Origin of the sequence: Micromonospora sp. WMMC241, from assembly GCF_027460165.1 — a bacterium.
In the GTDB taxonomy this organism is placed as follows: domain Bacteria; phylum Actinomycetota; class Actinomycetes; order Mycobacteriales; family Micromonosporaceae; genus Micromonospora; species Micromonospora humi.
Genome location: NZ_JAPZBF010000001.1, coordinates 6,205,538 through 6,260,812, shown reverse-complemented (window position 1 = coordinate 6,260,812; position 55,275 = coordinate 6,205,538). Strand labels below are relative to the sequence as shown.

The window sequence follows — 55,275 nt, the reverse complement described above, 5'->3', positions numbered from 1 at the left end:
CGTCGGAGATGACCACCGTGACGTTGTCCGGCGCGCCGGCCTGGTGGGCCAGCTTCACCAACTGCTCGCCGCACTGCTGGCGGTCGCCGTAGGTGGCCAGCGCGGCGGCGATCGCGGCGTCCTCCACGTAGTCGGACAGGCCGTCGCTGCACAGCAGGAGCCGGTCGCCGGGGAAGACGGTGAGCGCGCCGACCGCCGGTGGCGCGTCCGAGCCCTGCACCGCGCGGGTGACCAACGAGCGCTGCGGGTGGTGGCGGGCCTGGTCGCGGGAGAGCGCGCCCTGGTCGACCAGCGCCTGCACGAACGTGTCGTCGCGGGTGAGCTGGGTCAGCTCGTGGTCGCGCAACAGGTAGCAGCGGGAGTCGCCCACCTGGGCGAGGACCAGCGTGTCACCGGCCAGCAGGGCGGCGGTCAGCGTCGTACCCATGCCGTCGCGGGCCGGGTCCACGGTGATGGCCGCGCGGATGCGCTGGTTCGCGGTGCTGACCACGGCGCGCAGCGCGTCGGCCGCCTCGTCGGCGGCGGTGGGCGGGGTCAGCTCGTCCAGGATCCGGATGACGATCTCGCTGGCCACCTCGCCGGCCGGCAGGCCGCCCATGCCGTCGGCCACCGCGACCAGGCGGTCACCGGCGAGGGCGGAGTCCTCGTTGTTGGTCCGGACGAGGCCGACGTCGTTGAGGATCGCCGAGCGGAGGATGAGCGTCATGGGGACAAGCTTGCCAAGAAGAATGCCCTCGCGTCTCTACGCGCTGCCGGGTCGGCGGAAAGAAATGTCATCCCCTTGCATCCTGGGTATGTGTCAATTGTCCTTACCGGACGGACGCGGATAGCGCAGCAGCAGGCTGGCGCGGACCTGTTCGTCACCCACCGTCGCGTAGCTGTGCGGCACGTCGGAGGTCCACCGCAGGTAGCCACCCGGGCCGGCGGTGAGCGGGGCGTCCACCGGCCCGGCGCGGAGCGTGCCGGAGAACACCGTCACGTGTTCGGTCACGCCGGCCTGGTGGGCGGGGGAGAGCTGCGCCGGCCCCGGGCTGACCCGCATCCGGTACAGCTCGTACGTCGCGTCCCGGTCGTGGAACACCTCGAGCAGCGTGGCGCCGACCGCGGCCCCGCGTACGGTCGGCGTCTCCTCGGGCGCCGACAGCACGGCGGTCAGCGGCACGCCGAGCTGCGCGGTGATCGCGTACAGCGTCTCCAGGGTGGGGTTGCGGACACCGTTCTCCAGGCCGGAGAGCGTGGCCTTCCCGACCCCGGCCAGCCGCGCCAGCTCGGACAGGGAGATCCCCCGTGCCATCCGGAGGGAGCGGATCCGCGTGCCGACGTCCATGGGGCTATGGTGCTACACGACGCCGTTCCGTAAACGGAACACCGGAGGAGGAAGCGTGGCCGGTCGACTCCAACCCGTGCTGGCCGGCGTGGTGACCGCCCTGGTCGGCTTCGCCAGCTCGTTCACCGTCGTCCTGGCCGGGCTGCGCGCGGTCGGCGCCGACCCGGCCCAGGCCGCCTCCGGCCTGCTCGCGCTCTGCGTGGCCAGCGGCGCCTGCGCGGTCTGGCTCGGCCTGCGGCACCGGCTGCCGCTCGCCATCGCCTGGTCCACGCCCGGCGCGGCGCTGCTCGTGGCCACCGGGCCGGTCCCCGGCGGCTGGCCCGCCGCGGTCGGCGCCTTCCTGCTCACCGGCGCGCTGATCGTCGCCGCCGGGCTGATCCCCGCGCTCGGCCGCGCGGTCGCCGCGATCCCCGCCCCGATCGCGTCGGCCATGCTCGCCGGGGTGCTGCTGCCGCTCTGCACCGCACCGGTACGCGCCCTGGTCGAGGTGCCCCGACTCGCCGGGCCGGTGGTGCTCGTCTGGCTGCTGCTGCACCGGTTCGCCCGCCGCTGGGCGGTGCCCGGCGCGCTCGCCGTGGCCGTGGTGGCGATCGCGCTCACCACCACCGGGCCGGCCCGGCTGGACGCCGCCCCGGTGATCGCGCTGACCGCGCCGGCCTGGACGCTGCCCGCGATCGTCGGGCTCGCGCTGCCGCTGTTCCTGGTCACCATGGCCGCGCAGAACGTGCCCGGCACCGCCGTGCTGGCCGGCTTCGGCTATCGCGCGCCGCTGGGCTCCGCGCTGCGCGTCACCGGGCTCGCCACCGCGCTCGGCGCGCCGGCCGGCGGCCACGCGGTGAACCTGGCCGCGATCACCGCCGCGCTCGCCGCCGGCCCGGACGCTCACCCCGACCCGGACCGGCGCTGGATCGCCTCGGTCACCGCCGGCATCGGCCTGGCCCTGCTCGGCCTCGGCGCCGGCGTGGCCACCGCGCTGGTGCTGCTCTCCCCGCCGGTCCTGGTCGAGGCGGTCGCCGGGCTGGCCCTGCTCGCCGCGCTGGCCGGCGCGGTGTCGGCGGCGGTCGCCGAGCCGTACGCCCGGGAGGCCGCAGTGGTCACGCTTGTGGTCACCGCGTCCGGGGTCAGCCTGCTCGGGATCGGCGGCGCGTTCTGGGGCCTGGTCGCCGGCTGCCTGATGCTCCTGCTGTTCCGCCGCCCGCCTGCCCCGGCTGAAGTGCCCCGAGAGCGAGGCGAGGAGGACGCCGCGCCTTCGCTTCCCGTCCGTTCTCTGCGGTGAGCTGCTAATCTGGGAGACGCAGGAGGCCCGCGAGGGTTCCCGCAGCCGCCTTAGGGCCCGCTTTCAAGCGGGCCCTTCGTGCATCGGGCGACCGGTCGGGTGCCAGCACCACGAGTGGTATCTGCGGGCCTCGACCCAGGACCACAACCGCTGGTTGGTCGTCAACTCCCGCGGTTCCACCCGCGCACCGCTCGCCATCCTCCGAAAGAGGAAAGTGACGAGGTCTGCGGCTTGGACCAGCCGTGAGGCGTACGACGGGGCGAAGTGCAACGTATCGACGATCCTGTTGAGCCGCCGGGAACGGTAGCCGCCGGTTCCGTCGACCCGGTAGCGAGTGAGGTCGGAGCGGTGGGTGGCCGGATTGTCGACCTCATCGGCGATTACCAGGGCTAGTTCGTCTCGCATCGCCGCATACCCGTCGACCCGTTCGAGGAGGTGTGAGAGCACCACCTCATGAGCTGGCCGGGTCAGGCCGTAGCGCTTCACGAGACCGTGACGGTCGACGCCACGCAGAATGATCGTGACGTCGTACGTCCCGATCGCCTTGAGTGCGGCGTTGTAAACGGCGATTCGGGCACGCGGTGGCACGCCGCTCCACGCCGCGCGCCCCTGGAACAGGTCGTACCCATGAAGTTCGACGGCCCTGTCGGTGCCGTAGGCCTTTGCCGCGTCCGTCATCACCTCGTCCAAGGCGGTGCTGAGCGGAATGGCCACGCTGTCCGGAACCAGCAGTGCGCCGATCCAGTACCAGCGATCGGTGTACGACTCGTCCACATAGGTCAGCAGCACCTGGCGAGCCTAGGTTGTCGCCTGTCCCGGCGTGGTTTACGACGCGCAGGTCGTGGCGCTCACTCCTCGGCAGGGAGTTCCGCGGCCGGGACGGTGAGGCGGACCGCGCCGTCGGACACGGCCGCGATCCGATCGGCGAGCACGTAGACCGCACCGGTGTGGACCAGCTCGGTGGAGACCTTGAGGTAGCCCTCGCGCAGCAGCCGCGCGGCCAGGTCGGCGGGCACGTCCGGCTCGTCGACGGCGGCCGACTCGATCAGTTCGTCGAGGCTGCTGCCCGGGTCCACCGGGGCGGGCGCCTCCACGGTCACCGCGGCCGGGTCGCCGCGCCGGACGAGGTCCACGGTGCCGATCTCGACGCCTGTGGAGTCGACCACAGGCATGCCGGTGGTGACCCGGGAGACGGTGTCCTGCTGCTGGCTCATGCGGAAGCGGTTCCCGGGCGGCGCGGGCGCTAAACGGTGCGCGCGGGCGCTAGACGGTGCGCGCGGGCGCTAGACGGACGGGGCCCAGCCGCCCGGCGGGCGCGGCGACAGCTCGCGCCAGGTGTCCGGCCCGTCGAGGAGCGCCCGGACCGTCTCCTCGGCCTCGTCGACGCTGGCGTGCTCGTAGAAGCGGGAGACCCCTTCGGCGCCGCCGGCGCGCTGCTCCACGTGCCAGCGGTCGCCGTCCACCCGGAGGAAGACGTCCCGCCGGGCGAGCCGCCCCCACTTCCCGTTCCACCAGTGCCTACGCTGCTCCATGGCCGGACTCTATCGAACATGTGTTCGATTCTCGTCGGCCCCCGCGAAATCTCCGCGGGGGCCGATGAGCTATGGCGTCAGCGCGGGGTCGGCGGCTCCTGCCGGCGGCCCAGCACGTCGTCCAGCGCGCCGCGCTGGGCGGGGGTGCCCTGCCCGCCGGCGAGCAGCGCGTCCCGGATCTCGGTGAGCAGCTTGACCTCCTCGCTGGGCGCCGAGGGCGGCGGCTCCTCGCCGCGCTTGCGCCGCTCCGCGAGCCGGTTCATCGGGTAGACGACCAGGAAGTAGAGCGCCGCGGCGGTGAGCAGGAACGTGATCACCGCGTTGACGAACGCCACCCAGTCGAACGGGATGCCCCGGAACATCGGCGTCGAGCCGGAGAGCCCGTTCTTGTTGCCGGTGATCAGCACGATCACCACCCGCACCAGCGGTTCCAGGAACGACTTGGTCAACTGCGTGACCACGCCGGTGAACGCGGCACCGATGACGACGCCGACCGCCAGGTCGACGACGTTGCCGCGCATGATGAAGTCTTTGAAGCCCTTGAGCATTCGCACTCCCGTGCCGTCCGATTCTCGGTCCGGCAGACCCTATGCCCCGGACGGCCCCTCGAGAAAAGCACCGGCCTCGATCGCTGCCCGCTCCGGGTCGCCGGCCCGGATCGCCGCGACGAGTCGACAGTGGTCGACGTACCGCTCGTCGGTCAGGGCGGCGCCCATGGCCTGGGCGACGGTGCTGCGCAGCGCGGCGCCGACCGACGCGTACAGCTCGGCGAGCATGGCGTTGTGCGCGGCGGCCACCACCACCGTGTGCAGCGCGGCGTCCGCCTCCACGAACTCGTCCACCCGGCCGGACCGCCACGCGGCCTCCCGGGCGTCGAGCGCGCCGTCGAGCGCCGCCAGGTCTTCCGGGGTACGCCGCAGCGCGGCGAGCCGGGCGGCCTCCACCTCGAACGCGCGCCGGACCTCGATCACCTCGGCCATCCGGTCGTCGGTGAGCCGGCGGGCCACCACCGGGGCCAGCTCGTCGGTCGACACCACGTAGGTGCCGGAGCCCTGCCGGCACTCCAGCACGCCGGCGTGCACCAGGGCGCGGACCGCCTCGCGGACCGTGTTGCGCCCCACCCCGAGCGCGGCGACGAGCTGCGGCTCGGTGGGGATGCGCCCGCCCACCGGCCACTCGCCGCCCAGGATGCGGGCCCGCAGCTGCTCGATCGTCTGGCGGACCCGGTGGCCGCGTGGCGGCACGGCGACGGAATCCACGACGGGTGTCACCGGTTACACCTGCTGCCGAAATTCATCCCATGATTGTAGGTTCGAGGTCATGACCCCGCCACCCCCGCCCGCCGCGACCGCGCCCACCGCCGACGTCACACCCGGGCCGGCACCCGCGGCCGCACCCGACCCGGCGGTCGGACCGGCGTCGGCGGTCAGCCCGGTGCGGGGCGGCCTGCTGGTGCTGGCCGGGATGCTGCTGGTCGCGCTGAACCTGCGGGCGGCGGTGACCAGCCTGGGTGCGCTGCTCGACGAGATCCGCGTCGGGCTGGGCCTCTCCGGCGCCATGGCCGGCGTGGTCACCACGCTGCCCACCGTCGCGTTCGCCGGCCTGGGCGCGCTCACCCCGTGGCTGGTCCGTCGCTGGGCCGCGCCCCGGGTGCTGGTGCTCGCCATGATCGCGCTGACCGTCGGGCAGGTGCTGCGCGCGGTCACCGGCTCGGTGGCCGTCTTCGTGCTCACCAGCGCGCTCGCGCTGGCCGGCATCGCGGTGGCGAACATCCTGCTGCCGATGCTCGTCAAGCAGCACTTCCCGCACCGCACCGGGCTGGTCACCGGGGCGTACACGATGGCCCTGACGGTGGGCACGACGGTGGCCGCCGCCTCCGCCGTGCCGGTGGCCCACGCCTTCGGCTCCTGGCGGGCCGGGCTCGGCGTCTGGGCCGGGCTGGCCGCGCTGGCGGTGATCCCGTGGGTGCCGCTGGCGCTGCGGGCGCGCGCCGCCCGCCGGGCCGCGGACCGGGCCGCGACCCCCGCGGCGGTGGTCGCCACCCCGGCGCGGGTACGGCCGGGCCGGACCCGGCTGGGCTGGGCCATGGCGGTCTACTTCGGGGCGCAGTCGCTCAGCGGTTACGCGATCATGGGCTGGCTGGCCCAGCTCTTCCGGGACGCCGGCTACCGGCCGGAGGCGGCCGGCCTGCTGCTCGCCGGCGTGACCGCGCTGGGCGTGCCGGTGGCGCTGATGATGCCCACGCTGGCCGGCCGGCTGGCCACGCTGCGCCCGCTGGTGCTGTCGCTGACCGCGTTCTCCGCCGCCGCGTACGTCGGCCTGGCGCTCGCGCCGCGCGGCCTGGCGCCGCTGTGGGTGCTGCTGCTGGCGCTCGGCCAGGGGGCGTTCCCGCTCATCCTGACCACCATCGGGCTGCGCGCCCGCACCGCCGAGGGCACCGTGGCGCTCTCCGCCTTCGCGCAGAGCACCGGGTACGTCATCGCCGCGCTCGGCCCGCTGCTGGTCGGCATCCTCTACGGGGCGACCGGCGGTTGGACCGCCCCGATCGGCTTCCTGCTGCTGGCGCTCGCCGTGCAGACGACCGCGGGCATGGTGATCGCCCGTCCCCGCTACATCGAGGACGAGCGCTGAGCGGGGTGGGTCAGGAGGAGGCCGGAGTGGGCTCGCCCGCGACGGCCTCGTCCACCGTCGGATAGGTGTGCAGCACCTCGACGAGGCCACTGACCTCGAGGATGCGCAGCACTCCGCGTTGCGGGGCGGCCAGCCGGACCACGCCGCCGGCCTCGTCGCAGCTGTTCTTGGCGCGGACGAACACCGACAGCCCGGTCGAGTCGCAGAACGACACCTCGGCCAGGTCGAACACGAGGCGGCTGCGCCCCTTGTCCAGCAAGTCCGTGATCTGGTCCTGGAGCTGCGGTGCGGTGGCCATGTCCAGCTCGCCCGCGACCGACACCACGACCACGTCGCCGCGCTGTTCCGTGTGCACCGTCAGGGACATTCGTCGACCTCCTGTGTTCGGTGGAACGGTATCCCACGATGACCGCGCCGCGCAGAACGGGAGCCGGCACAGGTGCTGTCGATCATTTCTTTGTCCCGTGGCAACTAGTGCGACGGACCCCGGTGATAGAGTCCGCCCGTCCAGATCTGGGAGGTCAACGTGGCATTGAGCGCGGAACAGGGCGGTCGGCTCGCCGATCTGCTGAGTCGGCACGCGGACCGGTTGTCCAACCGCTGGATCGAGATCGTCGCCGCTTCGCTGCGCGGCCGGCTCAGCCGGGCCGAACTGGCCCGCCAGGTGCAGGAGCTGCACCGCGCCCTGGTCGACGTCGGGCGGCAGGGTCTCGGCGACCTGGCCGACGAGCACGGCGGTGAGCTGCGGGCGGTGCTCGCGGAGCTCTCCACCACCCGCGCCCGGCAGGGTTTCAGCGCCACCGAGACCGCGATCAGCGTCTTCGCGATCAAGGACGCCCTGCTGGAGCTGATGGAGGAGGAGCAGGGCGAGACCACGCTGCGCGACTTCGTCGCCTTCTCCGCGCTGGTCGACCAGATGGGGCTCTTCACCTTCGAGACGTTCGTCCGCGCCCGGGAAAGCCTGATCGCCGATCAGGCGGAGCAGCTACTGGAGCTCTCCACGCCGGTGGTCAAGCTCTGGGAGGGCGTGGTCGCCGTCCCGCTGGTCGGCACGCTCGACTCGGCCCGCGCCCAGGTGGTGATGGAGCGGCTGCTCCAGACGCTCGTCGACACCGGCTCGCCCTACGCGATCATCGACATCACCGGCGTGCCGGCGGTGGACACCCAGGTCGCCCAGCACATCCTCAAGACCGTGGTGGCCGCCCGGCTGATGGGCGCCGACTGCATCATCTCCGGCATCCGACCGCAGATCGCCCAGACGATCGTCGCCCTCGGCATCGAGTTCGGTGACATCGCCACCAAGGCGAGCCTGGCCGACGCGCTGCGCCACGTGCTGCGCCAGACCGGGGTCGAGACAACCTCCCGCCGCGCCCGCCGGGAGGCGTGATGGAGCGGGTGCCGATCCTCAAGATCGGCGACATCCTGCTGGTCTCCATCCAGGTCGACATGTCCGACCAGACGGCGATCCAGCTCCAGGAGGACCTGGCCGAGCGGATCGTCGCCACCGGATGCCACGGCGTGATCATCGACATCACGGCGCTGGACATCGTCGACTCCTTCGTCGGCCGGATGCTCTCCACCATCGCGTCCATCTCCAAGGTGCTGGACGCCGAGACGGTGGTGGTCGGGATGCGTCCGGCCGTCGCCATCACCCTGGTCGAGCTGGGCCTCTCGCTCAACGGCATCCGCACCGCGCTGAACGTCGAACGGGGCATGGAGCTGATCGCGGCGACCCGCGGCGACGACGGGGGCGTGGCGTTCGACGACGACGAGGACGCCGACCCGACGGCGACGCCATGACCACCGGCCTCGACCTGGGGACGCCCGCGACGCAGGCGATCCGTAGCGACGAGGACGTGGTCCGGGTCCGGCAGCTGGTGCGGACCACCGCCGTCGCGGTCCGGCTCTCCCTGGTCGACCAGACCAAGCTGGTCACCGCCGCCAGCGAACTGGCCCGCAACACGCTGATCTACGGCGGTGGGGGCAGCGCCGAGGTGACCACCGTCGCCGACGGCCGTCGCCGCGGCGTCCGTATCGTCTTCGCCGACCAGGGGCCGGGCATCCCCGACCTCGACCTGGCCCTCACCGACGGCTACACCACCGGCGGCGGCCTTGGTCTCGGGCTCAGCGGCGCCCGCCGGCTCGTCGACGACTTCGACATCAAGACCGCCGTGGGCGAGGGTACGGCGATCACCATCACCAAGTGGTCGCGATGATCGCCGACGTGGTCCCCGACCACGGCGTGTGGTTCCGGGTCGACAACGGTGCGACCGCCGGCGGCGTACGCCGGGTGGCCGAGCGGCTCGGGCGGCAGCTCGAACTGAGCGCGCCGCGCGTCGCGGACCTGGCCATCGTCACCGCCGAGATCACCAGCAACCTGGTCAAGCACGCCCGCGAGGGCGCCCTGCTGCTGCGTCCGGCGCGCCGCGACGGGCGGGCCGGGGTGGAGCTGGTGGCCATCGACTCCGGCCCCGGCATGGCCGACCTGACGCTCTCCTCGGCCGACGGGCACTCCACCTCCGGCACCCTCGGCATCGGCCTCGGCGCGATCACCAGGCAGGCGAGCCGGTTCGACGGCTTCTCGATGCCCGGTCGGGGCACGGTCCTGACCGTCCAGGTCTGGGACGGGCCGCCGCCGGCGCCGGACTGGGCCGGTGGGCTGGCCCGGCCGATCACCGGCGAGCAGGACAGCGGCGACGGCTACGCCGTGCGGATGGCCGACGGGCGCCGGCAGGTGCTGGTCTGCGACGGGCTCGGGCACGGCCCGCTGGCCGCCGCCGCCACCGGTGCCGCGGTCGCCGCGTTCCGCTCCGCGCCGGCCGGCCCGCCGGACGTCGTGGTGCGGCACCTGCACGCCGCCATCTCGCACACCCGCGGCGCGGCGCTCGCGGTGGCCGAGCCGGACCCGGCGACCGGGCAACTCCACTTCGCGGGCCTGGGCAACATCGCCGCCATGATCGTGGCCACCGGCGAGCGGCGGCGCGGCCTGGTCTCGCTGCCGGGCATCGCCGGGCACCAACGCCCGGCCATCCGGGGGTACGACTACCCGTTCCCGCCCGGCGCGACGCTGGTGATGCACAGCGACGGCGTGGTGGACCGGTGGGACCTGGACGACTATCCCGGGCTGGCCGGCCGTCCGCCGCTGCTGGCCGCCGCGACGCTGCTGCGCGACGCCGGGATCCGCCGGGACGACGCGTGTGTCCTGGTCGCCCAGGTGGCCCCATGACCGAGCCGCTCCTGCACCTGGCGCTCCGGGTCGAGCAGGACATCTTCCTGGTCCGCCAGCGCGGCCGGGAGGTCGCGGCGGCCGTCGGGCTGGAGCACCAGGACCAGGTCCGGATCGCCACCGCGCTCAGCGAGGTGGCCCGGGAGCTGTTGCGCGGGGTGGACGGCGCGGACGTCACGTTCGCCGTCGACCGGGACGCCACCTCCGGCCGGGCCCGCCTCCACGTGGACCTGTCCCCGGTCCGTCCGCTCCCCGGCGGCCGGTACGAGCCGCAGTCCGGCGCGGTCGCGCGTCTGGTGGACTCGTTGCAGGTGATCACGGTCGAGGGCGATACCGTCGTGAGGATGTCCCGACGAATACCGGACCACGCCGAGGAGCTGACGCCGGAACGCGCCGCCAAGCTCCGCGACGAGCTGGCCGAGCGCGCTCCGGGCTCCGCGCTGGACGAGTTGGCCGCACAGAATGTCCAGCTCATCGCCGCGCTCGACGAGGTACGCAGCCAACGGGACGAACTGGCGGTGCTCAACTCCGAGCTGGCGGAGACCAACCGGGGCGTGATGGCGCTCTACAACCAGCTCACCGAGGAGCTGGAGGAGACCAACCGCGGCGTGGTGGCGCTCTACGCCGAGCTGGACGAGAAGTCGGCCCAGTTGCGGGCCGCCAGCGAGTCGAAGAGCCGGTTCCTGGCCAATGTCAGCCACGAGCTGCGCGCCCCGGTCACCGCGATCATCGGGCTGGGGCGGCTGCTGGCCGATTCCGCCTCCGATCCGCTCACCGGCGAACAGGCCCGCCAGGTGGGGCTGATCCGGTCCTCCGCCGGCGACCTGCTGGCCCTGGTCAACGAGCTGCTCGACCTGGCGAAGGCGGAGTCGGGCCGGATCGAGCCGGACTGGTCCGAGGTCGACCTGCGCGCGGTCTTCGGGCAGCTCCGCGGCACGCTGCGGGCGCTGGCCACCCGGCCCGAGGTGGAACTGGTGGTCGAGGAGCCGCCCGCCCCGGCCGCGGTGCGTTCCGACGAGGTGCTGCTCGCCCAGGTGCTGCGCAACCTGCTGCACAACGGCCTGAAGTTCACCGAGCGGGGCGAGGTGCGGTTGCGCGCCGAGCGCCGCGGCGAGGCGTGGCTCCTCTCGGTCACCGACACCGGCGTCGGCATCCCGCCCGAGCTGCACGAACGGATCTTCGAGGAGTTCTACCAGGTGCCCGGCACGACCCGGGTCGGCGGCACCGGCCTCGGCCTGCCGTACGCGCGGCGGCTCGTCACCCTGCTCGGTGGGACGCTGGAGTTGACCAGCGAAGCCGGCCGGGGCAGCACGTTCACCGTGGTCCTGCCCGTGGGCGGAGTGTGACGGTGGAGGGCGGGCCGGCGACGGTGCTGGTGGTCGACGACAGCGGCCCGAAGCGATACCTGCTGGTGAACTGGCTCAACCGGGCCGGGTTCACGACCGTGGAGGCGGAGAACGGCACGGCGGCGCTGGAACGGGTGGCGCGGGAACCGGTCGACCTGGTGGTGCTCGACGTCCGACTGCCGGACATGAGCGGCTTCGAGGTGTGCGAGCGGATCAAGGAGACGTACCCCTCCACCCCGGTCATCCACGTCTCGGCGCACGCGGTGGACGTGGTGGACCGGGCGCAGGGGCTCACCCGAGGCGCGGACGCCTACCTGACCGAGCCGATCGAGCCGGAGGAACTGGTCGCCACCGCGCACGCGGTGCTGCGCTACTACCAGGCCCGGCGGCGGGCCGAGCAGCTCGCCGAGCGACTGGCCGCGCTGGCCGACGCCACGGTGGAGATGCACGCGTCGCCGAACTTCGTCCGGCTGCTGGAGGCCGCCGCGTCCGGCGCCGCGCGGATCTTCCGTTCGCCGGCGGCGGTGGTCGCCGAGACGTTCGACGGGGACTGCCTGGCCGGGGTGGCCGCCGACCCGCACACGCCGGCCCGGATCGTGCCGTGGGTGGTGGACGACACCGGCGTGCCGATCGGCACCCGGGTGTGGGTGGACCAGGCGGCCAACTGGCCGTTGACCGACTGGCCGGCCGGTGACACGGTCACCGTGGCCGCCTCCCGGCTGCGGGAGGACCGCGCCCCCCTCTACGTGGTGGTGCCCACGTCGACCCAGACCGTGCGTACGCCGGTGCTGGTGCAGCTCGCCCAGGCCGTCGCGTCGGCGGTGGAGGCGCAGCGTTCCTTCGACGAGGAGCACCGGATCGCGGTGACGCTCCAGCGCAGCCTGCTGCCCCGGCGGCTGCCCGAGGTGACCGGCCTGGACCTGGCCGTCCGCTACGAGCCGGCGAGCGCGCAGACCGAGGTGGGTGGGGACTTCTACGAGCTGGTGATGCTCGACGGGCACCTGCTGGTGGCGATCGGGGACGTGGCCGGGCACTCGCTGCACGCCGCCACGGTGATGGCCGAGCTGCGGCACGCGGTGCGGGCGTACGCGGTCGAGGGGCACCAGCCGGGCGTGATCCTGGACCGGGTCAACGAGCTGATGCGTACGCTGCTGCCGACCGAGCTGGCCACCATCTGCGTGTTGCTGCTGCACCCGGGCAGCGGGCTGATCCGGCTGGCCAGCGCCGGGCACCTGCCGGCGCTGCTGAGCCGGGACGGGCGGGTCGAGTTCGTGACCCAGTCCGCGCCGCTGCTCGGGGTGCGCGCACCGCGCCCGCCGGACCTGGAGTTCGTGTTGCCGGCCGGGGCCACGCTGGTGCTCTACACGGATGGGCTGATCGAGCGGCGGGACGCCACCATCGACGAGGGCATGGCGGCGCTCGGCGTGGTGGCCGCCCGGGTGGACGACGATCTCGACCAGTTCTGCCAGCGGCTGCTGATCGAGCTGGCGCCGCCGGAGATCCACGACGACGTCGCCGTGGTCGCCGTCCGTCGTCGCTGACGACCACTCTCCGCAGTCATCTGTGTTGTCACTCTTCGTGCCCGGCCGGCGCGGGTGGCGGCACGACCCGTTGGTGCCTTTGCTCTGCAGCCATCGACGCAGCACCGTCGTGACCAGTCCTGATGGGTGTGCGGTCGCGGCGACGGTCGCGTCGCCATTGTCACCGTGAGTGCGTGCTGCGCCCGTGGCTGCAGAGCAAAGGCGGCGCGGACCGATCTCGTCCACACCTCTCGTCGTTACCGCTAGTGACCGCGTCGCATGACCCGCTCCCGCAGCCGGCCGGACCCGGCGCCCGTCGTGCCGGCCGGCCCGTCCGGCGGCTCAGGCGCCGCCGGAGACGGCCAGCGAGCGGGCGTACGCGGCGGGCGGGACGCCGGCGGCGGCGGTGAACTCGCGGACCAGGTGCGCCTGGTCGGCGTACCCCAGATCGGCGGCGACCCGCGACCAGTCCAGCGGCCCGGCGGCGGCCTGCTCGATCGCCTCCTGGAGCCGGTACCGCCGGATCACCCACTTCGGACCGACGCCGACGTGGTCCAGGAAGAGCCGTTGGAGCCGGCGGGTGGAGACGGCGTGCCGCCCGGCGAGGTCGGCCACCCGCAGCACGCTCCGGTCCACGCGGATCTCGTCGACCAACGCGACGGCCTCGGTGGTGGCGGGGTCCGGTGCGGGCGCCCAGCCGGTCAGCAGGTCGTCCAGCCGGCGGCACCGCTCGTCGTCGTCGCCCGGGCAGACCGGCTCGGCGGCGAGCGGGACGCGGCGGCCGGTCAGCTCGGCCACCGGGCGACGCCAGAACGGGCGGAAGCCGCCGGGGCGGAACTGGACGCCGGTGACCCGCCCGGTGCCGTGCAGCGAGACCGTGAACAGGCCGGTGTCGACGCCGGCGATCTCGCCGTGCTCCGTCGCGCCGTCCTGTGCCCGGAACACCACGTTGACCGACGGATGCGGCACGACCTGCTGGTCGAACGGTTCGGTCAGGTCCCAGTCGACCAACCAGTAGTGCTCCACCCACGGGCGTAACGCCGGGGCGGGCAGCCGGCGGCGGAACCGGACCCGCCGCAGCAGCCGGCCGGGATCGAGGATCCCCCGGCTGTCCCCCCGCGGTTCGTGTCGCATTTCTTCAAGACCGCCCTCATACGCTGGCCCGATGAGCACGAAGACTAGTGAACTGCTGGCCGTCGCCGCGCCCGGCGCGGCGGCGGTGGTACGCGGCATCGCCGACGACCAGTTCGACCGGCCCACCCCGTGCCCCGACTACTCGGTGCGCGATCTGCTCAACCACCTGTACGAGGTGGCGGTCAACTTCCAGGCGATGGCCCGGCGGGAGGAGGTCGACTGGTCGGGTGGGGTCGACCACCTGACCGATGGCTGGCGGGACCGGTTCGCCACCGAGACGGAACGGCTGGTCGAGGCGTGGTCCGACCCGGACGCGCTGGAGGGCGTCTCGCCCGGCATGGGGTTGCCCCAGGAGACGGTCGGGCTGATGGCCCTGATCGACCTCACCGTGCACGGCTGGGACCTGGCCCGTGCCACCGGCCAGGAACTGGTGGTGGACCCGTCGGTGGTGGCGGCCGGGCACGAGTTCATGGACCGGATGGGCGACACCGGTCAGCGGATGGGCGCGTTCGGCGCGCCGGTGCCGACCGACGCCGACCCCACCTCGCTGGACGCGCTGCTCGGCCGGACCGGCCGTGACCCGGCCTGGACCCGCTCTTGACACTGCTATTCGCTCAGCGAATAGTGGGGCCGTGTCCACCCAGCACGTCCTGCTCGGGCTGCTCGCCGGCGGGCCGCGTCACGGCTACGAGCTGAAGCGCGCCCACGACGAGCGGCTGCCCCGAGCCCGGCCGCTCGCCTTCGGGCAGGTCTACGCGACGCTGGCCCGGCTGCACCGGGACGGCCTGGTCGCCCCGGCCGGCCCCACCCGCGACGGCGGGCCGGACCGCACCGCCTACACGCTGACCGACGACGGGCGGGCCGCGCTCGACGCGTGGCTCGCCACCGTCGAGCCACCGATGCCGTACGTGGCCAGCACGCTCTTCGCCAAGGTGGTGGTCGCGCTGCTGGTGGCCGACGCCGACCAGGCCCGCGCCTACCTGATCGCCCAGCGCCGGGCGCACACCGCACGGCTGCGGGAGCTGACCGCGGTCAAGACCGCCCCCGGTGCCCACCTCGACGAGGTGGTCGCCGCCGACTTCGCCATCGCCCACCTCGACGCGGATCTGCGGTGGCTGCACACCACCCTCGACCGGGTCGCCGACTGGCACCGGGAGGTGCACTCGTGACGTTCCTGGAGGCGCGCGGCGTGGTTCGGGCGTACGGCCCGACACCGGCGCTGCGCGGCGTGACGCTCGACGTGGCCGAGGGGGAGATCCTCGCCGTCACCGGCCCCAGCGGGTGCGGCAAGTCGACACTGCTGCACTGCCTCGCCGGCATCCTGCGCCCCGACGCGGGCCAGGTCACCTGGCGCGGCGAACGGATCGACACCTGGTCGGAGGCGGCCCGCTCCCGGCTGCGCCGCACCGAGTTCGGGGTGCTGTTCCAGTTCGGCCAGCTCGTCGCCGAGCTGACCGCGGCGGAGAACGTCGCCCTTCCGTTGCTCCTCGCCGGCACGGGGCGGCGAGCGGCACGGACGGCGGCACTCACCTGGCTGGAGCGGCTCGGGGTGGCCGAGGTCGCCGACGTCCGGCCGGGCGAGATGTCCGGCGGGCAGCAGCAGCGCTGCGCGTTGTCCCGGGCGCTGGTCACCGAGCCCCGGGTGCTCTTCGCCGACGAGCCCACCGGCGCGCTCGACACGCTCGCCGGTGAGCAGGTGCTCACCCAGCTGGTCCGGTTGGCCCGGGAACAGCGCACCACGGTCGTGCTGATCACCCACGAGCCGCGGATCGCCGCGTACGCCGACCGGGAGGTGAGCCTGCGCGACGGCATGGTCGACCACACCGGGCTGGGCCTCGACCCGGCGCTGCCGGGCGGGTCACGGTGACGCCCGGCACGCTGCTGCGGCTGGCACTGGCCGGCACCCGCACCGACGGGGCGCGGGTGGCGCTGACCGCGCTGAGCGCCGCGCTGGCGACGCTGGCCGGGCTGGCCGCGCTGACCGTGCTGGCGGTGGCGAAGCCGCCGGGTGACGAGTGGACGCAGTCCGAGCAGTACACCAACGCGCTGCTGCGCGAGCCCGGCCTGCGCCCCGGCGTGGCGTTCGCGTTGCTGCTGCTCTGCGTGCCGGTGCTCGGGCTGGCCGGGCAGTGCGCCCGCCTCGGCGCGCCGGGGCGCGACCGGCGGCTGGCCGCGCTCCGGCTGGCCGGGGCCACCCCGGGTCAGGTCACCCGGCTCGCGGTCGCCGAGACCGGGGTGGCGAGCCTGCTCGGCACCGTCACCGGCCTGGCCGTCTTCGAGGTCGGCCGCCGGCTGCTGCACCGGCCCGACGCCGCCGGCCGGCTGCCCCTGCCCACCGACGTGCGTCCGGCCCCGGCCGCCGTGGCCGCCGTCGTGATCGGCCTGCCGTTGATCGCCGCGCTGGTCAGCGCGCTGCTGCTGCGCCGGGTCACCACCACCCCGTTCGGCGTCGTGCGCCGGGTCCGCACCCGGGCGCCCTGGCCGTGGCCGGGGGTGCTCATCCTCGCCGCGCTGGCCCTCTTCGCCACGATCCGGCCGATCGGCCTCTGGTACGAGCGGCGCGACGTGGTGATGCCCGACGCGCTGGTGCCGCTGATGCTGATGGCCGGTGGGCTGACCGCCATGATCGGGGTGGTGTCCGGCACCGGCTGGATCTCGTACACCACCGGGCGGGTGCTGCACCGCCACGGGCGCGGCCCGGCCGCGCTGCTCGCCGCGCGCCGGCTCACCGCCGACCCGTGGGCCGGCAGCCGTACGTTCGCCGCGCTTCTGGCCGCGCTGATCTTCGGAGCCGGGGCCGCGGGGCTGCGGGCCGACTTCCAGGCCGAGGCCGAGCTGACCCGCCGCACCGGCGGTGGCCTGTCCGACCCGGACTTCTATCTCGGCGCGATGGACCTGGTCGACCTGGCGGTCGTGGTGGCGGTGGTGATCGCCGGCGGCGGGCTGCTGGTGGCCGTGGTCGAGGGCATCACCAGCCGGCGACGGGCGTACGCGGCGCAGGTGGCGACCGGGGTGCCCCGGGCCGTCCTCGGTCGATCACTGCTCTGGGCGGCGCTGGCCCCGGCCGTGCCGGCGATCGGGCTCGCGCTGGCCGTCGGCTACCTCCTGATCGCCGGCCTGATGCCCGCACCCAGCGGCGGCGGCTACGAGCAGGCGATCTGCGATCCCGGCCAGCCGGGGTGCGGCGCGAACGGCGAGCCGCCTACCGAATGGGTGCCGAAGGTGACCGTCACGCCGGACGTACCGTGGGAGCAGCTGGCCTGGTTCGCGGGGGGTGCGCTGGCGGCGGTGCTGGTCACGGTCCTGGCCGGCCTGCTCCTCCTGCGCACCGCGACCTCGGTGGAGGAGCTGCGCGCCTCCTGAGCCGGCCGGTCAGCGGCCCAGCAGCCCGGCGGAACCGGCGACGGCCAGGCCGACCACTGTCGAGCAGCAGCAGACCACCAGCGCGGCGGCGACCACCACGAGGATCAGCCAGGTCGGTCCGCGCCGCGCCGCCGGCTGCTCCTCGTCGCTCACGCCGGCAGTCTAGGCGCGAGGCAGGATGGTGCGATGGAGCTGATCTCGATCGCCGACGTCCGGGCCGCCGCCGACGACGTGGCGGGCACCGTCCTGCGGACCCCGCTGCTGCCCACCGCCTGGGACGACGAGCTGTGGCTCAAGCCGGAGAGCCTGCAACCGGTGGGGTCGTTCAAGCTGCGCGGCGCCACCCACGCGGTGGCCCGGCTCGACCCGGCCACCCGGTCCCGGGGGGTGGTCACCCACTCCTCCGGCAACCACGGCCAGGCGCTGGCGTACGCGGCCCGTGCCTTCGGGGTGCCCTGCACCGTGGTGGTGCCCGACGGCGCGCCCGCGGTCAAGGTGGACCGGATGCGGGCGCTCGGCGCGGACGTGCGACTCGTGCCGCCGGCCCGCCGCCTCGCCGAGGCGGAGCGGATCGTGGCGGAGACCGGCGCGGCGTTGGTGCCGCCGTTCGACCATCCGGCGGTGATCGCCGGGCAGGGCACCATCGGGCTGGAGATCGTCGCCGACCTGCCGGACGTGGACGTGGTCCTGGTGCCGGTGGGCGGCGGCGGGCTCGGCTCGGGCGTCGCCACGGCGGTCAAGGCGCTGCGCCCGTCGGCCGCCGTGATCGGCGTGGAGCCGGCGCTGGCCGCCGACGCCCAGGAGTCGCTCGCCGCCGGCGAGGTGGTGGTCTGGGACGTCGAACGCACCTACCGGACCTGCGCCGACGGGCTGCGCACCAACCTGTCCGCGCTGACGCTGGCGCACCTGCGGGAACGGCTCGACGGCATCGTCACGGTGGCCGAGGACGAGATCATGTCGGCCGCCGGCCGGCTGCTGCGGGACGCGCGGCTGGTGGCCGAGCCGAGCGGCGCGGTCGCCACCGCCGCCCGGCTGTTCCACCGTGGGGAGCTGCCCGGCGGGCGGACGGTCGCGGTGGTGACCGGCGGCAACGCCGAAGCGGCGGTGCTGTCCGCCGCGCTCAGGGTGTAAGGAGGGCCCCCTCTTAACGCCTCCGGTAGAGAAGGGACCCCTTCTCACAGACGGATGTCAACAAGGGGCCCCTCCTTACCTCCGGGGTCAGGCGCGGCCGAGGCGGTCCAGCGTCCAGGCGTTGACGAACGCCTCCTCGCGCCAGGCGTCGTACCGGCCGCTGGGCCCGCCGTGACCGGCGCCCATCTCGGTCTTGAGCAGGTAGTCGCCCTGCGGGGCGAGCGCGCGCAGCCGGGCGATCCACTTGGCCGGCTCGTGGTAGAGCACCCGGGTGTCGTTGAGGCTGGTCACCGCCAGGATCGCCGGGTAGTCGGCGGCGGTCACGTTCTCGTACGGGGTGTACGACTTCATGTACGCGTAGACCTCGGGGTCGTCCAGCGGGTTGCCCCACTCCTCCCACTCGGTGACCGTCAGCGGCAGCGACGGGTCGAGGATGGAGGTGAGCGCGTCCACGAACGGCACCTGCGCGACGATCCCGGCGAACGCGTCCGGCGCGAGGTTGGCCACCGCGCCCATCAGCAGGCCGCCGGCCGAGGCGCCCCGGGCGACCAGCCGGTCGCTCGCCGTCCAGCCGGCCTTGACCAGGTGCCGGGCGCACGCCACGAAGTCGGTGAACGTGTTCTTCTTGGCCAGCAGCTTGCCCTCGTCGTACCAGCGCCGGCCCAGCTCGCCGCCGCCGCGGATGTGCGCGACCGCGAAGATGACGCCGCGGTCGAGCAGGCTCAGCCGGGCGATCGAGAACCACGGGTCCATGCTGGCCTCGTACGACCCGTAGCCGTAGATGACCGCGGGGGCGGAGCCGTCGCGCGGGGTGTCCCGGCGGCAGACCAGCGAGATCGGCACCCGGGTCCCGTCGTCGGCCAGCGCCCAGTCCCGGTGCTGCTCGTAGTCGGCCGGGTCGTACGCCCGCCCGTCCGGGCCGGGCCGCACCGGCTTCTGCCGCAGCAGTGTCAGTTCACGGGTGGTGAGGTCGTAGTCGTAGACCGAGTCCGGCGTGACCAGCGAGGTGTAGCGCAACCGGACCGTGCCGGTGCGGTACTCCGGGTTGGCGTCCAGCCCGACGCTGTAGATCGGCTCCGGGAAGTCGATGTCCCAGCTGTCGTCGCTGCCGACCGGCAGCACCCGCAGCCCGGTCAGCCCGTTGCCGCGCAGCGAGACCACCAGGTGGTTCTCGAAGGCGTCGACCGCCTCCAGCCGGGTGCCCGGGGTGTGCGGGATCAGCGGCGTCCAGTCGCCCGGCGCGTCCGCCGAGGTGTACGCCAGCGCGAAGTCCTCGGCGCCGTCGTTGTGCAGGATCAGGAAGCGGTGGCCGTGGTGCTCGACCGCGTATTCCACGCCCTGCCGGCGCGGGGCGACGATCGCCGGCTCGCCGGTCGGGTTGGCCGCCGGGATCACCCGGACCTCGCTGGTGATCTTGCTGTGGATGTCGACGACCACGAAGCGCTCGGAGCGGGTCAGCTCGACGCCGACCCAGAACCGCTCGTCGTCCTCCTGGTGCACCACCACGTCCTCGCTCGACGGGGTGCCCACGGTGTGTCGCCACACCCGGTTCGGCCGCCACGCGTCGTCGACCGTGACGTAGAAGAGCGTGGAGGCGTCGCTGGACCACGCGGTGCCGTAGAACGTGCCGGGCACCTCGTCGGGCCGCAGCTCGCCGGTGGCCAGGTCCTTGATCCGCAGGGTGAACCGCTCGTCGCCGGAGAAGTCGGTGGAGTAGGCCAGCCAGCGCCCGTCCGGGCTGACGTCGAACGCGCCGAGCGAGAAGAAGTCGTGCCCCTCGGCGAGCTGGTTGCCGTCGAGCAGCACCTCCTCGCCGTCGAGCGGGGCACCGTCCGCGCTGACCGGGGGCGTGGTCTCGCCCGGGCGGACGGCGCGCCGGCAGTGCACGCCGTACTGCTGCCCCTCGACCGTGCGGGTGTAGTACCAGTGGCCGTCCTTGCGGGTGGGCACCGACAGGTCGGTCTCCTGGGTGCGCCGGCGGGTCTCCTCGAACAGCTCGGCCCGCAGCCCGGCCAGGTGCGCGGTGCGCGCCTCGGTGTGGGCGTTCTCGGCCTCCAGGTAGGCGATCGTCTCCGGGTCGTCCTTGGTGGCGAGCCAGGCGTACTCGTCGACGACGGTGTCACCGTGGTGGGTCCGCTCGGCCGGAACGCGCTTCGCCGTGGGCTGTGGGGTCGTGGTCACGGCGCCACGTTACCGGTCGTCCGGCCGCCGCCGGGCGTCCGCGCCGCGCGAATCCCGCGACTCGCCGCCAGCGTTTTCGAACATGTGTACGATGACCGCCATGGCGGCTGCAGCGCGTTCCACCGACCGACCCGGAGCCCTCGAGATCACCCGGAAGCTGACCGAGATCTGCGGTCCGCCGTTCGCCCGGTTCGCCGGCCCGGCCGACGAGGTGGCCGGGCGCACCGCCCGCTGGGTGGCCGTGCCGGGTGGCCCGCACGCCGCCGCCGAGGTGCTGCGGCTGGCCGCGGCGCACGACCTGACCGTGGTGCCGCGCGGCGCCGGCACGAAGATCGACTGGGGTGCCGCCCCGGCCCAGGTCGACATCATGCTCGACACCGGCCGGTTGGCCGGCGTCTGGCACGAGCCGCACGCCGCCTCGGTGGCCGAGATCGGCGCCGGCACGCCGCTGCGCGCCGTCCAGGCCACGCTGGGCCGCACCGGCCGTCGGCTCCCGGTCGACGTGCCGTCGCCGGGCGCGACGCTGGGCGGCGTGCTCGCCGCCGACGAGTCCGGGCCGCTGCGCCACCGGCACGGCAGCCCGTGCGCCCAACTGGTCGGCGTGCGCTATCTCGACGCCGACGGCGAGCTGGTCAGCGTCGGCGAGTCCGGCACCGCCCGGTTCGGGGCGGCGGCTCCGTCCGGCGGTCACGCCGGCGGCCCGCGTGCCGAGGCCGTCCGGGACGCGGGACCCGCCGTGGGCTGGGGCCGCGCCGGCGGGCTCTTCGTCGACGGCCCGGCCGCGGGCGGCGGCGACGCGGTACTGGGGCGCGGCGAGCTGCCGGGGTTGGACGTGGCGCGGCTGCTCTGCGGCTCCCAGGGCGGGCTCGGCGTGCTGGTTTCGGCCACCATGCGGGTGCAGGCAGTGCCGGCCGGCCGGGTCTGGGTGTCCCGCCCGGTCTGGACCCCGCTGGAGGTGCACGACCTGGTCCGCGCGGTGCTGGCCGCCGAGGTCGCGCCGGCCGCCGTCGAGCTGGACCTGCCGGTGCCGGTGCCCCTGCCCCGCCGCCGTGTCCCGGCGAGCCATCCCTCGGTGGCCGGCCGCCCCGACCATCCGGCGGTGACCGGGCGACCGGCGGCGGGCAGCCTGGTGGTGCTGCTGGAGGGCGGCCCGTCCGACGTGGCCGAGCGGGCTGAGCGGCTGACCGCCGTGCTCGGCGCCGAGGCCGTGGTCAACCACCACGCGCCCGAGTGGTGGGGGCGCTACCCGTTCGCCCCGGGCGACACCGCGCTGCGCATCGAGGTGCCGGCCGGCGACCTGCACGCCGCGGTCTACGCGCTGCGCGACGCCGCCGGCGCCCCGGTGCCGGTGCGCGGGTCGGCCGGCGTGGGCACCGCGTACGCCGCCCTGCCCGGCGTGCTGTCGCCGGAGCGGGTCGCGTCGATCCTCACCGCGGTCCGCAGCGTGCTGATCGCCCGGCAGGGCCGGTGCGTGGTGGTGGCGGCGCCCGCGCCGGTGCGCCGCGTCGTCGACCTCTGGGGCGAGCTGCCGGCCCTGCCGCGGCTGCGCAGCGCCAAGGCCCGACTGGATCCGCACCACCGCCTGGCTCCCGGCCGTCTCCCCGGCGGTCTCTGACCGAGATCGCGGCGGTGGGTCCCTGTGCCAGTTCGGCGGTGGCTCTGCCGGGCGTGCCAGGGGCCGAAGATCGCCGTTGGATGCGCGGATCATCGGGGAACTCGGCCGCCCGGGACCTGCCGGGCGTGTCGCGGACGGCAGAGGAGTGGGGTCGAAAGCGGTATGCCTCTCCGTCATAAATATGCCTGAGAGGTATAACGCTTCTGACCCGACCTATTCGTGGAGCCACTACTGAGCGTCACCAGGCGTCGAGCGTCCGGCTCCCCGCGCCTCACTTGCGATGCGAGGAGCCGGACGCGTCAGAGCATGTCGTTGCGCAGGACCAGGACGGCGATGTCGTCGCGCGGGGGTTCGGCGGAGAACGCGATGGTGGCGGCGCGCAACCGTGCGGCGACCACGTCGGCGGAGTAGCCGGCCAGCGGCGCCGCCGACTCGCGCAGCCGCTCGGTGCCGAACAGCTCCCGGCCGCGTCGCCGTTCGGTCACCCCGTCGGTATAGAAGATCAATGCATCGCCGGGCTTGAGCGCCAGCTCGGCCGTCGGGGTGGTGATGGTGTCGAGCAGGCCGAGCGCGGTGCCGCCGGTGCCGACGAACGTGGCGCCGCCACCGCCGTGCAGCAGCACCGGACGGTCATGGCCGGCCAGGTGCAGGGCGACGTCGAGCTGGTCGCCGTCGCCGGGCGCGACCGCGGCCAGCGCCAGCGTGCAGTAGCGTCCGCCGCCGCGCTCGACGAGCGTCTCGTTGAGCCGGCCGAGCACCTCCGGCAGCGGCTTGCCGTCGCCCACCAGCACCCGGATCACGTCCCGGACCAGACCTGTCACGGCGGCTGCCTGCACGCCCTTGCCGGAGACGTCACCGACCACCACCAGCCAGCGGCCGTCCGGCAGCGGCACCACGTCGTAGAAGTCGCCACCGACCTCGGCGTCGTCGCCGGTCGGGACGTACTCGGCGGCGAGGCCGATGCCCTCGACCACCGGGAGCACCGGCGGCAGCAGCGACTGCTGGAGGGTCTGCGCGACCCGGCGGCGCTCGGCGTGGATGCGGGCGTTCTCGATGGCGAGCGCAGCCCGCCGGGCCACGTCCTCCAGCACCGCGACTTCGTCCGGATCGTGCCGGTGCCGCTGGTGCCGGCCCACGGCCAGGGTGCCGAGTCGCTGACCGCGAGCGATCAACGGCACGGCGAAGCCCTCCATCGGCGCGCCCAGCGGCATCTGGGTCAGGCTGCGGGACGCCTCGCGCAGCCGCGACTGGATCGAGTCCGGGCCGGTCTCGGCCAGGACCCGGTGCAGGTGGGGGAGCATCGTCTCGTCGGCGTGGCTGGACGCGGCGAGGCGTAACCGCCCCCACTCGTCGGTGGTGTGCACCGCGCACCACTGGCCGAGCCGGGGCACCACGAGCTGCGGGACGAGCGCCATCGTCAGCTCGACGTCGAGCGACTGGGCGAGCAGCTCGCTCGCCTCGGCGAGAAAGGTCAGCCAGGTGGAGCGGCGTACGTCGGCCCGGCGCAACCGGTCGTTCTCCAGGTGCAGCGAGAGCCGCTCGGCGGCGAGCAGCGCGAGCGGCCGGGCGTACGTCGAGGGCGCGGCGTCCAGTTCCAGCTCGCCGGCGTACGGGCGGTGCACGGCGAGCGGGACGCGCAGCAGCTCGTTGTCGTCCCGGGGTGGTCGGCCGTGGCGGGCGAACACCTGGGTGCCCAGCCCGTCGCCGCGGTCGAGTCGGACCGTCCCGCCGGCGGCGCCCACCATCTCGGCCACCCTGGTCAGCAGCTCGGCGGCGAACTCGGGCAGCGGGTCGTCGGCGTACGGGTCGGGGGTGGTCTGCATCAGCTCGCTCATCGCGGCGGCGCTGGGGGTGCCCTCGTCCACCGGTTGCGCCACCGCCCGGGCCGGTCCGGCGGACGACCGGGCGGAACCACGCAGGCCGGGACGGTCCAGCCGGAACCAGACGCCCTTGCCGCTGGGCAGGTAGGTGGTGCCCCACCGGCTGGCGAAGTGGTCGACGAGCAGCAGGCCGCGCCCGCGCGAGGCCACCTCGGTGATGTCGGAGGTGGTGTTGCGCACCCCGACGACGAGTTCGTCGACCGGCCCGGAGGCGAAGTCGGTGACGGTGACGGTGAAGCCGGCGGGGTCGGCCTCGACCTCGATGTCCAGTTCGGTGCGCGCGTGCTCGACCGCGTTCGTGGTCAGCTCGGTGGTGAGCAGCAACGCCTCGTTGAGCAGTTCGGGCAGGCCGGCTTCGAGGAGCATGGCGCGCACCAGCGCCCGGGCCGCGGCCGGGGTGCGGCGGTCGGCGGGAAGGCGGACCCGTCGGACGTGCTCGTCCGCGCCGCCGCCGTGGGTCGGCTCCACCTCCGCTGACACCTTCGTATCCTCCACCGCCGCCACCCCGGGTGCCAAGCTCCCCGGCCGAACCGCCTAACCGGGCCGATACCGCACGTGACGCGCCATCAGCCGCCGGTGACCTCGACGGATCGCGCGGCAGAATGATGGGATGGCCGCGTGTCGGCACGAGCCGGTGGGCCCCGAGCTGAGCGAGGAATGATGACCACGGCGAAACAGTCGGTGACCGCGGATCCGTCCGCGTCCGACCACGAGGTGCTCCTCGGCGAGCTGGTCGAGGCGCTGGAGCGGGTGGCCCGCGGCGACCTGCGGGTGCGCCTGCCGCGACGGGCCGGCCTGTCCGGTGAGGTCGCCGACGCCTTCAACGACGTGGCGTCGCTGCAGGAGCGGCAGCACCTGGACCTGCGCCGGATCAGCCGGATCGTCGGCCGGGACGGGCGGCTCACCGAGCGGCTCGACGACGAGGGCCTGGAGGGTTCCTGGGCGGAGGGGCAGCGGGCGGTCAACTCGCTGATCGACGACCTGGGCCGGCCGACCACCGAGATCGCCCGGGTCATCGTGGCGGTGGCGGATGGCGACCTGTCCCAGCACATGGCGCTGGAGATCGACGGGCGGCCGCTGCGCGGTGAGTACCTGCGCATCGGCCGGACCGTGAACACGATGGTGGACCAGCTGTCGTCGTTCGCCGACGAGGTGACCCGGGTGGCCCGCGAGGTGGGCACCGAGGGCAAGCTGGGCGGCCAGGCCGACGTGCGGGGCGCGGCCGGCACCTGGAAGGACCTCACCGACTCGGTGAACACCATGGCGTCGAACCTGACCGGCCAGGTGCGGTCGATCTCCCAGGTGGCGACCGCTGTGGCGAAGGGCGACCTGTCGCAGAAGATCACCGTCGGGGCACGCGGCGAGGTGGCCGAGCTGGCCGACACGATGAACTCCCTCACCGACACGCTGCGCCTCTTCGCGGAGCAGGTGACGCGGGTGGCCCGCGAGGTGGGCACCGAGGGCAAGTTGGGCGGTCAGGCGCAGGTGCCGGGCGTGGCCGGCACCTGGAAGGACCTGACGGACAACGTCAACTCGATGGCGTCGAACCTGACCAGCCAGGTCCGCAACATCGCCCAGGTGTCCACCGCGGTGGCCAAGGGCGACCTGAGCCAGAAGATCACGGTGGCCGCGCAGGGCGAGATCCTGGAGCTGAAGGACACCGTCAACACGATGGTCGACCAGCTGTCGTCGTTCGCCGACGAGGTGACGCGGGTGGCGCGTGAGGTGGGCATCGAGGGGAAGCTGGGCGGTCAGGCCCAGGTGCGTGGCGTCTCCGGCACCTGGCGCGACCTCACCGAGAACGTCAACCAGCTCGCCGGCAACCTGACCAGCCAGGTCCGCAACATCTCCCAGGTCTCCACCGCGGTGGCGAAGGGCGACCTCGGGCAGAAGATCACGGTGGACGCGCAGGGCGAGATCCTGGAGCTGAAGAACACCGTCAACACGATGGTCGACCAGCTCTCCTCGTTCGCCGACGAGGTGACCCGGGTGGCCCGTGAGGTGGGCACCGAGGGCAAGCTGGGTGGTCAGGCGCAGGTGAAGGGCGTCTCCGGCACCTGGCGTGACCTGACCGACAACGTGAACTCGATGGCGTCGAACCTGACCAGCCAGGTCCGCAACATCGCGTCGGTGACCACGGCGGTGGCGAAGGGCGACCTGTCGCAGAAGATCACCGTGGACGCCCGGGGCGAGATCCTGGAGCTGAAGTCGACGGTCAACACGATGGTCGACCAGCTGTCGTCGTTCGCCGACGAGGTGACCCGGGTGGCGCGCGAGGTGGGCACCGAGGGCAAGCTGGGTGGCCAGGCTCAGGTGCGGGGCGTCGCCGGCACCTGGCGCGACCTGACCGACAACGTGAACTCGATGGCGTCGAACCTGACCGCCCAGGTGCGGAACATCGCCCAGGTGTCCACCGCGGTGGCGAAGGGCGACCTGTCGCAGAAGATCACGGTGGACGCGCAGGGCGAGATCCTGGAGCTGAAGTCGACGGTCAACACGATGGTGGACCAGCTGTCGTCGTTCGCCGACGAGGTGACCCGGGTGGCGCGCGAGGTGGGCACCGAGGGCAAGCTGGGTGGTCAGGCCCAGGTGAAGGGCGTCTCCGGCACCTGGCGGGACCTGACCGACAACGTGAACTCGATGGGCTCGAACCTGACCAGCCAGGTCCGCAACATCGCCTCGGTCACCACCGCGGTGGCGCGGGGTGACCTGGGGCAGAAGATCACGGTGGACGCGCAGGGCGAGATCCTGGAGCTGAAGAACACCGTCAACACGATGGTGGACCAGCTGTCGTCGTTCGCCGACGAGGTGACCCGGGTGGCGCGCGAGGTGGGCACCGAGGGCAAGCTCGGCGGTCAGGCCCAGGTGCGTGGCGTCTCCGGCACCTGGCGGGACCTCACCGAGAACGTCAACCAGCTCGCCTCGACGTTGACCACGCAGCTGCGCGCCATCGCGCAGGTGTCCACGTCGGTGACCCGTGGCGACCTCACCCAGCGGATCAACGTCAAGGCACAGGGCGAGGTCGCCGACCTCAAGGACAACATCAACCAGATGATCGTCACCCTCCGGGAGACGACCAAGAAGAACGCCGAGCAGGGCTGGCTCGACTCCAACCTGGCCCGCATCGGTGGCCTGCTCCAGGGCCAGCGGGACCTGGGCGAGGTCTGCCGCATGATCATGATGGAGGTGACCCCGCTGGTCGACGCGCAGCTCGGCGCGTTCTTCCTGGCGGACAGCTCCGAGGGCAGCATGCGGCTGCGACTCACCGCCTCCTACGGCTACGTGGCCCGCGGGCACGACGTCACGTTCGGTCCCGGCGAGGGGCTGGTCGGGCAGGCCGCGCTGTCCCGCCGGACGATTCGGGTCAAGGCGCAGCCGGACGGGCGGCTGGTGGTCCGGTCCGGGCTGGCCGACACGCCCCCGGCCGACCTGGTGGTGCTCCCGGTGCTGTTCGAGGGGGAGCTGCTCGGCGTGATCGAGTTCGCCGGCGTGGCCACCTTCTCCGACCTGCACCTGGCGTTCCTGGAGCGGCTGGTGCTCACCATCGGCGTCGCGGTCAACACCATCCAGGCCAACCGGCGTACGGAGGAGCTGCTGGCGCAGTCGCAGCGGCTGGCGCACGAGATGCAGGACCAGTCGGCGGAGTTGCAGCGCACCAACGCCGAGCTGGAGGACAAGGCGAAGCTGCTGTCGGAGCAGAAGGCCAACATCGAGACGCAGAACCGGGAGATCGAGCTGGCCCGGCTCGGCCTGGAGGAGAAGGCGCAGCAGCTCACCCGGGCGTCGGCGTACAAGTCGGAGTTCCTGGCGAACATGAGCCACGAGCTGCGTACGCCGCTGAACTCGCTGCTCCTGCTGGCGCGGCTGCTGGCCGAGAACCCGGAGCGGAACCTCAGCCCGAAGCAGATCGAGTTCGCCCGGACCATCCACGGCGCCGGGTCCGACCTGCTGTCGCTGATCGACGACATCCTCGACCTGTCCAAGATCGAGGCGGGCCGGATGGACGTGGAGCCCACCGAGATCCAGTTCGCCGAGATCCGCGGCTACGTCGAGCAGGCGTTCGCGCCGCAGGCCGAGGAGAAGGGCCTGGACTTCCAGGTCCGGGTGAGCCGGGAGCTGCCGCCGGCCCTGGTCACCGACGCCCAGCGGTTGCAGCAGATCCTGCGCAACCTGCTCTCCAACGCGGTGAAGTTCACCGACAACGGCGCGGTGACGCTGCGCATCGGGCCGGCCGCCGAGAACGCGGTCTTCGACGTGCCGGCGCTGACGAACGCCCAGCGGGTGATCGCGTTCACCGTGATCGACACCGGCATCGGCGTCTCGGACGACAAGCTCTCGCTGATCTTCGAGGCGTTCCAGCAGGCCGACGGCACGACCAGCCGCCGCTACGGCGGCACCGGCCTGGGCCTGTCGATCAGCCGCGACCTGGCCCGCCTGCTGGGCGGCACGATCACCGTGTCGTCCGCGCCCGGGCAGGGTTCGACGTTCACTCTCTTCGTACCCGATGTGCTGGCGCCGGACGCGGTGGTGGCGCCGGCGCCGCCGTCGCCGAGCCGCGCGGGCCTGCCGTCGTCGCTGCTCATGCCGATGGAGCTGCCGCAGCCGCAGGAGACGCCGGCCACCCGCCGGCTGGACGGCGTGACGGTGTTGATCATCGATGACGACGTGCGGAACGTGTTCGCGCTGACGTCCGCGCTGGAACTGCACGGGATGACCGTGTTGTACTCGGACAACGGGGTGGACGGCGTGCGCCAGCTCGCCGAGCACCCGGAGGTGGACATCGTCCTGATGGACGCCATGATGCCCGACCAGGACGGGTACGAGACGACCGCGCAGATCCGCCGCAACCACCGGTTCGCGGACCTGCCGATCGTGTTCCTGACCGCCAAGGCGATGCCCGGCGACCGGGAGTCGGCGCTGGCGGCCGGCGGCAGCGACTACATCACCAAGCCGGTGGACCTGGACGAGCTGATCGGGCTGATGGCCTCGTGGATCGGCCGCAGCAGAGGCGAGGAGAGCGCGTGACGCAGACGGCCAAGGCGCTGCTGGTGGACGACCGGCGGGAGAACCTGATGGCGCTGGAGGCGATCCTCCAGGGGCTCCCGGTGCAGTCGATCGCGGTGGAGAGCGGCGAGGCCGCGCTCAAGCAGTTGCTGGTGGACGACTTCGCGGTGATCCTGCTGGACGCCCAGATGCCGGACATGGACGGCTTCGAGACCGCCACGCACATCAAGCGGCGGGAGCGGACCCGGCACATTCCGATCATCTTCCTCACCGCGGCGGACAAGGACGCCCAGCTCGCGCTGCGTGGCTACCAGGTCGGTGCGGTGGACTACCTGACCAAGCCGTTCGACCCGTGGGTGCTGCGGGCGAAGGTGACCGTCTTCGTCGAGCTGTGGGTGAAGACCCGGCAGCTCGCCGCCCAGTCGGACGTGGTGCGGGAGCGGGACGTGCAGTGGCGGCGTCTCGCCGAGGCGGTGGACTCCGCGACCGCGCTGCTGCGCGCCGACGACGACCCGGCGACCCGGGAGCGGGCGGCGGACCTGTTGGAGCAGGCGCGCTGGGGCAACACCCGCTGACGGCTCAGTCGCCGGCCGGGCGTGCGTGCCCGGTCGCGGCCCGCCGGGCCCGCCAGCGGTCGCCGAGGGATTCCAACTCCTCCTGTACGAAGAGGAAGAAGTCCCGCATCTCGGCGACCCGCTCACCGGCCGGGGTGCTCCGGCCGCGCAGCGCCTCGACGCCGCCGCCGGCGATGTCGATGAAGTTCTTGTAGAGGTTGGTCTTGGTGATGGTGGCCTCGTACCAGGGGTTGTCCGGCATCCGGTAGCGGTCGCGCCGGGAGCCCTTGACCGGCTCGCGGACCAGCATGGCGAACTGGGTGAGGTAGCGCACCGCGCCGGACACGGCCGCCGCGCTGACGCCCAGCCGCTCGCCGATCTCGCCGGCGGTGAGCGGGTCGTCGGCGCTCATCACGGCGAACAGGACCCGGGCGGCCATCCGGGGGAAGCCCACGTCGGCGAAGGCCATCGCCATCCGCTCGACGAAGAGGTGGACCTCCTCCTCGTCGCGCCGGCTCGGCTCGGTCATGGTCGGCTCCTCGACACTCACCCCGTGACCCTACAGTCTTCACAAATTTATGAAACGAGCGTAACTTCCGAAGTATGGAAATGGCAATTGACGTGTCCGGCCTGGTGAAGACGTTCGGCCGCACCCGCGCGCTCGACGGACTCGACCTCACCGTGCGCACCGGCGAGGTGCACGGCTTCCTGGGCCCCAACGGCTCCGGCAAGTCCACCACCATCCGGGTGCTGCTCGGTCTACTGCGGGCGGACGCGGGGGCCGTCCGACTGCTCGGCGGCGACCCCTGGCGGGACGCCGTCGCCCTGCACCGCCGGCTCGCCTACGTGCCCGGCGACGTCACGCTCTGGCCCAACCTCAGCGGCGGCGAGGTGATCGACCTGCTCGGCCGGCTGCGCGGCGGGCTCGACCCGAGACGCCGCGCCGAGCTGCTGGAGTCGTTCGAACTGGACCCGCGCAAGAAGGGCCGCACCTACTCCAAGGGCAACCGGCAGAAGGTCGGCCTGGTCGCCGCGCTCGCCTCCGACGTCGAACTGCTCATCCTCGACGAGCCGACCTCCGGGCTCGACCCGCTGATGGAGGAGGTCTTCCAGCACTGGGTCCGACGGGCCCGCCAGGACGGCCGCACGGTGCTGCTCTCCAGCCACATCCTGGCCGAGGTGGAGGCGCTCTGCGACCGGGTGACGATCATCCGCGCCGGCCGGGCGGTCGAGTCCGGCACCCTCGGCGACCTGCGCCACCTGCACCGCACCGCGATCGACGCCGAGGTGACCGCGCCGCTCGACGGGCTGGCCGACCTGCCCGGCGTGCACGACCTGCGGGTGGACGGGCACCGGGTGCGCTTCGACGTGGACGCCGCCGCGCTCGACGCCGCGCTGCGCCGCCTCACCGAGCTGGGCGTACGCAGCCTGGTCAGCACGCCGCCGACGCTGGAGGAGCTGTTCCTGCGGCACTACGAGGCGGTTCCGGAAGAGGTGCTCTCGTGAGCACGCTCACCGGGACCCGGCACCTGGTCCGGCTGAACCTGCGCCGGGACCGCGTCCTGCTGCCGATCTGGGTGCTGATCCTCGCCGTGCTGCCGGTCTCCTACGCCGCGAGCTTCTTCGAGCTGTTCCCCACCGCCGCCGAGCGGGCCGCGTACACCGAGGGGACCGCCCGCAACCCGTCCATCGTCGCGCTGCTCGGCCCGGTCTACGGCGACAGCGTCGGCGCGCTGACCGCCCAGCGCAGCGGCTTCCTGCTGGTGATCGTGGCGCTGGCCAGCCTGCTCACGGTGATCCGGCACACCCGCACCGAGGAGGAGGCCGGCCGGCGGGAACTGCTCGGCGGCAGCGTGCTGGGCCGGCACGCCGGCCTGACCGCCGCGCTGCTCGTCACGTACGCGGCCGACCTGGTGCTCGGGCTGCTCACCGCGGCCGGGCTGCACGCCACCGGCCTGCCGGCCGCCGGCTCCTACGCGTACGGCCTCGTCGCCGCGCTGACCGGGATGGTCTTCGCCACGCTCGGCGGCCTGGCCGCACAGCTCACCGAGACCGCCGGCGGGGCACGGGGGATCGGCATCGCCGGCCTCGGTGCCGCGTTCGCGTTGCGCCTGGTGGGCGACACCGCCGGCAACGACTGGCCGAGCTGGCTCTCCCCGCTGGGCTGGGCGGCGCGGGTCCGGCCGTACGAGGGGGAGCGGTGGTGGGTGCCGCTGCTGCCGCTGGCCGCCACGGTGCTGCTCGCGGCGGTCGCGTACCCGGTCTCGGTCCGTCGCGACCTGGGCGCCGGCGTGCTGCCGCCCCGGCTCGGCCCGGCCACCGCCGGTGGTGCCCTGGCCGGCCCGTTCGGCCTGGCCTGGCGGCTGCACCGGGGGCAGATCCTGTGGTGGTCGGTCGGGTTCGGCCTGCTCGGGCTGATCCTCGGCGGCGCCGCCGAGGCGGCCGGCCGCTCGGTCGAGGGCAACGCGCAGCTGGAGCAGATCATGGCCCGGATCGGTGGGGCCTCCGGGCTGGCCGACGCCTACCTGGGCGCCACGCTGAGCCTGGCCGGGCTGGCCGCGGCCGGGTACGGCATCCAGGCCGCGCTGCGGATGCGCGCCGAGGAGTCCGCCGGCCGGGCGGAGCCGGTGCTCGCCACCGGCACGCACCGCTCGACCTGGCTGCTCTCACACGTGGCATTCGCGCTGCTCGGCCCGGTCGTGGTGCTCGCCGTGACCGGCCTGGCCACCGGCCTGACCTACGGGTTCAGCGTGGGCGACGTGCCCCGGCAGGTGGGTCGGATGCTCGGCGCGGGCCTGGCCCAGACGCCGGCCGCCTGGGTGCTGGCCGGGCTCGCCGTGCTGCTCCACGGCCTGCTGCCCCGGTTCGCGTCGGCCGCCTGGGCGGTGCTGGCGGTCTGCGTGCTGCTCGGTCAGCTCGGCGCGGTGCTGGAACTCGACCAGTGGTTGCTGGACCTGTCCCCGTTCACGCACACCCCCCAGGTGCTGCGCGACGCGTGGAGCGCGACCCCGCTGTTCCTGCTGACCGCCCTGGCCGCCGCCCTGACCGCCGCCGGCCTGCTCACCTTCCGCCGCCGCGACATCCCCGTCCTCTGACGCCCATCCCCGTCGATCTTGCACTTTCCGCCCCGGCAAAGGCGACAAAAGGTCCATAGCGAGGGCCGAAAGTGCAAGATCGCGGGGGAGGTGGGGAGGTGGGGAGGGCGGGGTCAGCGGATCATCAGGGCGCTGCGGAGGCCGGTGATGTCGAGGACGCGGATCAGGAAATCGCCGACGTTGCTCAGCATCAGCACGCACTGCATGTGACTGGCCTTGCGACTGAGCACGACGAGCGTGCCGAGGCCCTGGGAGTCGCAGAAGGTGACGCCGCCGAGGTCGAGCACGATGCGCGGCGGCGGGTCGGCCAGCACCTCGTTGACCACCGTGGAGAGCTGGGCGGCCGTGAGCATGTCGATCTCACCGGCCAGGCGAAGCACGGCTTCGTCACCCGTCCGGTGCACGGTGATGGACAGTTCGGCACGATCCACCCGGTCAGCCTATCGCGATCTCGACGAACGGGCCTGTCGAGCGGGCCGGGGCCGGCGCACCCACCGGCCCGACGAGGGGTGAGCCGGGTTACCCCGGTTGCGGGGTGGCTGCCGACGGGCCGGTCGGCGCTGACACAATGGCGGCATCGTGACCGAGACCCTTTCCGCCGGATCCGGCCGCTACCCGGCCGATGCTCCGGCCTCCGAGGCCCTGTTCGACCGCGCCAAGGCCCTCGTGCCCGGCGGGGTGAACTCCCCCGTGCGCGCGTTCCGTGCCGTCGGCGGCACCCCGCGCTTCATGGTCCGGGGGGAGGGTCCCTGGCTCTTCGACGCCGACGGCCGCCGCTACGTCGACCTGGTCTGCTCCTGGGGGCCGCTGATCCTCGGCCACGCCCACCCGGCCGTGGTGGAGGCGCTGCGCGAGGCCGCTGCGCTGGGCACCAGCTTCGGCACGCCCACCCCCGGCGAGGTCGACCTGGCCGAGGAGATCGTCGCGCGTACGCCGGTGGAGCAGGTGCGCCTGGTCAACTCCGGCACCGAGGCGACCATGTCGGCGATCCGGCTGGCCCGCGGCTTCACCGGCCGCGCCAAGATCATCAAGTTCGCCGGTTGCTACCACGGCCACTCGGACGCGCTGCTCGCCGCCGCCGGCTCCGGCGTGGCCACATTCGGCCTGCCCGACTCGCCCGGCGTGACCGGTGCGGCGGCCGGCGACACCATCGTGCTGCCCTACAACGACCTGCGCGCGGTCGAGGCGGCGTTCGCCGCCGAGGGGCCAAACCTCGCCGCGATCATCACCGAGGCGGCGGCCGGCAACATGGGCGTGATCGCGCCCCGGGACGGTTTCAACGCCGACCTCGCCCGGATCGCGCACGCGCACGGCGCGCTGCTCATCGTCGACGAGGTGATGACCGGGTTCCGGGTCTCCCGCGCCGGCTGGCACGGCCTCGATCCCTCCGACGCCGACCTGTGGACGTACGGGAAGGTCATGGGTGGCGGGCTGCCCGCCGCGGCGTTCGGTGGGCGCGCGGAGATCATGGCGAGACTGGCCCCGGCCGGCCCGGTCTACCAGGCCGGCACGCTCTCCGGGAACCCGCTGGCCTGCGCGGCCGGGCTGGCCACGCTGCGGCTGGCCGACGACGCGCTCTACCGGCGACTCGACGAGACGTCCGCCGCGCTGGGCAAGCTCGTCACCGAGGAGCTGTCCACGGCCGGCGTGCCGCACCGCCTCTCCACCGCGGGCAACATGTTCTCGGTCTTCTTCACCGACGCCGACGTGCGCGACTACGACAGCGCCCGCACCCAGCAGGTGCCGGCGTTCAAGGCGTTCTTCCACGCGATGCTCGCCGCCGGCGTCTACCTGCCGCCGAGCGCGTTCGAGTCGTGGTTCGTCTCCGCGGCGATCGACGACGCCGCGTGGGAGCAGATCGCCGCCGCCCTTCCGGTGGCGGCGCGGGCGGCGGCAGCGGCCGGACACGGGGGGTAACTATGGCGGAGACGGTGGTGCACGTGCTGCGGCACGGCGAGGTGTACAACCCGGACGGCATCCTCTACGGCCGCCTGCCCGGGTTCCGTCTCTCCGAGCTGGGCGTGCAGATGGCCAAGGCGGCCGCCCAGGCGCTCGCCGAACGCACCGTCGTGCACGTGGTGGCCAGCCCGCTGGAACGCGCCCAGCAGACCGCCGAGCCGATCGCCGCGCAGTTCGGCCTCTCCGTCGGCGTCGACGAGCGGCTGATCGAGAGCGCGAACTGGTTCGAGGGCAAGAAGGTCTCGCCGGGCGACGGCTCGTTCCGCGACCCGCGCAACTGGTGGGTGCTGCGTGACCCGGTCACCCCGTCCTGGGGCGAGGCCTACCAGGTGATCGCCGAGCGGATGTTCGCCGCGCTGCACGCCGCCCGGGTCGCCGCCGAGGGGCGCGAGGCGGTGCTGGTGTCGCACCAACTCCCGATCTGGACGCTGCGCCGGCACGTCGAGCGCAAGCGGCTCTGGCACGACCCGCGCCGCCGCCAGTGCGGCCTGGCCAGCCTCACCTCGTTCCACTTCGACGGCGCCAAGATCGCCGGCATCGGCTACTCCGAGCCGGCGGCCCACCTGATCGCGATCTCGCCGACCGCCCGGACGGCCAAGGGGGCCTGATGCTCACCCGGAGGCTCGCCGCCGCCCTCCTCGCCGCCGTCACCGCCGGTACGGCGCTGGCCGGCTGCACCTCCGGCAGTGAGGAGAGCCGGTGCGCCGCCGACGGTCTCACCGTCACCTGCGCGCCGGATCAGCGGTCCACCACACCCAAGGTGAGCGGTGAGCTGCTCACCGGCGGCAGCTACGACATCGCCCGCGACCGTGGCCAGGTCGTCGTGGTCAACTTCTGGGGCTCCTGGTGCGCGCCCTGCCGGGCCGAGGTGGACGACCTGGAGGCCACCTACCAGGCCACCAAGGGCGACGGCGTGACGTTCCTCGGCATCAACGTGCAGGACAGCCGGGACAAGGCGATCGCCTTCGAGGAGGGCCGGGTCACCTATCCCAGCCTCTTCGACCCGTCCGGCCGGCAGGGGCTGAACTTCGACATCCCGCCGAACTCCACCCCGGCGACCGTGGTGCTCGACCGGGACGGCCGGGTCGCCGTGGTGATCCGCCGTGCGGTGACCCAGGACGAGCTGCGGCCGATCGTGGAGAAGATCGCCGCCGAGAAACCGGCGCCGAACGGCTCCCGCTGATGGGTGAGACGTTCGCCCGACTCGCCTCGTCCGGGCCGTTGCTGTTCGCGGTGGGCGCGGCGGCGCTGGCCGGCCTGGTGAGCTTCCTCTCCCCGTGCGTGCTCCCCCTGATGCCCGGCTACCTGTCGTACGTGACCGGCCTGGCCGGCGCCGACCTTGAGGGTGCAAGGAAGGGCCCCCGCTTAACGCCTCCGGTAGAGGAGGGGCCCCCTGTTAACAGCGGCGGCGGCGTGGGCGTCGCGGAGCGGGAGGCGCCGGCGCGGACCACCGCCGCGGTGAAGGGGCGGGTGCTCGCCGGCACGCTGCTCTTCATCGCCGGCTTCACCGCCGTCTTCGTGTCCACCGCGATCCTCTTCTCCAGCGTCGGGCGGCTCTTCTTCCGGTACGAGCGCACGCTGGAGATCGTCATCGGCGCGCTGGTGGTGGTGCTCGGGCTCGGCTACCTCGGCGTGATCCCCGGCATGCAGCGCGAGTTCCGCATCCGCTGGCTGCCGTCGGCCGGGCTGCTCGGCGCGCCCGTACTCGGTGCGGTCTTCGCGCTCAGCTGGCTGCCGTGCACCGGTCCCACGCTCGGCGCGGTGCTCGGCCTGGCGGCCACCGAGGGCAGCGCCGGCCGGGCCGTGGTGCTCGCCGTGGCGTACTGCCTCGGGCTGGGGCTACCCTTCGTCGTCTTCGGGCTGGGCTTCCAGCGCCTGCTCGGGGTGTTCCGCGCCGTCCGGCGCAACAGCCGCTGGGTCACCCGCGTCGGCGGCGCCCTGCTGATCCTGATCGGCCTGGCGCTCGTCACCGGCGGCTGGCAGAACGTGGTGATCTGGTTGCAGACGCACGTGGGCGTGGGCGAGGTGAGCATCTGATGACGACCGTGGACGACCGGCCGACCACCCCACCGGCCGAGGCGCCCCGACGCCGGGTCAACCCGGCGTTGGCCCTGCTGCGCAACTCGTGGCGGCAGCTCACCAGCATGCGTACCGCGCTGATCCTGCTGTTCCTGCTCGCGGTCGCCGCCATCCCCGGCTCGGTGCTGCCGCAGCGCGGGGTCAACCCGGAGAAGGTCGACCAGTGGTTCGTCGACCACCCGGACCTGGCGCCCCGGCTGGACCAGATCGGCGCGTTCGCGGTCTTCGGCTCGGTCTGGTTCTCCGCGATCTACCTGCTGCTGTTCACCTCCCTGATCGGCTGCATCCTGCCCCGTACCCGGGATCACGTCCGGGCGCTGCGGATGCGTCCGCCGGCCGCGCCGAAGCGGCTGGATCGGCTGCCGCAGCACGCCGCGCTGGAGGCCCCGGCCGCCGCCGACCCGGAGGCGATCGCCGCGGTGCTGCGCCGCCGCCGGTGGCGGGTCACCGTCCGGGGCAACGAGGTCTCCGCCGAGAAGGGCTACCTCAAGGAGACCGGCAACCTGCTGTTCCACACATCGCTGATCGCCGTCCTGCTCGGCGTCGCGGCCGGTTCCTGGTACGGCTGGCACGGCAACCGGATCCTGGTCGCCGGCGCGGACAACGCGTTCTGCAACACCCGTCAGCAGTACGCCGAGGCGTCGCTCGGCCCGCGCGTGGACAGCGCCGACCTGCCGCCGTTCTGCCTCACGCTGGAGAAGTTCGAGGCCGACTACCTCGACTCCGGGCAGGCGTCCCGGTTCTGGGCCACGGTGAGCGTGGACTCGCCGGGCGACACGCCCCGGACCGCCGGCTTCTCGGTCAACTCGCCGTTGCGGCTCGACGGCGCCAACGTCTACCTGCTCGGCAACGGCTACGCGCCGGTGCTGAAGTACACCGACCGCTACGGCAAGAGCCAGACCAGCGACGACCCGTTCCTGCGCACCGGCGACCCGAACGCGACCGAGGAGGGCGTGGCCCTCTTCCCGGACGCGAACGTCGACCCGAAGACCGGCAGGCGGGCCGCGGACCAGCAGGTCGCCTTCGACGGGCTCTACCTGCCCACCGTCGGGGACCAGCCGCCGTACGTCGCGTCGCAGTTCCCGGCCGAGCGGAACCCGGCGCTGAACCTGACCGCCTACCGGGGCAACCTCGGGCTCGACGCCGGCATCCCCGGCTCGGTCTACCAGCTCGACCAGCGGCAGGTCGACAACGGCAAGCTCAAGCAGGTCGGCACGAAGCTGCTCCGGCCCGGTGAGAAGTGGAACCTGGACGACGGCAGCACGCTGGAGTTCGTCGGCACCCGGCCGTACGTGACCCTCGCCGTGCGGCACGCACCCGGGCAGACGCTCCTGCTGGTGGCCAGCGGCACGCTGTTGCTGGGCCTGATGGGCTCGCTGTTCGCCCGCCGCCGCCGGGTCTGGTTCCGGGTTTCGCCCCCCGAGGGTGGATCTCCGACGAGCGGTAGTAGCTTGGTGGAGGCCGGTGGGCTGCCGCGCACCGAGCATCCAGGGTTCGCCGACGAGTTCGCGCAGCTCGTCGCCGCGGTCAGCGGCGACGCGCCGAACCGGCGGCGGGCGCGAGAAGGAGACGAGTGATGTCCGCACTCTCCGACCAGCTGGTCACGTTCGCGATCCTGACGTACCTGGTCGCGATGATCAGCCACGCCGTGGAGTTCGCGCTGGGCAACGCCCGGACGGCGGCGGTCGCGGCCCCGGCCCGGGAGCTGGTCGGCGCGGGCGTCGGCGGCGCCGGCGGCTCGGTCGACGAGCCGGCCACCCCGACAGTGCGGGAACGGCCCGACCGCTCCACCGGGCGGGCCGTGCTCGCCGGGCGGATCGCCGCCTGGCTCACCGTGCTGGGCGCCGCGCTGCACCTGGGCGCCGTGGTCACCCGGGGCATCGCCGCGGAGCGGATGCCCTGGGGCAACATGTACGAGTTCGTGCTGACGGTCACCTGGATCGGGGCGGCCGCCTGGCTCGTGGTGCTCTGGAAGCAGCCGTCGCTGCGCCGGCTCGGCCTGTTCCTGACCCTCGTCATGGTGCTGCTGCTCGCGTTCGCCGAGCTGAAGCTCTACGTGCAGGTCGTGCCGCTGATGCCGGCGCTGCAGTCGTACTGGTTCATCATCCACGTGTCGACGATCATCTTCTCCTCCGGCATCTTCCTGCTGGGCGTGGTGCCCGCTGCCGCCTACCTGATGCGGGCCGGTTGGGAGCAGGGGCGACGCAGCTTCCCGTACACCCTGGCCCGCCGGCTGCCGGCGGCGGCCGGCCTGGAGCGGCTGACCTTCACGCTGCACGCCTTCGCCTTCCCGATCTTCACGTTCGCGGTGATCGCCGGGGCGATCTGGGCCGAGGCCGCCTGGGGCCGCGCCTGGGGTTGGGACCCGAAGGAGACCTGGGCGTTCATCTCCTGGGTGGTCTACGCGGGCTACCTGCACGCCCGGGCCACGCCGAGCGTGAGGCGCAACGTGGCCACCTGGATCGCGGTGGTGGGCTTCCTGACCGTGCTGATGAACCTGTTCGGGGTCAACTTCTTCTTCACCGGCCTGCACTCGTACGCCGGCGTCTGAGCCGGCCCCGGCCGGCGGAACGGTTCCGCCGGCCGGTCCCTCAGCGGTCAGTGGCAGGTGCCCGTGCCGGAGTCGGTGAACGTCTTGCCGGCCACCGGGAGGAACTGCCAGGAGTAGGCGTTCGTGGAGAGCGTCAGCTTGAGCACACCGAACGTGGTGCCGTTCTTGACCTGGCTGTTGGCGGCGGGTTCGGGGAACGACGCCTGGAGCGGGCGACCACCGGTGCCCACCACGAACTCCCGGATGCCCCGGTCCGGCTCGGCGACGCCGGACGGGTTCTGCGGGGCGAACCGCTCGTACTGGTGGTTGTGGCCGTTGATGACGATTTCCGCGCCGGCGTCGTAGAGCGCCTGGAACAGCGGTCGGACCGCCGAGGACTCACGGCCGCCGGAGCTGAACAGCGGATGATGATATTGCGCCAGGGTGCAGCGGTTGGGGTGCGCCGCGAGGTCGGCGCGTAGCCACTTCTCCTGCGCCGAGCCGGCCTGGCAGCCACCGACGCGGGAGCAGTTGGTGTTGAGCACGACGATGTGCCAGCCGGCCTTGTCGAAGGAGTAGTAGCCCTTCCCGGGTGGCAGCACCGGCCCGAAGTAGTCGAAGGTCGGCTTCGCCGTCGCCGACGTGATGTAGTCGTGGTTGCCGAGGATCGGCTTGGTGCGGTCCTTGAACTGGCCCCAGGTCGGGCCGTAGCAGTCGGCGAGCTGTTGGGCGGTGCCGCTGTCGGTCAGGTCGCCGCCGGCCATCACGGTGCCGGGTTCGCGGGCGATGATCTGCGCGGTCTGTGCGGCGCCGGTGGTGCTGCACGCGGAGATGTCACCGGCGTTGAGCAGCACGTTGTCGCCGGTGAGCGGCGGGCCGGTGGTGATGATCAGCATCGGGGCGTAGGTGCCGGACTCCCGGCTGTCGTAGAACGCGCCGTCGGCATTGGTGGAGGAGAGCGCGAACGCGACCAGACCGTTGCCGGTGACGGCGCTGGTGACGTCCAGCTCGTACCAGGTGTTGCTCCGCACGGTGCCGAGCGAGCCGAGCGGGGCGCCGACGGACGCCGGCCGGTTGGCGTAGGTCAGCGTGCTCTCCGACCAGGCGGTGCCGGCCTGCTGCGCGGTGCCGCCGTTCGGGCTGGGGGCGTTGGTGGCGTTCTGGACGTGCAGCCGCAGGCGGGCGGTGGAGACCGGGTCGGTCAGCCGCGTGACGTTGAACTGGAGGTACGAGATCCGGGTCGGGGCGGCGCCGACCCGGAGCGAGTCGGCGCCGTTGAAGTTCGCGTTCGGGTTGGACGAGCTGACGTAGCTGTCCTGGGTGGCGGCGAACGGGAAGGTGGTGGTGGCGGCCGATGCCGGTGGCGCGACGGTGAGCAGCGCCGCGGTGAGCGTCAGGGCGGTCAGCCCGGCGTGGAGAGCGTGCCGTCTCATGGGATCTCCGTTCCGGCGGCCTCGCGCTCGTGCCGTCGGGGCAGACCGTGCCGCCTCGTTGCGGAAGCCCAGTGCACGCAACGGGGCGTGACCGAATCGTCACGCGGCCGTTCTGGTCGCGTGACGCTGTCCGCGGGAGTAGGCGCGCCCGGTCGACTCAGCCCGTGGTGGCGCCGCTCAGCACCTCGTCCACGCGCCTGGTGATCTGGTAGGCCACCTCGGGCAGGTCGGCCAGGTCGAGGTGGTCGGCCCGCAGCGCGAACTGGGCGTGCAGCTCGCGGGCCACCGCGTCGCGGATCTTCTGCTGGAGCGGGCTGAGACCGTCGGGATCGCCCACCACGTACGCGTCGTCCATCCGTCCATGATGACGGAAGGTGTGTCCTTGCCGTTTCATTGATGTGTGTCTATGGTTAACTGAAAGCGCTTTCTCACCCATCGTACGCACGCTCGAAAGGTGAAACCGGATGAGACCCAAAGTCGCCACGCGGTGGCTGACCGGCGGTGCCACTGCGGTCGCGGGTGCCGTCGTCGCGCTGGCGTTGCAGATTCCCAGCGCCTCGGCCGCCACGAACCTGAGCCTCGGCGCCGGCGCCGACGGCTCCAGCAAGGCCAGTGGCACCAGCTACGGCAACGTCATCGACGGCAACGCCGGCACCTACTGGTCGCCGAGCGGCTCGACCGGCACGATCTCCGTCAAGTGGGGCAGCGCCACCACGGTGTCCTCGGCCGTCATCGTGCAGGCCTCGGGCGGCGGCTCGATCAGCGGCTGGCAGCTCAAGAACTTCGACACCGGCTCCGTCCTGGCCAGCGGCGGCAGCGCCCCGAGCACCATCACCTTCTCCTCCACGTCGCTGAAGAAGATCTCCTTCGTCATCACCAGCGCGTCCGGCACCCCGCGGATCGCCGAGTTCGAGACGTACTCCGGCGGCGGGTCGACCCCGACCAGCGGGCCGACCGGCGGCCCGACGTCCGGCCCGACCGGCAACCCGGGCACGCCGACCGGTGCCTGGCCGTCGTCGGCCGGCTCGGTGAACATCTCGAGCACGGTCAACGTCTCCGGCACCTTCGACGGCGGGATGAAGACCTACTGCTGCATGGGCGACGGTGGGCAGGGCGAGTCGCAGGACCCGATGTTCAAGATCGCCAACGGTGGCACGCTGCAGAACGTGATCCTCGGTTCGCCCGCCGGAGACGGCGTGCACTGCGAGGGCACCTGCACGCTGCGCAACGTGTGGTGGAACGACATCGGTGAAGACGCCGCCACCTTCAAGCAGACCAACGGCGGCACGTCGTACGTCATCGGCGGCGGCGCACGCAGCGGCAGCGACAAGACCTTCCAGCACAACGGCAACGGCACGGTCAACATCTCCGGCTTCTACCTCAAGGGGACCGGCAAGCTGTACCGCGCCTGCGGCAACTGCTCCACCTCGTACACCCGCCACGTGCGAATCGACAACGTGCTCGTCGACGACATCGACATGCTCGCCGGGATCAACAGCAACTGGAACGACACCGCGACGATCACCCGCGTGGTCGTGGTCGGCTCGGCCGTCATCTGCGGCAAGTACAAGGGTGTGGCCAAGGGCAGCGAACCCAGCTACCTCGGTGAGGGCTGGAACGACGCCAACTGCAAGGTCAACAGAAGCGACGTCATCTTCCGGTAGTTGTGTTCACCGAAGGGGCACCCACCGCCCGGTGGGTGCCCCTTCGGCGGCTGAGGCTCACCCGCCGAACCAGCCGGGGACGTCGAGGCGGAAAACGTCGGCCGGGACCATCCGGCGCAGGTCGTCCTCGATGGCCGCGACCCGGCCGGCGCCGAGCGTGGCCGCCCAGCGGTCGCGTAGCTCGTCGAAGACGATCGCGGAGCGGTGCAGCCCGTCATGGCCCCGGGCGGTCATCCGGACCAACTTGCGGCGCGCGTCGGCGGGGTCGTCCACGCGTTCCAGGTAGCCGAGCGCGACCAGCCGGTCCACCGTCTTCCCGGCGGCCTGCTTCGAGACGCCGAGGCGTTGCCCGAGGTCGGAGGCGGTGGTGCCGGCCGGGCCGACGGCCTGGAGGACGAAGCCGTGCGCGGGGCGCAGCTCGGTGTGCCCGTGTCGGGCCAGCTCGGCGTGCAGGTCGTCGATGAGCGTGCGGAAGCCGGCCAGCAGCAGCAGCGGCAGCGCGAAGCCGGGGCGGTCAGGCGTTGCCATGTTCGACAACCACGTTTACTATTTGGTCAACCACGTTGACTATCTTAGGAGAGGGGACGCGAGATGTCCCGCTTCACCGCGTACGACCCGGAGACCGCGCCCGCCGCCGCGCGGCCCGTCATGGCCGGCGTCCACCGCAAGCTGGGTCACCTGCCCGCCGCGGTCGGCCTGATGGCCGGCTCACCCGAACTGCTCAAGGGCTTCCTCGCCGCGAACGCCGCCTTCGAGGCCACCGACCTCGACCCGGTCGCCCGGGAAGTGGTCGTCCTCACCGTGGCCACCCGCAACGGATGCCACCTCTGCGTGGCCATGCACACCGCGACGCTCACCCGGCACGGCGCCGCCCCCGCACTGATCGACGCGCTGCGGGCCGGCGAGATGCTGCCCGTGCCCCGACTGGAGGCGCTACGCCGGTTCACCGTCGCCGTGCTCGACCAGCGAGGCGCGGTCGGAGAACCCGAGCTGGACGCGTTCCTCGCCGCCGGCTGGCAACCACGGCACGCGCTCGACGTCGTGCTCGGCGTCGGCACGTACACCATCTCCACGTTCGCGAACCGGCTCACCGCCGCGCCGCTCGACGAGCCTCTCCAGGAGTACGCCTGGACGCCGACTTCCTGAGCCGGGCCTCAGCGCAGGAACGGCAGCAGAAGGGCGGCGAGCTTCGCCGGCTGCTCCTCGAAGAGCCAGTGCCCGCAGTCCTCGACCACCGCACCGGTCACCGAGTCGGCATAGCGGCGGACCTGCTCCGCCACCTGCCCGCCCAGGCTGGCCTGCGCGCCGACGGCGAGCACCGGCATCGGCAGCTTCGTGCCCCGGTACGCCGCGTTGTCCGCGACGTCCTGTCCGAACGCCCGGAAATAGCTGAAGCTGGCCCGCAGGTGCGCCTCGTCGCGCAGGTGGCCCGCGTACTCCTCGATGTCGTCCGGGGTCAGGCTGCCCTTGTTCACCATGATCGAGTCGGTGAACCGGTCGACCCAGAGCTCCTCCCGGCCGGCGACGAGCTGTTCGGGCAGGCCGTTCGGGACGTTGAAGAAACCGAAGTTCCACACCGCCGGACCAGCTTCGGTCAGCGCGGGGATCGCGTAGATGCTCTCGTCGGGGATCGGCGCCTCGCTGAGCACCAGCCGGGCGACGGAGTCGGGACGGGCCGCGGCGTAGGCGTACGCGACCATGGTGCCGAGGTCGTGGCCGACCAGCCGGATCTCCTCGGCCAGGCCGAGGTCGGTCAGCAGCCGGTGCAGGTCGGCGGCGACCGTCTTCTTGTCGTACCCGCCGGGCGGGGCGTCGCTGTCGCCGAAGCCGCGCAGGTCCGGGGCGATCACCTCGTACGACCGCGCCAGCTCCGGCAGCAGGTGCCGCCACATGCGCCAGCACTGGGGGTAGCCGTGCAGCAGTACCAGCGCGGGCCCCCGGCCGCCTCGGACGTAGTTCCAGGCCACCTCGCCGACCTGTGCCCGCTGCTCGGTGAACCCCGCCGGCACCCGTTCGCCACCCATGCGGCCGACTACCCGCCCGGCCTCCGTCCATGCGGCCGGGGTATTGAGCGGGGGATCGGGGAGAAGCCACCGCAGCTCGTCGCGGTGCTGGACGAGCATGTGCTGCGGCTGGTCGAGCTGGTCAACGAGCGTCCCCGCGCCCGACTCCAGATCGTGCCCGCCTCGGTCGGCGCATATCCCGGTGTCGCCGGGCCTTCGTGCTGGCTACGCTTCCCACCGGCGAGTCGATCGAGAGGGAGGCGCTGCCGCCCCGGCAGTCGCTGGAGCTGTTGACGGAGGTGGCGGAGACATGGCGGACCTGACCGGCGCCCAAGGGCGAACCAGCATCCGGAGCAGCACCAACGGCGGCGACTGCGTCGAGGTGGCCGACAACCTGCCGGGCGTGGTCGCCGTACGCGACAGCCGGCGCTGATCCGCCCGGAAGAAACCATGCCATTTCCCCTGACCCACACCGCTCCCGTTCTCGAAGGCCGCCTCGTCCGGCTGGAGCCACTGCATCACCGGCACGCCGCCGACCTCGCCGCGGCGGCCGAGGAGGACCGAACCTCGTACCGGTTCACGTGGGTGCCCACCGCGGCCGAGGTCGGCGACTACATCGACGCGCAGCTGACCCGGGCTGCGCAGGGGACCTTGTTGCCGTACGCACAGGTGGCGACGGCAAGCGGGCGTGCCGTGGGCGCGACCGCGTACTGGGATCCCCGGCTCTGGCCCGACCGCGACGCGCTGTGCGCGGTCGAGGTGGGCTTCACCTGGCTGGCGGCCTCGGCGCAACGCACCGGGCTGAACACCGAAGCGAAACTGCTGCTCTTCGCCAACGCGTTCGAGGCGTGGAACGTGGCACGCGTCGACCTCAAGACCGACGCTCGCAATACGATCTCCCGTAACGCGATCGAGCGCACTGGTGCGCGGTTCGAAGGTGTCCTCCGACGCTGGTCGCGATCGTGGGCGCCCGGCGAAGCGGGGCTGCTGCGGGACTCGGCCATGTACTCCATCACCGATTCGGAGTGGCCGACCTGCCGGGTCTCACTGGAGGCGCGGCTCGCGAGGACCATGAATCGCTGACCGGTGAATCTCGGCCCGCCCAGTGGGTGCGTTAACAAGGGGCCCCGCCTCTACCGAATGCGTTAACAAGGGGCCCCGCCTTGCATCTCAGGGGGGTGGGGGAGGATGGGGGTATGGAGCGTGGGTTCCCGTACGACGATCTCAAGGACTTCCTCGCGGCGCTGGAACGCGCCGGTGAGCTGCGGCGGGTGAGCGTCCCGGTCGACCCCACGCTGGAGATGAGCGAGGTGGTCACCCGCACGGTCCGCGCCGGCGGCCCGGCCCTGCTCTTCGAGCGGCCCACCCGGGGCGAGATGCCGGTCGCGGTCAACCTGTTCGGCACCGAGAAGCGGATGGCCATGGCGCTCGGCGTCGAGCGGCTCGACGAGATCGGCGAGCGGATCGGCGAGATGCTCAAGCCGGAGCTACCGCAGGGCTTCGCCGGCATGATGGGCGGGCTCGGCAAGGTCATGCAGCTCAAGTCCATGCCGCCGAAGAAGGTGCGGACCGCCCCCTGCCAGCAGGTGGTCTACCGCGGTGACGACGTCGACCTGAACCGGCTGCCCGGGCTCCAGGTCTGGCCGGGCGACGGCGGGATCTTCCACAACTTCGGGCTGACCCACACCAAGCACCCGGAGACCGGCAAGCGCAACCTCGGCCTCTACCGGCTCCAGCAGCACGGCCGCAACACGCTCGGCATGCACTGGCAGATCCACAAGAACTCCACCGCGCACCACGCGGTCGCCGAGCGGCTCGGCCAGCGGCTGCCGGTGGCGGTCGCCATCGGCGCCGACCCGGCGGTCGCGTACGCCGCCAGCGCGCCGCTCCCCGCCGACATCGACGAATACCTGTTCGCCGGCTTCCTGCGCGGCGAGCGGGTCGAGATGGTCGACTGCCTGACCGTCCCGTTGCAGGTGCCGGCGCACGCCCAGATCGTGCTGGAGGGCTACCTGGAGCCGGGTGAGCGGCTGCCCGAGGGGCCGTTCGGGGACCACACCGGCTTCTACACGCCGGTCGAGCCGTTCCCGGTGCTGCACATCGAGGCCATGACCACGCAGCGTGACCCGGTCTACCACTCGATCGTCACGTCCCAGCCGCCGCAGGAGGACCACGGCCTCGGCAAGGCCACCGAGCGGATCTTCGCGCCGCTGCTGCGCTTCCTGATCCCGGACATCGTCGACTACGACCTGCCCGCCGCCGGCGTCTTCCACAACTGCGCCATCGTGTCGATCCGCAAGCGCTACCCGAAGCACGCGCAGAAGGTGATGAACGCGATCTGGGGCGCGCACATGATGTCGCTGACCAAGCTGATCGTGATCGTCGACGAGGACTGCGACGTGCACGACTACAACGAGGTCGCGTTCCGCGCCTTCGGCAACGTCGACTACGCCCGCGACCTGCTTCTCACCGAGGGCCCGGTGGACCACCTGGACCACGCCTCGTACCAGCAGTTCTGGGGCGGCAAGGCCGGCGTGGACGCCACCCGCAAGCTGCCCACCGAGGGCTACACCCGAGGCTGGCCGGAGGAGATGCGGATGTCTCCCGAGGTGGTCTCCCTGGTCGACAAGCGCTGGCAGGAGTACGGAATCCGATGACCGCGGTGGCGGAGCGGCCCGGCCGGGTCACGTCCTTCCTCAAGCTCGTCGCGATCGAGCACTCGGTGTTCGCGCTGCCGTTCGCGTACCTGTCGGCGTTGACCGCCATGCAGGTGAACGGCGGGCGGGTGCGCTGGGGCGACCTGCTGCTGATCACCGTGGCGATGGTCGGCGCGCGGACGTTCGCGATGGCCGCCAACCGGATCCTGGACCGGCGGATCGACGCCCGGAACCCGCGTACCGCGAACCGGGAACTGGTCACCGGGGCGGTGAGCGTGCGCACGGCCTGGACCGGCGCGGCCGTCGCGCTCGTGGTCTTCCTGGCCGCCGCCGCCCTGCTCAACCCGCTCTGCCTCGCGCTCGCCCCGCTGGCCGTGGTGCCGCTGGTGGTCTACCCGTACGGCAAGCGGTTCACCGACTGGCCGCACGCCATCCTCGCGGTCGCCCAGGCGGTCGGCCCGGTCGGCGCCTGGCTGGCGGTCACCGGCACGTTCGCCGGCTCCGGCCCGGCGTGGCTGCTCGGCGCCGCGGTCGGCCTCTGGATCGGCGGCTTCGACCTGATCTACGCCTGTCAGGACTCGGAGATCGACCGGGAGATCGGCGTGCGCAGCGTCCCGGCCCGCTACGGCCGGCGCTTCGCGCTGCACGCCTCCACGGCCGCGCACATGGTGACGTTCGCGCTGTTCATCTGGTTCGGCGTGCTGGTCGGCTTCGGCTGGCTCTGGTGGATCGGGCTGGCGCTCACCGCGGTCGCCTTCGCCTACCAGCACCTGGTGGTCAGCCCCACCGACCTGAGCAAGGTCAACCGGGCGTTCTTCACCGCCAACGGGTTCGTCGGCATCGCGTTGTTCCTGCTCGCCCTGCTCGACCTGGTGGTCCGGCTCGGCCTGCGACCCTAGACCGGTCGGCCCGCCGGGCCGGCTGGCCGCTCGCCGGGCCGGCCGCCGGCCGGTCAGGGCGTCGCGGCGGCCGGGTAGCGGGCGCTCTCCAGCGTCCAGTCGACAGTGCCGCGGACCGCGGCGGCCACCCCGTCGAGGTGGGCGGTGACCGCCCCGTCCAGCGCCGGGCCGAACGACGGCACCGCCGCGCGCAGCGCCATGAAGCGGCTCATCTCGGCCCGCCAGTGCCCGGCCACCAGGTCCACCGCGACCGGCAGTGGCACGCCCCGCTCGCCGGCCACCGCGAGCACCAGGTTGTGCCCGCCGCCGGTGACCAGGTCGCGTTCCAGCGACGCGATGTCGTTGAACCAGGAGAGCAGGTCGTTGGCGAGGTCGGCGTGGCGGCGCAGCGCCGGATGGTGGTAGACCGCGTCGGGCAGCGGCCGGCCGGCGGCGAACTCGATCAGCGGGTACGACACGTACGCCGCCGAGGTGGCCCGGCGCAGCCGCACGTACTCGGCCACGCCGGGCGGCCGGCCGGCCGAGGTCGCGGCCGCCTCCCGGGCCACGCCGTCCAGGTGGTCGGCGACGGCGTCGGCGAAACGCAGCCGCCAGCGGGCCGGCATCCGCCGACGCGGCTCCCGCCAGGCCTGCACCAGCAGCCGACGCAGCGGGCCGGAGAAGCCGGTGTGACGGGCCCGGGGGCCGTCGCGGAGCAGCGCCAGCGCGCCGTCGCGCAGCGCGCGGATCTGCGCCGGGGTCAGCCGGTCCGGGCCGTCGCAGGCGTCGTCGACCAGGAAGAACCAGGTGAACAGCGCGGCCAGCACCCGCAGGTCGGGTTCGGTGGCGTCCGGGTAGAGCCGTCCGGCGTACCGGGCGAAGCCGGCCCGGGCCAGCCGGCGGCGCGTCGCCGGGTCCAGCGGCAGGCCGAGCCGGTCGAGCCGGCCGACCAGCCAGGCCTGCGCCTCGTCGGCGTACGGGGAGAGCCGGGGCGGGACGGGACAGTCGGAGCGCAGCGCCCGCAGCACCGCAGCCGTCATCACCGGGCCCTTCCGTGGAGGGGGATCGCCGGACAGAAGAATCCCATGTCGCGGGAAGCCCCGTCGACCCGTCGGACATTTGGCCTGGCAGGCTTGACGTATGCGCGAACCATGGGTGGTCGGCGTCTCCGGCGCCTCCGGGACCCCGTACGCGGCGGCGGTCGTCCGGGGCCTGCTCGACGCCGGCCAGGCGGTGGACCTGATCGTCTCCCGGGCGGCCCGGCTGACCGTCCTCGACGAGACCGGCCGGCCCTTCCGGGACGCGCACTGGGCCGACGACCTGGCCGCCTGGCTCGACCGTGACCTGACCGGGGCGGACCTGCGGCACTGGCCCGCCGGTGACCTCGCGGCCGGCCCGAGCAGCGGCTCCTACCCGGTACGCGGCATGGCGGTCGTGCCGGCCAGCACCGCGGCCTGCGCCGGCATCGCCATCGGACTCTCCAAGGACCTGCTGCAACGCGCCGCCGAGGTCAACCTGAAGGAACGCCGGCCGGTCGTGGTGGTGCCCCGGGAAACCCCGGTGACGCGCAGCCACCTGGAGCACCTCATCGCCCTGCACGACGCCGGTGCCGTGGTGCTGCCCGCCAGCCCGGGCTTCTACGGCGCCGGGGCGACGGCCTCCGCCCCGCAGTTGGTCGACTTCGTGGCCGGCAAGGTGCTCGACGCGCTCGGCGTCCCGCACACGCTGTTCCGGCGCTGGTCAGGTGAACTGGCCGCGGCCCGCCGGGACGCCGAACCGGCCGGACCGGACGGCTCGTGACCGGCCGGGGCGCGACCCGACCCACCGGCCGGACCGCGCCCCGATCGCTTCAGTACATGCCGGCGTTCGCCGGGCCGGGGCCGGTCGAGGCGGTCGGGCCCATGTTGCGTGCCTTGCCCATGTCCTCCGCCTCGTCCAGCATGCCCTCCCCCTCAAGCAGGGCCCGCACCTCGGATTCCCGAAACCGGCGATGCCCGCCTGGAGTCCGGATGCTGCCGATCCGGCCGGCCGCTGCCCATCTGGTCACGGTCTTCGGGTCAACCCGAAACAGCGCAGCGACCTCACCCGGTGTCAGCAGGCGATCTCCAGTGTCCACAGCCCCCTCCTCGCGTCGACGAAGCCCCCGGCTGAACACACTGCCCCCGGCCGGTGCGAGCCCAGAGCCGTCATGAGGGACGTATGGCAATTACAGCACCAGCGATCGGGCGTGTCCGCCAAACGCGAAAAACGCACACAGTGGGAAAGTTAGTAAATGGTACCGGCGTAGAACCCCCGTGACCGCGCGTTTGTGAATGGCGACGTGACGTCATGTTCAACGGGTGCCGACCACGCCCGGTCACGCCCAAACCGATAGGGTCACTCTCCGTGGACACGATCGACCTGAGCCTCGTGGAACTGCTGCGCGGAAACGCCCGCCTGTCCTACGCCGAGCTGGCCCGGCAGGTCGGCCTCTCCGCGCCGGCCGTGCACGAGCGGGTCGGCAAGCTGGAGTCCGGTGGGGTGATCCGCGCCTACCGGGCCGAGGTCGAACCGGAGGCCGTCGGGCTCGGGGTCACCGCCCTGATCGGCATCGTGGAGGACTCCGACGCGGACACCGACGACGTGCTGGAGGCGTTCCGCCAGATCCCCGAGATCGAGTCCTGCTATTTCATGGCCGGCGTCGAGTCGTTCCTGCTCAAGGCGCGGGTGGGCACCATCGCCGAGCTGGAGCAGTTGATCGTGCGGCTGAACCGCACCCCGGGGGTCGCCTCCACCCGCACCGGCATCGCCCTGTCGACCAAGTGGGAGAACCGGCCGCAGCCGCTCGAACTTCCGACCGCCTGACCCTGGCCCGACGACGGTACGGGCGGTTAGCGTGCGCCGATGACGACCTCGGGGCGGGGCGCCGCCGTGGTGACCGGAGCGGCCGGCGGGCTGGGCCGCGCGCTCGCCGCCGCGCTGCACGCCGACGGCTGGCGGGTGCTGCTGACCGACGTCGACGCCGCGGCGGCGGCCGACGCCGCCGGGCCGCTGGGTGGCTGGTCCCGCCCCCTCGACGTACGCGACGAGGCCGCCTGCGCCGCGGTGGCCGCCGAGGCGGCCGGCGCGCCGGGCGGGCTCGGGCTATGGGTGAACAACGCCGGCATCCTGGTCACCGGCCCCTCCTGGGGGCACGACGAGTCGACCCGACGCCGGGTGGTGGAGGTCAACGCGCTCGGCGCGATGAACGGCACACTGGCCGCCGTGGCGGTCATGCGGGAGCAGGGCCGGGGGCACGTGCTCAACGTCGTCTCGCTGGCCGGGCTGATCGCGGCGCCCGGCGAGACCGTCTACGCCGCCAGCAAGCACGCCCTGCTGGCGTTCAGCCTCGGCACCCTGACCGACCTGCGGATGGCCGGCGTCCGAGGCGTACACGTGTCGTGCCTGTGCCCGGACGGGATCTGGACGCCGATGCTGCACGACAAGCTCGACGACCCCGGTGCGCTGGCCTCCTTCACCGGCTCGCTGCTCACGCCGGAGCGGGTCGCCGCCCGGGCGGTACGCCTGGCCCGCCGGCCCCGCCCGGTGGTCAGCCTGCCGCGCTGGCGCGGCGCGCAGGTGCGGCTGCTCGACGCGTACCCCCGCCTCGCCCTGGCCCTGACCCCGGTGGTGCGCGCCGCCGGCCGGGCCGGGCAGCGCCGGCAGGCGCGCCGGGTCCGGCCGGACCCGAGCCCACCTCGCTTGTAACGTTGCCGGCGTGACTCATCTCGACCGGTGTGACGAGGCCGGCCGGCGCTGGCTGACCGAGGCGATCGCCACGGTCGAGGCGGACGCCAACCGCTCCGCCGACACCCACCTGCTGCCCTTCCCGCTGCCCCGGGCGTGGGGGATCGACCTCTACCTCAAGGACGAGTCGGTGCACCCCACCGGCTCGCTCAAGCACCGGCTGGCCCGGTCGCTGTTCCTCTACGGCCTGTGCAACGGCTGGATCGGCCGGGACACCACAGTCGTCGAGGCGTCGTCCGGGTCGACCGCCGTCTCCGAGGCCTACTTCGCGCGCATGCTCGGGCTGCCGTTCATCGCGGTCATGCCCGCCTCCACCTCGCCCGAGAAGATCGCCCAGATCGAGTTCCAGGGCGGGCGCTGCCACCTCGTCGAGGACCCGGCCAAGGTGGTGATCGAAGCGCGCTGGCTGGCCGAGGACACCGGCGGGCACTACATGGACCAGTTCACCTACGCCGAGCGGGCCACCGACTGGCGGGGCAACAACAACATCGCCGAGTCGATCTACGCCCAGCTCGCGCTGGAACGGCATCCGGTGCCCGCCTGGGTCGTGGTGGGCGCCGGCACCGGCGGCACCAGCGCCACCATCGGCCGGTACGCCCGCTACCGCCGGCTGCCCACCAAGCTGTGCGTGGTGGACCCGGAGAACTCCGCGTTCTATCCGGCCTGGCAGGCCGGCGACTGGTCGGTCCGCACCGACCGCGGCTCCCGCATCGAGGGCATCGGCCGGCCCGGCGTCGAACCGTCGTTCCTGCCCAGCGTGGTGGACCGGATGGTCCAGGTGCCGGACGCCGCGTCGCTGGCCGCGATGCGGGCCGGCTCGGCCGTGCTCGGCCGCCGGGTGGGCGGCTCCACCGGCACCAACCTCTGGGGCGCGTTCGGCCTCATCGCCGAGATGCGCGCCGCCGGCCGCACCGGTTCCGTGGTCACGCTCATCTGCGACCCGGGCGACCGCTACGCCGACACCTACTACTCGGACGAGTGGGTGGCCGCGCAGGGCCTCGACCTCGCCCCGCACCTCGCCGCCGTCGACCGGTTCCTGACCGACGGCGCCTGGCCGGCCTGAGCGCTCAACGGGGGTCGGCCCGCTCGGCGAGGCCCGGGTACCGCACCACGAAGCCGTCCGGGTCGACCTGAAGCTCGGCGCTGAAGGTGCCGCTGGCAAAGCGGACCCGGCCCGGGCCGAGCGAGGTGTAGACCTGCTCGGACGGCACCACGGTCAGGCCCGGCAGCAGCACCCAGGCGACCGTCACGCTGGTGGCGAGGTCGGCCGGGAGCCGGCCCAGCCCGATCCGGCGGATCGGCAGCGTGTTGGTCAGCGGGGAGCCGCCCAGGTCGACGTCGAGCGCCTCGGCCAGCCGGTCCGGGTCGTCCGTGCCCGGCAGGCCCGCCGGCGGGTGCCCGGCCGCACGCAGCGCCGCGTCCAGGTCACCCTCCTCACCGGTCCGCACGCGCCACCCGTCCCGGCCCCGCTCCAGGCGTACGCTCCGCGCCCAGCCGGCGCCGTCCGCCTCCACCTCCAACCGGTTCGTCGACCAGTCCCGCGCGATCGTCAGCCGGTACCGGCAGGTGTAGGGGATCGGGTCGACCGCCAGCGCCACGCCCTGCGCGGTCAGCCCCTCGCGGTCGTCGAGCACCACGTGCTCGGAGCCGGCGGTGTCGGTCCTGGTCCAGAAGAGCGACTTCGGCATGGACCGGACGTTACGCGAGCCGGCGGCCACCGGCAGCGAATGCGCGAACGCCGCCGCCGAGCGGATGCTCGACGGCGGCGTTCGTCCAGATGGTCTCCGGCAGCGCCGGATCAGTGGGTACGGGCCGGCGGGCGCCCGCCGAAACCGCGCCGGTCGTCGCGCGGGCGGTCGTCCCGGCCCCGCCCCTCGGGGCGGAACCCGCCCCGGCGCTCCGCCGGACGGAAGTCACCCCGGTCGCCGAACCGCCGCTCGCCCCGGCCGTCCCGGTCGTCGAACCGGCGCTCGCCCTGGCCGTCGCGGTCGCCGAAGCGGCGCTCGCCCTGGCCGTCGCGGTCGCCGAAGCGGCGCTCGCCCTGGCCGTCGCGGTCGCCGAAGCGGCGCTCGCCCTGCGGGCGGTCGTCGTGCCGGCGCTCGCCGAAGCCGCGCCCGCCGGTCGGCCGGTCGTCCTGCCGCCGGGCATCCCGGTCGTAGCCGCGCTCGCCCGCCGGGCGGTTCCGGTCGAACGACCGGTCGCCACCGGGCCGGCCGTGCTCCGCGCGCTCGCCGAAACGCCTGTCACCGGCCGGGCGCCCGCCGAACCGGTCACTCCGGTCGTCGAAGCGACGCTCGCCGAAGCGCCTGTCGTCGCGGGCCTCGGGCCGCTCGAAGCGACGCTCGCCGCCGAACCGGTCGCCGTGGCCGCGCTCCCCGGTGGGCCGGTCGCCGAAGCGTCGCTCGCCCGCCGGGCGGTCGCCGTAGCCGCCGCGCTCGCCGGTCGGGCGGTCGCGGAAGCCGCGCTCGCCGGTGGGGCGGTCGCGGAAGCCGCGCTCGCCGGTGGGGCGGTCGCGGAAGCCGCGCTCGCCGGTGGGGCGGTCGCGGAAGCTCCGCTCGCCGCGGCCGTCGAAGCTACGGCCACCGCGGTCGAAGCCGCGGCCGTCCCGGTCGCCGAAGCGGCGCGGACCGCCACGGCGGGGCTCCGGCTCCTCGCGAACCGGCACGCCGCTCGGCTCGCGTGCGCCGGTCAGCTCGGCCAGCGCCTCGTCGCCGGCGCGTACCCGCGCCTGGGACGGCTCGACGCCCGCCTTCTCCAGCATGGCCAGCGTGGTCCGGCGCTGCTTCGGCAGGACCAGGGTCGCCACCGCGCCGGACTCGCCGGCCCGGGCGGTGCGGCCGGCCCGGTGCAGATAGTCCTTCGGGTCCTTCGGCGGGTCCACGTGCAGCACCAGCGAGACCCCGTCGACGTGGATGCCGCGGGCCGCCACGTCGGTGGCGACCAGCACGTTCATCCGTCCCTCGCGGAACTCGGCGAGCGTCTTGGTGCGCATCCGCTGCGTCTTGCCGCCGTGCAGGCCACCGGCCCGGACGCCGACGGCGGTGAGCTGATCGACCAGCCGGTCGACGCCGAGCTGCGTACGGGCGAAGACCATGGTGCGGCCGTCCCGGGCGGCGATGGACGCGGTGACCGCGAACTTGTCGTGCGGCGGGATCAGCAGCAGGTGGTGATCCATGGTGGACACGGCGGCCGTCGCCGGCGCGGTCGAGTGGGTGACCGGGTCGGTCATGAACCGCTTCACCAGCGTGTCGACGTCGTTGTCCAGAGTGGCCGAGAAGAGCAGCCGCTGGGCGTCCGCCGGCGTCTTCGCCAGCAGCTCGGTGACCTCGGGCAGGAAGCCCATGTCGGCCATCTGGTCGGCCTCGTCCAGCACGGTGACCTCGACGTCGTCGAGCCGGCAGACGCCACGCGCGATCAGGTCGCCGAGCCGCCCCGGGGTGGCCACCACGATCTCCACGCCCCGGCGCAGCGCGTCGATCTGCCGGTCGTACG

Annotated in this window: 55 protein-coding genes and 1 pseudogene (2 of these 56 only partly in view); 34 read left to right on the top strand and 22 right to left on the bottom strand. The window is 73.2% G+C overall.

What is annotated here, in order from left to right; translation table 11 throughout:
* Window positions 1-706 carry the 5' portion of a PP2C family protein-serine/threonine phosphatase gene (locus O7598_RS28425; RefSeq protein WP_091063003.1) on the bottom strand. 14 nt of this gene lie to the left of the window's left edge, so only the first 706 of its 720 coding nucleotides appear in the window; it begins with the start codon at window positions 704-706; the stop codon falls past the left edge of the window.
* Window positions 707-799: 93 nt separating this feature from the next.
* Window positions 800-1,327, bottom strand: coding sequence for a helix-turn-helix domain-containing protein (locus O7598_RS28420; RefSeq protein ID WP_269694273.1), 528 nt, complete (start codon window positions 1,325-1,327; stop codon window positions 800-802).
* Window positions 1,328-1,382: 55 nt separating this feature from the next.
* Between O7598_RS28420 and O7598_RS28415 the strand changes: the two genes are divergently transcribed.
* Window positions 1,383-2,603 carry a benzoate/H(+) symporter BenE family transporter gene (locus O7598_RS28415; protein ID WP_269694272.1) on the top strand — a complete coding sequence of 407 codons (1,221 nt, stop codon included), beginning with the start codon at window positions 1,383-1,385 and terminating at the stop codon, window positions 2,601-2,603.
* Window positions 2,604-2,666: 63 nt separating this feature from the next.
* Here the strand turns inward: O7598_RS28415 and O7598_RS28410 are convergent, their stop codons facing one another.
* The 5 genes from O7598_RS28410 to O7598_RS28390 form a co-directional block, all read right to left on the bottom strand.
* Window positions 2,667-3,392, bottom strand: a complete 726-nt coding sequence (locus tag O7598_RS28410; protein WP_269694271.1) for a DUF3800 domain-containing protein — start codon at window positions 3,390-3,392, stop codon at window positions 2,667-2,669.
* Window positions 3,393-3,451: 59 nt separating this feature from the next.
* A complete protein-coding gene (locus O7598_RS28405; protein WP_269694270.1) occupies window positions 3,452-3,817 on the bottom strand; it encodes a hypothetical protein in 366 nt (121 codons plus the stop codon).
* A 69-nt stretch (window positions 3,818-3,886) separates the two neighbouring features.
* A complete protein-coding gene (locus tag O7598_RS28400; RefSeq protein WP_269694269.1) occupies window positions 3,887-4,135 on the bottom strand; it encodes a hypothetical protein in 249 nt (82 codons plus the stop codon).
* A gap of 77 nt (window positions 4,136-4,212) precedes the next feature.
* Entirely contained in the window at window positions 4,213-4,683 is a 471-nt protein-coding gene (mscL, locus tag O7598_RS28395; protein WP_269694268.1) for a large conductance mechanosensitive channel protein MscL, read from the bottom strand.
* Between the two features lie 39 nt (window positions 4,684-4,722).
* The gene (locus O7598_RS28390; RefSeq protein ID WP_269694267.1) at window positions 4,723-5,406 is read right to left on the bottom strand and encodes a FadR/GntR family transcriptional regulator; all 684 of its coding nucleotides are present in this window, start codon (window positions 5,404-5,406) and stop codon (window positions 4,723-4,725) included.
* A gap of 49 nt (window positions 5,407-5,455) precedes the next feature.
* Here O7598_RS28390 and O7598_RS28385 point away from each other — a divergent pair, with 49 nt between their 5' ends.
* Window positions 5,456-6,766: an MFS transporter gene (locus tag O7598_RS28385; protein ID WP_269694266.1), complete on the top strand. Its 1,311-nt coding sequence runs from the start codon at window positions 5,456-5,458 to the stop codon at window positions 6,764-6,766.
* Between the two features lie 10 nt (window positions 6,767-6,776).
* Here O7598_RS28385 and O7598_RS28380 read toward each other — a convergent pair whose 3' ends face one another.
* Window positions 6,777-7,133: an STAS domain-containing protein gene (locus O7598_RS28380; RefSeq protein WP_053652127.1), complete on the bottom strand. Its 357-nt coding sequence runs from the start codon at window positions 7,131-7,133 to the stop codon at window positions 6,777-6,779.
* Window positions 7,134-7,292: 159 nt separating this feature from the next.
* Here O7598_RS28380 and O7598_RS28375 point away from each other — a divergent pair, with 159 nt between their 5' ends.
* Genes O7598_RS28375 through O7598_RS28350 form a run of 6 tightly spaced genes read left to right on the top strand, consistent with a single transcriptional unit; the run spans window position 7,293 to window position 12,879 of the window.
* Window positions 7,293-8,153: an STAS domain-containing protein gene (locus tag O7598_RS28375; RefSeq protein WP_269694265.1), complete on the top strand. Its 861-nt coding sequence runs from the start codon at window positions 7,293-7,295 to the stop codon at window positions 8,151-8,153.
* Window positions 8,153-8,566 (top strand): STAS domain-containing protein, encoded by a 414-nt coding sequence (locus O7598_RS28370; protein ID WP_269694264.1) that lies wholly within the window; start codon window positions 8,153-8,155, stop codon window positions 8,564-8,566. The genes O7598_RS28375 and O7598_RS28370 overlap by 1 nt, the downstream gene beginning before the upstream one ends.
* Window positions 8,563-8,982 (top strand): ATP-binding protein, encoded by a 420-nt coding sequence (locus O7598_RS28365; RefSeq protein WP_091062982.1) that lies wholly within the window; start codon window positions 8,563-8,565, stop codon window positions 8,980-8,982. The genes O7598_RS28370 and O7598_RS28365 overlap by 4 nt, the downstream gene beginning before the upstream one ends.
* Entirely contained in the window at window positions 8,979-9,992 is a 1,014-nt protein-coding gene (locus tag O7598_RS28360; protein ID WP_269695009.1) for a SpoIIE family protein phosphatase, read from the top strand. The genes O7598_RS28365 and O7598_RS28360 overlap by 4 nt, the downstream gene beginning before the upstream one ends.
* Window positions 9,989-11,338 (top strand): sensor histidine kinase, encoded by a 1,350-nt coding sequence (locus O7598_RS28355; protein WP_269694263.1) that lies wholly within the window; start codon window positions 9,989-9,991, stop codon window positions 11,336-11,338. Before O7598_RS28360 ends, O7598_RS28355 begins: the two co-directional genes overlap by 4 nt.
* 2 nt (window positions 11,339-11,340) lie before the next feature.
* Window positions 11,341-12,879, top strand: a complete 1,539-nt coding sequence (locus O7598_RS28350) for a SpoIIE family protein phosphatase (RefSeq protein ID WP_269694262.1) — start codon at window positions 11,341-11,343, stop codon at window positions 12,877-12,879.
* A 321-nt stretch (window positions 12,880-13,200) separates the two neighbouring features.
* Here the strand turns inward: O7598_RS28350 and O7598_RS28345 are convergent, their stop codons facing one another.
* The gene (locus tag O7598_RS28345) at window positions 13,201-13,992 is read right to left on the bottom strand and encodes a helix-turn-helix domain-containing protein (RefSeq protein ID WP_269694261.1); all 792 of its coding nucleotides are present in this window, start codon (window positions 13,990-13,992) and stop codon (window positions 13,201-13,203) included.
* 31 nt (window positions 13,993-14,023) lie between these two features.
* Here O7598_RS28345 and O7598_RS28340 point away from each other — a divergent pair, with 31 nt between their 5' ends.
* Genes O7598_RS28340 through O7598_RS28325 form a run of 4 tightly spaced genes read left to right on the top strand, consistent with a single transcriptional unit; the run spans window position 14,024 to window position 17,355 of the window.
* Window positions 14,024-14,593 (top strand): TIGR03086 family metal-binding protein, encoded by a 570-nt coding sequence (locus tag O7598_RS28340; RefSeq protein ID WP_269694260.1) that lies wholly within the window; start codon window positions 14,024-14,026, stop codon window positions 14,591-14,593.
* A 31-nt stretch (window positions 14,594-14,624) separates the two neighbouring features.
* Complete coding sequence (locus O7598_RS28335; RefSeq protein ID WP_091062974.1) at window positions 14,625-15,161, top strand: PadR family transcriptional regulator; 537 nt, start codon at window positions 14,625-14,627, stop codon at window positions 15,159-15,161.
* Window positions 15,158-15,859, top strand: a complete 702-nt coding sequence (locus O7598_RS28330) for an ABC transporter ATP-binding protein (protein WP_091062972.1) — start codon at window positions 15,158-15,160, stop codon at window positions 15,857-15,859. Before O7598_RS28335 ends, O7598_RS28330 begins: the two co-directional genes overlap by 4 nt.
* Window positions 15,856-17,355 carry an FtsX-like permease family protein gene (locus O7598_RS28325; RefSeq protein WP_269694259.1) on the top strand — a complete coding sequence of 500 codons (1,500 nt, stop codon included), beginning with the start codon at window positions 15,856-15,858 and terminating at the stop codon, window positions 17,353-17,355. Before O7598_RS28330 ends, O7598_RS28325 begins: the two co-directional genes overlap by 4 nt.
* A gap of 9 nt (window positions 17,356-17,364) precedes the next feature.
* Here O7598_RS28325 and O7598_RS28320 read toward each other — a convergent pair whose 3' ends face one another.
* On the bottom strand, window positions 17,365-17,508 hold the full coding sequence (locus tag O7598_RS28320; protein WP_269694258.1) for a hypothetical protein: 144 nt from the start codon (window positions 17,506-17,508) through the stop codon (window positions 17,365-17,367).
* 33 nt (window positions 17,509-17,541) lie between these two features.
* On the opposite strand from O7598_RS28320, the gene O7598_RS28315 reads away from it, so the two are divergent.
* Entirely contained in the window at window positions 17,542-18,486 is a 945-nt protein-coding gene (locus tag O7598_RS28315; RefSeq protein ID WP_269694257.1) for a threonine ammonia-lyase, read from the top strand.
* Between the two features lie 87 nt (window positions 18,487-18,573).
* On the opposite strand, the gene O7598_RS28310 is transcribed toward O7598_RS28315, so the two are convergent.
* Window positions 18,574-20,667 (bottom strand): S9 family peptidase, encoded by a 2,094-nt coding sequence (locus O7598_RS28310; protein ID WP_269694256.1) that lies wholly within the window; start codon window positions 20,665-20,667, stop codon window positions 18,574-18,576.
* Window positions 20,668-20,767: 100 nt separating this feature from the next.
* Between O7598_RS28310 and O7598_RS28305 the strand changes: the two genes are divergently transcribed.
* Entirely contained in the window at window positions 20,768-22,282 is a 1,515-nt protein-coding gene (locus O7598_RS28305; RefSeq protein ID WP_269694255.1) for an FAD-binding oxidoreductase, read from the top strand.
* 299 nt (window positions 22,283-22,581) lie between these two features.
* Here O7598_RS28305 and O7598_RS28300 read toward each other — a convergent pair whose 3' ends face one another.
* Window positions 22,582-24,642 (bottom strand): SpoIIE family protein phosphatase, encoded by a 2,061-nt coding sequence (locus O7598_RS28300; protein ID WP_269694254.1) that lies wholly within the window; start codon window positions 24,640-24,642, stop codon window positions 22,582-22,584.
* Window positions 24,643-24,822: 180 nt separating this feature from the next.
* Between O7598_RS28300 and O7598_RS28295 the strand changes: the two genes are divergently transcribed.
* Complete coding sequence (locus O7598_RS28295; RefSeq protein WP_269694253.1) at window positions 24,823-29,187, top strand: HAMP domain-containing protein; 4,365 nt, start codon at window positions 24,823-24,825, stop codon at window positions 29,185-29,187.
* Window positions 29,184-29,741, top strand: a complete 558-nt coding sequence (locus tag O7598_RS28290; RefSeq protein WP_269694252.1) for a response regulator — start codon at window positions 29,184-29,186, stop codon at window positions 29,739-29,741. The genes O7598_RS28295 and O7598_RS28290 overlap by 4 nt, the downstream gene beginning before the upstream one ends.
* A gap of 4 nt (window positions 29,742-29,745) precedes the next feature.
* Here the strand turns inward: O7598_RS28290 and O7598_RS28285 are convergent, their stop codons facing one another.
* Window positions 29,746-30,249, bottom strand: a complete 504-nt coding sequence (locus tag O7598_RS28285) for a GbsR/MarR family transcriptional regulator (protein ID WP_269694251.1) — start codon at window positions 30,247-30,249, stop codon at window positions 29,746-29,748.
* 74 nt (window positions 30,250-30,323) lie between these two features.
* On the opposite strand from O7598_RS28285, the gene O7598_RS28280 reads away from it, so the two are divergent.
* On the top strand, window positions 30,324-31,226 hold the full coding sequence (locus O7598_RS28280) for an ABC transporter ATP-binding protein (RefSeq protein WP_269694250.1): 903 nt from the start codon (window positions 30,324-30,326) through the stop codon (window positions 31,224-31,226).
* Window positions 31,223-32,815 (top strand): ABC transporter permease, encoded by a 1,593-nt coding sequence (locus O7598_RS28275; RefSeq protein WP_269694249.1) that lies wholly within the window; start codon window positions 31,223-31,225, stop codon window positions 32,813-32,815. The genes O7598_RS28280 and O7598_RS28275 overlap by 4 nt, the downstream gene beginning before the upstream one ends.
* A 113-nt stretch (window positions 32,816-32,928) precedes the next feature.
* On the opposite strand, the gene O7598_RS28270 is transcribed toward O7598_RS28275, so the two are convergent.
* Complete coding sequence (locus O7598_RS28270) at window positions 32,929-33,246, bottom strand: STAS domain-containing protein (RefSeq protein ID WP_091062954.1); 318 nt, start codon at window positions 33,244-33,246, stop codon at window positions 32,929-32,931.
* 148 nt (window positions 33,247-33,394) lie between these two features.
* Between O7598_RS28270 and hemL the strand changes: the two genes are divergently transcribed.
* Genes hemL through ccsB form a run of 6 tightly spaced genes read left to right on the top strand, consistent with a single transcriptional unit; the run spans window position 33,395 to window position 39,404 of the window.
* Entirely contained in the window at window positions 33,395-34,732 is a 1,338-nt protein-coding gene (hemL, locus tag O7598_RS28265; protein WP_269694248.1) for a glutamate-1-semialdehyde 2,1-aminomutase, read from the top strand.
* A 2-nt stretch (window positions 34,733-34,734) separates the two neighbouring features.
* Window positions 34,735-35,382: a histidine phosphatase family protein gene (locus O7598_RS28260; protein WP_091062951.1), complete on the top strand. Its 648-nt coding sequence runs from the start codon at window positions 34,735-34,737 to the stop codon at window positions 35,380-35,382.
* Entirely contained in the window at window positions 35,382-35,957 is a 576-nt protein-coding gene (locus O7598_RS28255; protein WP_269694247.1) for a TlpA family protein disulfide reductase, read from the top strand. The genes O7598_RS28260 and O7598_RS28255 overlap by 1 nt, the downstream gene beginning before the upstream one ends.
* Window positions 35,957-36,811 carry a cytochrome c biogenesis CcdA family protein gene (locus O7598_RS28250; RefSeq protein ID WP_269694246.1) on the top strand — a complete coding sequence of 285 codons (855 nt, stop codon included), beginning with the start codon at window positions 35,957-35,959 and terminating at the stop codon, window positions 36,809-36,811. Before O7598_RS28255 ends, O7598_RS28250 begins: the two co-directional genes overlap by 1 nt.
* Window positions 36,811-38,430, top strand: coding sequence for a cytochrome c biogenesis protein ResB (resB, locus tag O7598_RS28245; RefSeq protein ID WP_269694245.1), 1,620 nt, complete (start codon window positions 36,811-36,813; stop codon window positions 38,428-38,430). Before O7598_RS28250 ends, resB begins: the two co-directional genes overlap by 1 nt.
* Window positions 38,430-39,404: a c-type cytochrome biogenesis protein CcsB gene (gene ccsB, locus O7598_RS28240; RefSeq protein WP_269694244.1), complete on the top strand. Its 975-nt coding sequence runs from the start codon at window positions 38,430-38,432 to the stop codon at window positions 39,402-39,404. Before resB ends, ccsB begins: the two co-directional genes overlap by 1 nt.
* 47 nt (window positions 39,405-39,451) lie before the next feature.
* Here the strand turns inward: ccsB and O7598_RS28235 are convergent, their stop codons facing one another.
* Window positions 39,452-40,816, bottom strand: coding sequence for a CBM96 family carbohydrate-binding protein (locus O7598_RS28235; RefSeq protein ID WP_269694243.1), 1,365 nt, complete (start codon window positions 40,814-40,816; stop codon window positions 39,452-39,454).
* A 157-nt stretch (window positions 40,817-40,973) separates the two neighbouring features.
* A complete protein-coding gene (locus O7598_RS28230) occupies window positions 40,974-41,171 on the bottom strand; it encodes a hypothetical protein (protein ID WP_269694242.1) in 198 nt (65 codons plus the stop codon).
* Window positions 41,172-41,280: 109 nt separating this feature from the next.
* Between O7598_RS28230 and O7598_RS28225 the strand changes: the two genes are divergently transcribed.
* On the top strand, window positions 41,281-42,480 hold the full coding sequence (locus O7598_RS28225) for a pectate lyase (protein ID WP_269694241.1): 1,200 nt from the start codon (window positions 41,281-41,283) through the stop codon (window positions 42,478-42,480).
* A 57-nt stretch (window positions 42,481-42,537) separates the two neighbouring features.
* Here the strand turns inward: O7598_RS28225 and O7598_RS28220 are convergent, their stop codons facing one another.
* Entirely contained in the window at window positions 42,538-43,008 is a 471-nt protein-coding gene (locus tag O7598_RS28220) for a MarR family winged helix-turn-helix transcriptional regulator (protein ID WP_269694240.1), read from the bottom strand.
* Between the two features lie 63 nt (window positions 43,009-43,071).
* Between O7598_RS28220 and O7598_RS28215 the strand changes: the two genes are divergently transcribed.
* Complete coding sequence (locus O7598_RS28215) at window positions 43,072-43,626, top strand: carboxymuconolactone decarboxylase family protein (protein ID WP_269694239.1); 555 nt, start codon at window positions 43,072-43,074, stop codon at window positions 43,624-43,626.
* A gap of 8 nt (window positions 43,627-43,634) precedes the next feature.
* Here O7598_RS28215 and O7598_RS28210 read toward each other — a convergent pair whose 3' ends face one another.
* The gene (locus tag O7598_RS28210; protein WP_269694238.1) at window positions 43,635-44,504 is read right to left on the bottom strand and encodes an alpha/beta fold hydrolase; all 870 of its coding nucleotides are present in this window, start codon (window positions 44,502-44,504) and stop codon (window positions 43,635-43,637) included.
* Between the two features lie 289 nt (window positions 44,505-44,793).
* Here O7598_RS28210 and O7598_RS28205 point away from each other — a divergent pair.
* The 4 genes and pseudogenes from O7598_RS28205 to mqnP form a co-directional block, all read left to right on the top strand.
* Window positions 44,794-44,910: pseudogene (locus tag O7598_RS28205) on the top strand (DUF397 domain-containing protein); the annotation flags it as partial.
* 23 nt (window positions 44,911-44,933) lie between these two features.
* Entirely contained in the window at window positions 44,934-45,566 is a 633-nt protein-coding gene (locus tag O7598_RS28200) for a GNAT family N-acetyltransferase (RefSeq protein WP_269694237.1), read from the top strand.
* Between the two features lie 113 nt (window positions 45,567-45,679).
* Window positions 45,680-47,140 carry a menaquinone biosynthesis decarboxylase gene (locus tag O7598_RS28195; RefSeq protein WP_269694236.1) on the top strand — a complete coding sequence of 487 codons (1,461 nt, stop codon included), beginning with the start codon at window positions 45,680-45,682 and terminating at the stop codon, window positions 47,138-47,140.
* Window positions 47,137-48,039 carry a menaquinone biosynthesis prenyltransferase MqnP gene (mqnP, locus tag O7598_RS28190; RefSeq protein ID WP_269694235.1) on the top strand — a complete coding sequence of 301 codons (903 nt, stop codon included), beginning with the start codon at window positions 47,137-47,139 and terminating at the stop codon, window positions 48,037-48,039. The genes O7598_RS28195 and mqnP overlap by 4 nt, the downstream gene beginning before the upstream one ends.
* Window positions 48,040-48,092: 53 nt before the next feature.
* On the opposite strand, the gene O7598_RS28185 is transcribed toward mqnP, so the two are convergent.
* Window positions 48,093-49,058 (bottom strand): terpene synthase family protein, encoded by a 966-nt coding sequence (locus O7598_RS28185; RefSeq protein WP_269694234.1) that lies wholly within the window; start codon window positions 49,056-49,058, stop codon window positions 48,093-48,095.
* A gap of 100 nt (window positions 49,059-49,158) precedes the next feature.
* On the opposite strand from O7598_RS28185, the gene O7598_RS28180 reads away from it, so the two are divergent.
* Window positions 49,159-49,818 carry a UbiX family flavin prenyltransferase gene (locus O7598_RS28180; RefSeq protein ID WP_269694233.1) on the top strand — a complete coding sequence of 220 codons (660 nt, stop codon included), beginning with the start codon at window positions 49,159-49,161 and terminating at the stop codon, window positions 49,816-49,818.
* Window positions 49,819-49,867: 49 nt separating this feature from the next.
* Here the strand turns inward: O7598_RS28180 and O7598_RS28175 are convergent, their stop codons facing one another.
* Complete coding sequence (locus tag O7598_RS28175; protein WP_013473529.1) at window positions 49,868-50,134, bottom strand: BldC family transcriptional regulator; 267 nt, start codon at window positions 50,132-50,134, stop codon at window positions 49,868-49,870.
* Between the two features lie 269 nt (window positions 50,135-50,403).
* Between O7598_RS28175 and O7598_RS28170 the strand changes: the two genes are divergently transcribed.
* From O7598_RS28170 to O7598_RS28160, 3 genes are read left to right on the top strand one after another with little or no spacing between them, the layout of a single operon-like run.
* A complete protein-coding gene (locus O7598_RS28170) occupies window positions 50,404-50,862 on the top strand; it encodes an Lrp/AsnC family transcriptional regulator (RefSeq protein WP_269694232.1) in 459 nt (152 codons plus the stop codon).
* A 39-nt stretch (window positions 50,863-50,901) separates the two neighbouring features.
* Window positions 50,902-51,744, top strand: coding sequence for an SDR family oxidoreductase (locus O7598_RS28165; protein ID WP_269694231.1), 843 nt, complete (start codon window positions 50,902-50,904; stop codon window positions 51,742-51,744).
* A gap of 10 nt (window positions 51,745-51,754) precedes the next feature.
* Window positions 51,755-52,846, top strand: coding sequence for a PLP-dependent cysteine synthase family protein (locus tag O7598_RS28160; RefSeq protein ID WP_269694230.1), 1,092 nt, complete (start codon window positions 51,755-51,757; stop codon window positions 52,844-52,846).
* Between the two features lie 4 nt (window positions 52,847-52,850).
* On the opposite strand, the gene O7598_RS28155 is transcribed toward O7598_RS28160, so the two are convergent.
* On the bottom strand, window positions 52,851-53,471 hold the full coding sequence (locus O7598_RS28155; RefSeq protein WP_269694229.1) for a putative glycolipid-binding domain-containing protein: 621 nt from the start codon (window positions 53,469-53,471) through the stop codon (window positions 52,851-52,853).
* Window positions 53,472-53,581: 110 nt separating this feature from the next.
* Window positions 53,582-55,275 carry the 3' portion of a DEAD/DEAH box helicase gene (locus O7598_RS28150; RefSeq protein ID WP_269694228.1) on the bottom strand. The gene runs 412 nt beyond the window's last position, so the window shows 1,694 of its 2,106 coding nt (coding positions 413-2,106); its start codon lies beyond the right edge, outside the window; its stop codon occupies window positions 53,582-53,584.

Coding starts and splice junctions, on each gene's coding strand:
- O7598_RS28420 (WP_269694273.1), bottom strand. CDS start 1,327: ATGGACGTCGGCACGCGGATCCGCTCCCTCCGGATGGCACGGGGGATC.
- O7598_RS28405 (WP_269694270.1), bottom strand. CDS start 3,817: ATGAGCCAGCAGCAGGACACCGTCTCCCGGGTCACCACCGGCATGCCT.
- O7598_RS28400 (WP_269694269.1), bottom strand. CDS start 4,135: ATGGAGCAGCGTAGGCACTGGTGGAACGGGAAGTGGGGGCGGCTCGCC.
- mscL (WP_269694268.1), bottom strand. CDS start 4,683: ATGCTCAAGGGCTTCAAAGACTTCATCATGCGCGGCAACGTCGTCGAC.
- O7598_RS28385 (WP_269694266.1), top strand. CDS start 5,456: ATGACCCCGCCACCCCCGCCCGCCGCGACCGCGCCCACCGCCGACGTC.
- O7598_RS28380 (WP_053652127.1), bottom strand. CDS start 7,133: ATGTCCCTGACGGTGCACACGGAACAGCGCGGCGACGTGGTCGTGGTG.
- O7598_RS28370 (WP_269694264.1), top strand. CDS start 8,153: ATGGAGCGGGTGCCGATCCTCAAGATCGGCGACATCCTGCTGGTCTCC.
- O7598_RS28365 (WP_091062982.1), top strand. CDS start 8,563: ATGACCACCGGCCTCGACCTGGGGACGCCCGCGACGCAGGCGATCCGT.
- O7598_RS28360 (WP_269695009.1), top strand. CDS start 8,979: ATGATCGCCGACGTGGTCCCCGACCACGGCGTGTGGTTCCGGGTCGAC.
- O7598_RS28355 (WP_269694263.1), top strand. CDS start 9,989: ATGACCGAGCCGCTCCTGCACCTGGCGCTCCGGGTCGAGCAGGACATC.
- O7598_RS28345 (WP_269694261.1), bottom strand. CDS start 13,992: ATGCGACACGAACCGCGGGGGGACAGCCGGGGGATCCTCGATCCCGGC.
- O7598_RS28340 (WP_269694260.1), top strand. CDS start 14,024: ATGAGCACGAAGACTAGTGAACTGCTGGCCGTCGCCGCGCCCGGCGCG.
- O7598_RS28315 (WP_269694257.1), top strand. CDS start 17,542: ATGGAGCTGATCTCGATCGCCGACGTCCGGGCCGCCGCCGACGACGTG.
- O7598_RS28305 (WP_269694255.1), top strand. CDS start 20,768: ATGGCGGCTGCAGCGCGTTCCACCGACCGACCCGGAGCCCTCGAGATC.
- O7598_RS28295 (WP_269694253.1), top strand. CDS start 24,823: ATGACCACGGCGAAACAGTCGGTGACCGCGGATCCGTCCGCGTCCGAC.
- O7598_RS28285 (WP_269694251.1), bottom strand. CDS start 30,249: ATGACCGAGCCGAGCCGGCGCGACGAGGAGGAGGTCCACCTCTTCGTC.
- O7598_RS28280 (WP_269694250.1), top strand. CDS start 30,324: ATGGAAATGGCAATTGACGTGTCCGGCCTGGTGAAGACGTTCGGCCGC.
- O7598_RS28260 (WP_091062951.1), top strand. CDS start 34,735: ATGGCGGAGACGGTGGTGCACGTGCTGCGGCACGGCGAGGTGTACAAC.
- O7598_RS28255 (WP_269694247.1), top strand. CDS start 35,382: ATGCTCACCCGGAGGCTCGCCGCCGCCCTCCTCGCCGCCGTCACCGCC.
- O7598_RS28250 (WP_269694246.1), top strand. CDS start 35,957: ATGGGTGAGACGTTCGCCCGACTCGCCTCGTCCGGGCCGTTGCTGTTC.
- resB (WP_269694245.1), top strand. CDS start 36,811: ATGACGACCGTGGACGACCGGCCGACCACCCCACCGGCCGAGGCGCCC.
- ccsB (WP_269694244.1), top strand. CDS start 38,430: ATGTCCGCACTCTCCGACCAGCTGGTCACGTTCGCGATCCTGACGTAC.
- O7598_RS28235 (WP_269694243.1), bottom strand. CDS start 40,816: ATGAGACGGCACGCTCTCCACGCCGGGCTGACCGCCCTGACGCTCACC.
- O7598_RS28230 (WP_269694242.1), bottom strand. CDS start 41,171: ATGGACGACGCGTACGTGGTGGGCGATCCCGACGGTCTCAGCCCGCTC.
- O7598_RS28225 (WP_269694241.1), top strand. CDS start 41,281: ATGAGACCCAAAGTCGCCACGCGGTGGCTGACCGGCGGTGCCACTGCG.
- O7598_RS28220 (WP_269694240.1), bottom strand. CDS start 43,008: ATGGCAACGCCTGACCGCCCCGGCTTCGCGCTGCCGCTGCTGCTGCTG.
- O7598_RS28215 (WP_269694239.1), top strand. CDS start 43,072: ATGTCCCGCTTCACCGCGTACGACCCGGAGACCGCGCCCGCCGCCGCG.
- O7598_RS28210 (WP_269694238.1), bottom strand. CDS start 44,504: ATGGGTGGCGAACGGGTGCCGGCGGGGTTCACCGAGCAGCGGGCACAG.
- O7598_RS28200 (WP_269694237.1), top strand. CDS start 44,934: ATGCCATTTCCCCTGACCCACACCGCTCCCGTTCTCGAAGGCCGCCTC.
- O7598_RS28195 (WP_269694236.1), top strand. CDS start 45,680: ATGGAGCGTGGGTTCCCGTACGACGATCTCAAGGACTTCCTCGCGGCG.
- mqnP (WP_269694235.1), top strand. CDS start 47,137: ATGACCGCGGTGGCGGAGCGGCCCGGCCGGGTCACGTCCTTCCTCAAG.
- O7598_RS28185 (WP_269694234.1), bottom strand. CDS start 49,058: ATGACGGCTGCGGTGCTGCGGGCGCTGCGCTCCGACTGTCCCGTCCCG.
- O7598_RS28180 (WP_269694233.1), top strand. CDS start 49,159: ATGCGCGAACCATGGGTGGTCGGCGTCTCCGGCGCCTCCGGGACCCCG.
- O7598_RS28165 (WP_269694231.1), top strand. CDS start 50,902: ATGACGACCTCGGGGCGGGGCGCCGCCGTGGTGACCGGAGCGGCCGGC.
- O7598_RS28155 (WP_269694229.1), bottom strand. CDS start 53,471: ATGCCGAAGTCGCTCTTCTGGACCAGGACCGACACCGCCGGCTCCGAG.